This window comes from Opitutaceae bacterium (genome assembly GCA_041395105.1).
Lineage (GTDB): Bacteria > Verrucomicrobiota > Verrucomicrobiia > Opitutales > Opitutaceae > B12-G4.
In genome coordinates, this window is record JAWLBB010000008.1 from 115,344 (window position 1) to 167,378 (window position 52,035).

Genomic DNA, 52,035 nt, shown 5'->3' on the forward strand with positions numbered 1-52,035 from the left:
TGAGGAAACCCGCGCAAACAAGCGCAAGGAGCTTCTCGACAAGATTGCCCCGGGCCAGATCCGTCGCGGTGTGGTCAAGAATATCACCGATTTCGGCGCCTTCATCGATCTGGACGGTATGGACGGCCTCCTCCACATCACCGACATGAGCTGGGGTCGGATTTCCCACCCGAGCGAATTGCTCAAGCAGGGTGAGGAAGTCGATGTCATGATCATCGAGGTCAATCGCGAGAAGGAACGGGTGTCGCTCGGTCTGAAGCAGACCAAGAACAATCCCTGGGACAAGATCGACAGCAAGTTCCCGGTCGGTTCCAAGATTCGCGGCCGGGTGGTCAACCTCGTTCCCTACGGCGCCTTCGTGGAGCTGGAACAGGGCGTCGAAGGTCTGGTCCACGTGACCGAGATGTCCTGGACCAAACGGATCGCCAAGCCGAGCGATATTCTCAAGGTGGGCGACGAGGTCGATGCGGTTGTCCTCGGCATCCAGAAGGAAGAGCAGAAGATCTCTCTCGGCCTGCGTCAGCTCGATCCCAACCCCTGGGACATGGTTCGCCACAATTATCCGGTGGGCGCGCACGTCCGCGGGAAGGTCCGCAATATCACCACCTACGGTGCCTTCGTCGAACTCGAAGAGGGGATCGACGGCATGGTGCACGTCTCCGACATGTCCTGGACCCGCAAGGTCAATCACCCGAGTGAGGTGGTCAAGAAGGGCGACGAGATCGACGCGATGGTCCTGGACGTGGACGTCCAGCAGCAGCGGATTTCGCTAGGCATGAAGCAGCTGGCCGAGGATCCGTGGCAGAACATAGAGAGTCGCTTCAAGGTGGGTGATGTGGTTGAGGGCACCGTTTCGAAGATCACCTCTTTTGGTGCCTTCATCGAGCTGAAGGACCATATCGATGGTCTTGTCCACATCAGCCAGATTACCGAGGATCGGGTTGAGAAGATCAAGGATGTGCTCAAGGCCGGCCAGGCGGTCACCGCCCGCGTGATCAAGATCGATCGCGACGAACGGCGGATTGGCCTGAGCATCAAGGCAGCCAACTACAGCGCCGAGGAGTTGCAGGCCGAGGCGGCCTCTTACGACTCGATGAAGGACAGTGGCGACCTGATGAATCTCGGCGACATCCTCGACGAGGCGACCAAGTAAGTTTCCGCTTCGATCCGGGCCGGTCGCCGGGTCGAAGTGTTCGTTTTAGGGAAAAGGCCCGGACTCCTGAAGGAGTCCGGGCCTTTTTCATTTGTGGAACTGTGTTGAACCCGCGCGATCCGGGCGAGGGGGGCTCGGGAGAAACTTGGGCTCACCCGGCGATCTTTTCGCGGTGCCTGGTCTCGAAAAATTCGCGGATCACTTCCATCCGCTCTTTTTCCCGTTGTTCGACCGCGATTTCCTCGACAGTGCGCTGGCGTTCCTTGTTGTACATGACCCGCCTCATCTTGGAGAGGGCCATGTTCTGAAGCTGGCGGACACGTTCCCGGGTGATGCCGAAGATCTCGCCCACCTCTTCGAGGGTCAGCGGCGTATCACCGCCGAGACCGAAGCGCAGCCGAATGATCTTGGCTTCACGTTCATCGAGGTCGCGGATCATCTGGTTGACGTCGGTCTGGAGCGACTTGTCGCGAAGTTGCTCAAAGGGGGTCGATGCGTTCTCGTCGCCGACGATTTCGCCGAATTCCGTGCTGTCTCCGTCTTCTCCGACGGGTGCATTCAGTGAGGTGGGGCGCACGCTGACCGACTTGAGGTGGGCCACCTTGTTGACCGGCATGTGCATCTCGTCGGCGATTTCCTCGTCGGTTGGCTCGCGGCCGAATTCCTCGGTCAGAGCCATGGCCGTCTTGCGCATCTTGGAGATCTTGTCGACCAGGTGGACGGGCAGGCGGATCGTCTTGCTCTGATTGGCGAGGGCCCGCTTGATCGACTGCTTGATCCACCAGGCGGCGTAGGTGCTGAGTTTGCCGCCCTTGTTCGGGTCAAAGCGCTCCACCGCCTTGATCAGGCCGATATTGCCTTCGCTGATCAGGTCGAGCAGCGGCAGGCCGAAGTCCTTGTAGTCGTGGGCGATTTTGACCACGAGGCGGAGGTTGGACTTGATCATGAGATCACGCGCCTCCTTATTCCCGCTCTGGATGAGCCCAGCCAGCTCCACTTCCTGCTCCGGGCGCAGCAAGGGGGTTCTTCCGATCTCCTGGAGATAAAGCTTCAGGCTGGACCGTTCGGAACTGTCGAGTGCCTCGCGGGAGCGGGCCGGTTCAATCAGGGATGGAGGCGCCGCCTCCCGGGGAACGGTGGTGGTTTCAAGTTCGTGGTGAGTGGTTTCCTTCGGAAAGGAAAGGGTGCCGCGCCGTGTTCGTGGTGCTTTGGTATCCATCATATCCTCCGTTATTCTTGGTAAAGTTGCCGCGTAATTTGTTCCGTTCGGGATAACGAATCCTGGCGAATTGTCTGCTGATCAGAGGTGCGGGGGTCTTGAAAATTCCCCAAGTGCCCTCTTCTTCTACCACCATAATTCGTTCCACATCCCTCAAGGGATGCAGAAAAACACCGGAAAACCGGTCGATCACGTCGGCCCGTGATCGCGTGGAATCAAAGAGATTCCGCCAGATCAACCGCCCGGAAGAGGGCGGATGCCTTGAAAATGGTTTCGTTGAATTCGGCCTCCGGGACGGAGTCGGCGACCAGACCGGCCCCGGCCTGAATGAAGATTTTGCCGCCCTTGATCAACGCGGTTCGCAGGTTGATGCACGAGTCAAGATTGCCATTATAGCCGAAATTGCCAAGAACTCCCGCATAGGGCCCGCGCTGTTCCTTTTCCTCATCGGCGATGATCTGCATGGCGCGGATTTTCGGGGCTCCCGAGACGGTGCCTGCTGGAAAGGTCGCGCGGAGGAGATCGAAGGCATTACGGTCGTCTGCGATCCGGCCCTCGACCTGGGAAACGATATGCATTACGTGTGAGTAGCGCTCGATCGCCATGTATTCCGGGACATGAATCGTGCCGTATTGACACACTCGACCGATGTCATTGCGTGCCAAATCGACCAGCATGAGGTGTTCGGCCCTTTCTTTTTCGTCGGCCAGGAGTTCCTTTTCGAGGCGGACATCCTCATCGGGATTGGAGCCTCTCGGTCGTGTTCCGGCAATTGGTCGAATTTCGACCAGTTGGTCGGTCAGGCGGACATGTACCTCGGGCGAGGCACCGACCAGGGCGAAGTCCTCGGCCTCGAGCAGGAACATGTAGGGAGACGGATTGATAGTCCGCAGTGCCCGGTAGAGATCGAGCGGAGGGCGGGTGAACCCGCGTTCGAAGCGCTGGGAGAGAACGACCTGGATGATATCACCGGCGCGGATGAATTCCTTGGCGTTTTCGACCATGGATTCAAAGCGGGGTTGGGTGAAGTTTCCGGGATGGGGGCGAACCGGTGTCGCCTTGGGAAGCCGGGCGGGCGTCAGGCCGTGGTCACGGTTGAGGACTTCCTGGAGGGAGTTGAGTTCATCGACCGCTGCCGCGTAGGCCTGATCGGGGTCAATACCGGGCGTGATGTGGACATTGACGCAGAGGCGCAGGGTCTGGCGGGCCCTGTCGAAGACGAGCAGCGAATCCGCCAGCATGAAATAGAGCAGGGGGGTGCCGAGCACGTCGCGGGCGGCCTTTGGGACGCTCGGCTCGATATGGTGGATGTACTCATAGCCGACGAAGCCGACGGCTCCGCCCATGAACCGGGGCATGTCGGGCAGCTCGACCGGTTGGTAACGGGACATTTCCTCCTCGATCAGGGTCAGGGGATCGGCCGGGGTGTCGATCCATTCATCCTCATGACCCTGGATACGGATCCGGGTGCGGGCACCCTCGACCCGGATGATCTTGCGGGGCCGGCAGCCGATGAAACTGTAGCGCGAGAGATTTTCGCCTCCTTCGATGGATTCGAGGAGGAACGCGGGGCCGTCGCTCTTGAGTTTGGCATAGGCGGAAACGGGCGTCTCAAGGTCGGCAATCCAGTCGGTGGTGACGGGGACAACGTTGCCCTGCTGGCAGAGACGACGGAAGGATTGCGGATCTGGATTGACGTGCATGGCTGGAGTGGCGCGAGCGAGAGAGACGCCCCCGGTCGGCGCCCCGGTTTTTCGAGCGCCCGGCAGCAGCGGATTTGAATGTTCTGCTGAAAGCCGGACCTTTTTCTGTTGTTCATTAATGGTCAGCCCCTTAGAGTCTACAAGTTTTTAGGGACCTGAATTATGAACCCGAAATTTAACGTTGTATCCGTCATTATGGGTGGTGGCCGCGGAACCCGCCTTTACCCACTCACCCAGGAGCGATGCAAGCCCGCGGTCCCACTGGCGGGAAAGTACCGGCTGGTTGATATCCCGATCAGCAATTGCCTGAACTCGGGTATCAATCGCATCTTCCTTCTCTCCCAGTTCAACACGGCGTCGCTGCACCGCCATATCCAGAGCACCTACCGGTTCGATACCTTTTCCGGGGGGGTGGTTGAGATTCTTTCGGCGGAGCAGACGGAAAAAGGAGACAGCTGGTACCAGGGAACGGCGGACGCGGTTCGCCAGAACCTCCATCACTTTGCCGACCACAAGCATGACATCGTGCTGATCCTCTCCGGCGACCAGCTCTACCGGATGGATTTTTCCGCCATCGTCCAGCAGCATGTTGACAGCAAAGCGGATGTGACGATCGCCGCCATGCCGATTCACGAGTCGAAGGTGACCGGACTCGGATTGATGAAGGTGAGCGAAGACCTCTCGGTCTCCGAGTTTGCCGAGAAACCGAAGGATCCGGAAGTGATCCGTCGCCTGGTCATCAGTGACCACCTGCAGAGTCAATTGAAGTCGACGCCTCCCGGGCCGCATTGCCTGGCCTCGATGGGAATTTACGTTTTCAACCGAACCGCGCTGCTTGAGGCTTTGAACAACAATATGACCGACTTCGGCAAGGAGGTCATTCCAAGTCTCCTGGGCACCCATCGTCTGTGCAGCTACATCTTTGAAGGCTACTGGGAGGATATCGGAACGGTCCGGGCCTTTTTCGAGGCCAACCTGCTGCTGACCAATCCGCTGCCGCCCTTCAATTTCTTTACACCGGGGGCTCCGATTTACACGCACGCGCGCTACCTGCCGTCGTCGAAGGTGAACAAGTGCTTCATTGACCATGTGATCATTGCCGACGGGTGCATCATCACCGAATCCCACCTCAAACGCTGCGTCATCGGGATTCGCTCCATCCTGCGCCACAATACCCGTCTCGAAAACGTGATCATCATGGGCTCAGATGTTTTCGAGAGTGAAGGGGAACTGGCCCAGAACCGGGAATCCGGGGTGCCTGATATCGGGATTGGTGAGAACACGGTGATCAAGGATGCGATCATCGACAAGAATGCCCGCATCGGCCGCAACGTGGTGCTTGATCCCGCGGGAAAGCCGGAGAATTTCGAATCCAAAGGAATCTATATCCGGGACGGCGTTCTGGTCGTACCGAAGAACGCGGTGATCCCGGACAACACAGTCATCTGAGGAGCACACACGATGAAAAAGCTGCTGGTTTGCACGGACGGTTCTTCCTATGCGCGGGTCTGCTGTGAATATGCGGCATGGCTGGCCAATCGAACCGGGGCATCGGTCGAGCTGCTCTACGTCACGGACCTGCGGCAGTTTGAGGTCCCGCTGATCGCCGATCTGAGCGGGAGCCTCGGCATACAGCCGTATCAGGCGATTCTTGGGCAACTGCAGGAGCTGGAGAGCAAGAAGGCGAAGGTCATACTTGAAGACGGCTCCAAGGTCTTTGAAGAGGCGGGATTGGGCGACCGGCTCACCACCACCCACAAGACGGGGCTGCTGGTGGACTGTTTGAGTGACTACGAGGGGACGGAAGACATGGTCATCCTGGGGAAGCGGGGTGAGAACGCGAATTTTGCGACCGAGCACCTGGGCTCCACCATGGAGCGCGTGGTTCGGGCCTCAAGTCGCCCTTGCCTGGTCACTTCAAGGGCCTTTCAGGTTCCCAAGAGGGTTCTTGTTGCGCATGACGGTGGGGAAAGCTGCAACAAGGCGGTCGAATTCCTTGCGAAGTCCACAATGATTCGGGGGATCGACGTCCACGTCGTCACGGTTGTATCGCAATCGGAGGATGAAGCGCTCAAACATCTCCGCAAGGCGGAGTCGACTCTGCGCGCGGGCGGCTATTCCCCGGTCTGCCAGATGTTGCACGGAGACCCCGAGGAAGCCATTGCCAGTTATGTGTCCACCAATCAGATCGGCCTTCTGGTGATGGGCGCCTATGGCCACAGCCGGATTCGCTATCTGATCATCGGCAGCACCACGACCGAAATGATCCGCACCTGCAAGGTGCCGGTTCTGCTCTTCCGCTGAGGGAGGCGACCACGACGAGGCGGGAGAGGGTTCACGCCTCGATCAACCGGCGCCACGCGCGCCCCGAAGCCGGCGGGTGGTCGGCTGTGTGATGCTGGAGATGCGGGGCGCCGGCCCAGCCGAACCCGGGATGATGGAGGCCGGGAAGATCGGGAATCGTCTCACGCGGGCTCGTCCGGAGTCTGCTCCGAGGGTCTCCTGCTGGTGAGATAGAGCACGAGGTAGCCGGCGATGGCTGAAAGCATCGAACCGCAGATAATGCCGAGGCGGTCATTGATGACATAGGCCGTATCTCCCGTCTCTTCGAACGCCAGGGAGGCGATGAAGAGACTCATGGTGAAGCCGATTCCCGCGAGAAGAGACACACCATAGAGTCCGCTCCAGCGCACCCGATCCGGAAGTTCTGCCAACCCCAACTTGATGGCGACCCAGCTGAAGGAGAAAACGCCGAACTGCTTGCCCAGGAACAGACCGAGCATGATTCCCAACGGGACCGGGTCGAGGAGGGAACTGGGCGAGAGACCGGCAAGCGACACCCCGGAATTCGCGAATGCAAATATGGGAAGAATGCCAAAGGCCACCCAGGGGTGCAGAGCGTGCTCTAGTTCGCGCAACGGTGAAGTCCCTTCACTCCCATTTCCGCCGCGCAGCGGAATGAACGTTGCGAGGAGGATTCCTGCGAGCGTCGCATGTATACCTGATTTCAATACGGCGACCCAAAGGAAAATCCCGAGCAGGATATAGGGCGCCTTGCTCGTCACCTTCCTGCGGTTCAGGATAAACAGCCCGATGATCGCCGGAATCGACGCACTGAGTGAAGTGATGGATAGATTCTCGGTGTAGAACAGGGCGATGATCGCGATGGCTCCGATGTCGTCGATGATCGCCAGTGAAACGAGGAAAACCTTCAGTGCGACGGGCACACGGCTTCCGAGGACTGCCAGGATGCCCAGGGCGAAGGCAATGTCGGTCGCGGCCGGTATGGCCCAGCCGTTGAGTGCGACCGGATCACCCCAATTGAGGTAGACGTAGATGCAGGCTGGAGCAAGCATGCCTCCGACGGCGGCGAAGAGCGGCAACGTCAGCTTGCGACGGTTCGACAGTTCACCTTCAAGGATCTCGCGCTTCAGTTCGAGCCCGACGAGAAAGAAGAAAACGGCCATCAATCCGTCGTTGATCCAGAGAATGAGAGGTTTGGTGAGCCCTGCATTGCCCAACTGGACCCCGAAATCGGTGTCGATCAGAGATCCGTAAAGGCGCGACAACGGCGTATTGGCAAAGATGAGTGCCAAGACCGCGGCGAGGAAGAGGAGAATCCCGGCCGAACTCTCGTGTTTGATGAAGGTCTTGATCGTCGTCAGCATCGGGTGACTCTCCCGCAAGGTGTTCTCTCGGCCCGCCCCAAGCGGGGACGTTCGTCGAATTCGATCGTGGTGGTGAAGCCGCCGTCAGGGTTCGGGCGTCTCGTGCGCAACAGGTTCGTCATGGTCGATCTGGATGTTGGGTTTCCGGGCTGCATTCGCTGCGCTTTGCCAGTGAAAAGCCGTCGGGAGTTCGGACAGCCGTCGGAGGGCGGTCCTGGTTGGTCGTAATCGTGGTTGGTGGAAGCGGTTGAGGCAAGAAGCAGATTGCCTGTTTCGGGAATCGAAAAGCGAAAATCAATTCATGTAAAGCACTTCATGTGTAATTTCGTGGAAATCGTCGCCCAACGGCTTTTCGGGGCTTCGCGAAGGTCGCCGGATTGACCGAGATGGGCCGTTGGGGAGCGCGTTGTTGATCTTGTGTTGCTGATCGGGTCTGCGATGACCTTTTCGGGGACGAGCCAACGCGCCGTTCCGTGCCTTTGCCTGTCTGATGGAAGCGTCGTCAATGCGATGCTGCATTGAACCCGGGCAGAGAGGATCAGCCCATCGCCTGGGACGCCTCAGGCGGGCCTCTTGCGGGCCGAGATGATCAGGACAGCGACGCCGGCGGCGGCGACAAGGAGGGAGAGAACGGAGCCCCGGCTCAGGCCGAAGAGCAGGGCGACGCCGACATCGGGTTCACGGAACTGTTCGGCGATGACCCGTCCGACGGAGTAGAGGAGGAAAAACTCGCCGGCCAGACGTCCGGGCTGGCGGGCCAGGACCGGCGTCTTCCACACCCGCCACTGGGTGTAAACGAGAAGGAAGAGTCCTTCGAGCGCAGCCTCATAGAGTTGGGAGGGATGGCGGGGGGGGATCTCGGAGACCGGCATTCCCGGAGCGCTGTCGGGGAAGATCACCGCCCAGGGGACCAGGCTGACCTTGCCCCAGAGTTCCCCGTTGATGTAGTTGGCGATGCGCCCGAACATCAATCCGGCCGGGGTCATGCTGACGATCATGTCCCCTGCATGGAGGAGGGAAATATGTCGTTTCCGGCAGATCCAGAGGACTCCGATGAAGACGCCGAGCATCCCGCCGTGGCTGGACATGCCACCATCCCAGACGCGGAACAGGTCCGTGGGGTTCTGCAGCAGGGAGGACGGACTGTAGAAGAGGAAATAGCCGAGCCGGCCACCGATCATGACCCCGAGAATGGCGGCGAACATGAAATCGCCCTGCATTTCCGGATTGATCGGTGTCTTCCCGTGCTTCCAATACGCACGGAAAAGGAGCCAGGCGACGAGAAAGCCGGCGAGGTAGGCCAGTCCGTAGTAGCGGATTCCGAAGTTCTCTGTGAACTGGATGAGGAAGGGATGCTTCTGGTGGACGAGGTAGGCCAGGGGAGGAAACACGAGGGTGACTTAGGCGATGACCCGGGTCGATTTCAACCCATCATTTTGCCGGCGAAATCGATCCGCTCCGGGAGGCGGGATTGTTGCGGGCGCCGCGCGACCGGGCAAGTTCCCGCATGTCGACAGCCATGTCGTCTTTTTCGAAGATCTCCCGGCCGAGGATGGTTTCCATGACGTCCTCCATGGTCAGGACGCCGGTGATTGAGCCGAACTCGTCCACCACCATGGCAAGCTGCTGGTGGGTGCGCAGGAAGAGTTGGAGAGCGTTGGAAGCGGAGACGGTCTCGGGGATGAAGTGGATTTCCTGCATCAGGCTGCCGACCGTGGCATTATCGCGATCGTTGGCCTTGCCCTTCAGGAGGTCCCGTCTCCGGACCAGGCCGACAACCTCGTCGATGTTGTCCTTGTAGACGGGCAGGCGGGCGAAGGGAATGTTCGGGTATTCACGGAAGACTTCGGCCAGGGTGGCGTCCTTTTCGAGGGCCGTCACCACGGTTCGCGGGGTCATGATATCGCCTACTTTGACGTCATCGAGCGAAAGGGCATTGGTGATCAGCTGCGACTCGTTGGAGGTCAGGGTGCCTTCCTTGGCCCCTTTCTCGGCCAGGAGGATGATTTCCTCATCGGACGAGGTTTCCGCGGGGGGGCGCTTGATGACAAGACGGACGGCGAGATTGGAAAGGAAATTGAGCGGGGCGAGCACCTTGGTCAGAAAGACCAGCGGATGCACGATATGGGGTTGGAGCTGGACCCGGTAGACCACGCCGATATTCTTCGGGATGACCTCGGAGAAAATCAGGATGGCGAGGGTCATGATGCCGGAAACGACGCCGAGCCAGACTTCGCCAAACAGCTTGGTGGCGAGTCCGCCGACCAGGGTCGCCCCGAGGGTATTGGCCACCGTATTGAGGGTGAGGATGGTCGAGATGGTGTCCGCCATCTCGGTCTTGAGCTGCTCGAGGAGGAGACCGCGTTTTGGGCGCGTTTTCTTGAGCGACTCGATTTCCGAGACGGTCGTGCTGAGAATGAGGGCCTCGAGCAGCGAGCAGAAAAAAGAGATGCCGATCGTGAAGGCGACGGCCAGGACGAACGCCGTCATCGCTCCGGGGTCGCCGTGACCACGCCTCCTGATCTGGCGGCGCGTTCTGCCAACAACGACAGTCGACTAGGTTCGGGCTCGCCCGGAGCTTCGGTGGGGACCGACTCACTCCCGGCATTACTGCAGGCGGCCTCTCTCGGACCGCTGGAATCATGTGGCAACATCTGTTTCAAAACGTGACTTTTGAGACGCTCAGCCGGAAATGGCAAGCGCCGGGTGCAAAACGTGGCCGATCGAAAGCGGGCTTGCTCCTCCCGGAACGCTTTGACTATCTGGGGGAATGCCATCGTTGCGGAGGACGCCACTCTATGACTTTCACCGGGATCACGGTGGCCGGTTTGTCGAATTCGGCGGCTGGGAGATGCCCGTTCAGTACCGGAGTATCCTGGAGGAGCACCGGGCGGTCCGGTCGGCGGCCGGACTCTTCGATGTCAGTCACATGGGCGAGATCCGGGTTTCCGGCACACAATCGACTGAGTTTCTCAATCATCTGGTGACCAATGACGTGACCCGCCTGAGTCCCGGACGGGTCCTTTACACGCCGATGTGTCTGCCTTCAGGCGGCGTGGTCGACGATCTGCTCATCACCTGCCTGGGACCTTCGGAATATCTGCTCTGTGTCAATGCCTCCAATCGCGACAAGGATCTTGCCTGGATGACCGAGCAGGCGTTCGGCTATGACTGCACGATCAAGGATCAGTCCGATGCGTATGGCCTGCTTGCGATCCAGGGGCCGCGGGCCGATGCGATAGTCGGCCGATTGACTCCGGTAGCTCTGGAACGGGTGCGCTATTACGGCTTCGCCGAAGGGGACGTGGCCGGAACGTTCTGCCTGATCAGTCGAACGGGCTATACGGGCGAGCGGGGTTTCGAGCTGTTCTGTCCGGCGGATGAGGCCTCCGGTCTCGCCGGGGCGATCCTTGAAGCCGGCGAGCCGGAGGGGCTGGTCCTGGCCGGCCTCGGCGCCCGAGACAGTCTGCGGCTGGAGGCAGGGTTCTCACTCTATGGTCACGAGATCAGCGAATTGATTTCGCCGCTTGAGGCGGGATTGGAGTGGACGGTCAAGTTCTCCAAGGACGGTTTTATCGGCCGCCAGGCGCTGCTCCGACAACGCGATGAAGGAACACCTTCGAAGGTCGTGTTCTTCAGAACCGGCGACCGGCGGATTGTCCGCGCCGGGTCCACCGTGTTCGCGGGAGCGCGTGAGGTCGGCCGGGTTCTCAGCGGCACCCTTTCCCCGATGCGCAACGAGGCCATCGGCTCGATGCATGTGCTGACCGAATGTATCGACGAGGACCTCTCGGTCGATCTTCGCGGTCAACAGCAGTTTCTTCTCAAGACCAAACCACCTTTTGTTCCCATTCACCGATAGACCCAACACCCATGCGAACACCTTCAAATCTCTCCTACACCAAGGATCACGAATGGTTGCAGATCGAAGCTGACGGCACCGCCCGTCGGTATCACCGACTACGCGCAGGACAGTCTCGGCGACATCACGTTTGTCGAGTTGCCGGAAGTCGGACGATCCTATTCAGCCGGAGAGACCTTCGGCGTGGTTGAATCGGTGAAGGCGGCCTCCGACCTGTTCATGCCCGTTGATTGCGAAGTCATCGAAGTCAACACCGCCCTGGAACAGACGCCGGAAACGGTGAATCAGGATCCTTACGAGGCCGGATGGATGATCCGGATCAAGCCGTCCAGCGCGGATCAGCTGGCGGCCCTGCTGTCACCGGATGCCTACGGAAAGCTGACCGGGTAGGGCAAGCGCACCCTCCCGGCTGAGGGAAGTGACCGGTCTCCTGAGGCGGAGACCTTGCCGAATCCTGACGCGGTCAGGATTCGGCCTGGGCGGCCCGCTTGCGCAGATTGGCGTTGAGAATCCGCTTGCGCAGTCGGATCGACTTCGGCGTGGCTTCCACGAATTCGTCCGATTGGATGTACTCGATGGCCCGCTCGAGTGAGAAGCGTTTCGGAGGAGAAAGCTGGATGCCCTTGCCGTCGCCTTGCGACCGGAAGTTGGTCAATTGCTTGGCCTTGGTCGGATTGACCGGCATGTCATCGCGGCGCGGATTCTCTCCGATGATCATCCCTTCATAGACTTCCTCGCCGGCCCCGACGAAGAGGATTCCCCGTGATTCCAGCGCATCGAGGCCGTAGGCTTTGGTCGTCCCGTTTTCCATGGAAACAAGGGTGCCGGTCAGCCGGGTGGAGATGGCGCCGCAATGCGGTGCATACTCGCGGAACAGATGGGACATGACGCCGCGACCGCCGGTCACATTGACGAGGTCGAGTTCGAAACCGATCAATCCACGGGTCGGGATGACCGCTTCAATGGTGGAACCGTGCGGGTGTTTTTCCATCGAGGTGATCCGGGCCTTGCGGTTGGCGAGGTTCTGCATGACCCCGCCGAGGGATTCGTCAGGGACCTCGACCCAGAGGGTCTCGAATGGCTCACAGTTCTTCCCGTCGATCATCTTGGTGATGACGGTCGGGCGGGAGACGAGGACTTCGAATCCTTCGCGGCGCATCTGCTCGACCAAAACGGCAATCTGCATGGCTCCGCGGGCGCTCAAGGTGAACAGGCCCGTCCCGGAGTCGACCACCTTGATGCTGACATTGGTGCGGATCTCCCGATAGAGGCGGTCGCGCAGCTGGCGGGAGGTCACGAATTTCCCCTCGCGCCCGGCCAGGGGCCCATCGTTGACTGCGAATTGCATCTCAATGGTCGGCGGGTCGATTTCGACAAAGGGAAGGGCGGGAGCTGCCTCGTCGGCGCTGAGGGTGTCGCCGATGTCGATATCCTCGAATCCGGAAATGCCGATGATGTTGCCGGCCATGCCCGCCGTGGATTCGTTGCTCGCCGTTCCGGTGTATTCAAAGAGCTTGGTCACCTTGCCGCGGACCTTGGTGCCGTCCTTGTGAAGGGCATGGATGGTATCGCCGGCCGCGACCTGGCCGCTCTCGATCTTGCCGACGGCGATTCGGCCCACGTAGTCGTTCCATTCGATATTGCTGACCAGCATCTGAAACGATCCGTTGGGATTGGCAACCGGCGGCGGGATATGCTTGAGGATGGTCTGGAAGAGCGGGGTCATGTCCGTGCGCGGATCGTCAAGCTCGAGGATGGCGTAGCCGTCACGGGCGCTGGCGTAGATGAAGGGGGCGTTGAACTGTTCCTCGGTTGCGTTGAGTTCGAGGAAGAGTTCGAGGACATCATCGTGCACCTGCATGGGATCGGCGTGCTCGCGGTCGATCTTGTTGACCACCACGACGACCTTGAGTCCGTGATGGATGGCCTTGCGCAGCACGAAACGGGTCTGGGCCATCGGTCCTTCGTAGGCATCGACGAGGAGGAGGACCCCGTCGACCATCTTGAGCACCCGTTCGACTTCGCCCCCGAAGTCGGCGTGTCCCGGGGTGTCGACGATATTGATCGTCTTGTTGCCCCAATGGATGGCGGCGTTCTTGGCCTTGATGGTGATCCCCTTCTCCTTTTCGAGGTCCATGGAATCCATGGCGCGTTCCTCGATCACCTGATTGGCGCGGTAGACGCCGCCTCCGCGCAGGAGTTTGTCCACCAGGGTCGTTTTGCCGTGGTCGACGTGGGCGATAATTGCGATGTTTCTGAAATCCTCGGGTGTCATCTTACGTGAAAAACCGGTCACCATGAGCCCCGGGTGCACGGGAAGCAAGCTCGGACGTGAAGGAGCCTTGGAGAAGATCCTTGCCGACGCGCCCGGTGAAGGGGCATGGATAGGGAGGTGAATTTCTCAGATCCAGGGGGATGGCCGGACGCGGATGCTCTGCGGAGCGCCCGTCTCCGGATCGATGGCCGGATTGTCCGCACGCCGGTCCTGACCAGCCGGACCCTCGATGAAAAGTGCGGTTGCCGACTCTTCTTCAAGGCGGAGAACCTGCAGCGGGTCGGGGCTTTCAAGGCGCGTGGTGCGGCCAATGCCGTGCTCAGCCTGCCCGACTCGGACGCGGAGGCCGGGGTGGTCACGCATTCTTCAGGCAACCACGGGGCGGCCCTGGCCTGGGCGGCGGCATCGCGGGGGGTGCCTGCCACGATCGTCATGCCGGAGACGGCCTCGCGGGCCAAAGTGGAGAATGTCCGGCGTTACGGCGGCACGATCGCCTTCTGTCGCCCGACCCTGGAGGATCGCGAGGCCGTGGCGGCGCGGATCCTGACCGAGGCGGGCGGGGTGTTGGTTCATCCGTTTGATGACTGGCGGGTGATCGAGGGTCAGGCCACGGCCGCGATGGAGATGCTGGACGAGATCCCGGATCTTGATGCGATCGTCGTCCCGATCGGAGGAGGGGGGCTGATCTCGGGCACCTGTCTTGCCGTCGGCCATGCCGCGCCCGGGGTGCGGGTTTACGGGGTTGAGCCGGAGAACGCGGCCGAGGCGGCAGCGTTCATCAACGCCGGACAGCGCATCGAGGGTTACCGGATCGGGCCCGGCATCGCCGATGGATTGATGGCAACCCTCTCGCCGCGAACCTTTGCCGTGATCCGCGAACGGGTCGAAGGCATCGTGACGGTCTCCGATGCCGAGACCATTGCCGCCATGCGACTGGTCTGGATGGTGCTCAAGTCCCTGGTTGAGCCGTCGGCCGCCGTCGTGGTGGCCGCTCTCCTCGAGGGACGGATACCGCTGCAGGGTCAAAGGGTCGGGGTCATCCTGAGCGGGGGAAACGTCGATCTGGACCGCCTGCCCTGGCCCACTCAGGAGAGGGTGTCCTGAAACCACTCGACGGTTTCGCGGATGACTTTTTTCCGGTGGGGCCAGTGGTCGAAGGTGTGGTTGGCCCCGGGGATGACGAGGTGCTTCCTGGGCTGCGGCGCGGATGAGAAAAAGGCCGAGAACTGCTCCCGGAAACCGGGCAAATCATTGTCACCCTGGATCTGCATTTTCGGGATGGAGAGGGACCGGTAGGCCTCGGGCACGTCGATGGAAGGTCGGTCCGAATAGAAGGCGCGACCGTGACCGTTGGGGTTGGTCAACACCCGGGCAAAGGGTTCATCGGGTTCGTTCCGCCAGGTGAGGAAACTCGGAACGCTCGACCAGGTCACCAGGGATCGGATCGTCCCGGGCTTGACCTGGGCTGCGGTGCAGATGGAAACCGCTCCGCCGAAGCTGAGGCCGAGGACTCCCATCGACTGGAATCCCTGCCTTCGGGCCCACGAGATGACCCGTTTGAGATCATCGATCTCGGTATTGGGCGTCATTTCGCAGAATTCCCCGCTGCTTTCGCCCGAGCCGAAAAAGTCGAAGCGCAGGGCATTGATGCCGGATTGGGTCAGGGCGCGTGCGGTATGCACGAAGAGACGGCCGGTTTCGATCTTCTGGCCGCCGTGCCCGTGGGCCAGGATGACGATCTTCTTGGATCGAGCCCGGTGCAGGACGGCACTGAGAAATCCCTTTGGAATGGAAATGGTGAACGGTTGTTCGCGCATGAGGGGAGAAAGGTAAGGAAACTGGGTCAGAGAGCGACACAAAGAACGCAGGAATGGACGGTGTTGCCGCCTTGAAACACAGAAGCCCCCCGGGATCGAAATCCCGGGGGGCTAAAGTGGGGGTTGGAGTTCGCCACGCTCTCGGTCCCGTTTGCCGGCATTTGGCGCTCAACTGGGTTGGCTGCCGGCTCCCCGACGCTATTCTCTGCGGCAGGGCAGAGCTTTCGGTCTCATAGCAGGACCGTCCCAGACTTTTCAGCCCGGAATCTATTGAGTGAGGCCTCTTGGCCGGGTTCGGTTGACATCTGCCGATGTACGACTCGCCCGACTTGGTCACGACACGCCTGCAAGGCGCTTCGCGTCGATAACCGATTACCGCGTGGACGGCCTCCGCTTTTGGCAGAGCGTTGGCCACGCGCTACGGGTCTGACCTCTTATCTCTCAGGTTGCATTGGTATCTTGCAGTTGGGTGATCTGGTTTTTCAGACCGCCCCAAACAGGAGCTGTTGCGAACTTTGCCGAGTCCGCCGTCTCCACGACTCTCCCCTCCATTTTCGCGCCCAGTGAATTATTAAAGGGCCTTTCGACGTGGTTTAACTCGTCTGGAGGAGAATTTCGTGCCGGTTTACAGTAGCAACCGTAACCCTCTGGGTAACTGTATCAATCTGAGGATCGCAACTTTCCAACAGATCTCACTCGGCTCAACGCGGTTGCTGATCGCGTCTTGCCGCGCAGTCCCTATTGTCGTGACTTCTGAATCGGCACGACCCGATCCAGAGGGACTGGTGAAACATGCCATCACGTCCTCAAGGGACGTCAGGGGACGGGCAGACCAGCTCCACCCATCCTTTCCCCGGTTTCCCGGGCGTATCCCGGATTGGCGCCTCTCCGCTTTTTTCATTACGGAGCGCTCAACCCGTTCTTTCAATGAACATCATCAAGCTACTGCAGATTTCTGATTCCGCAAGGTAAAGATATTCACAAGTTGTTACCCGACAGGCGAATGTGCATAACTTGTGAATATCTTGGGGCAGTGGAGGAGGCGGGATGGGGGATGGGGAATGGAAGGGATTTGGTTTGCCAGTGTTTCACTCGACGAGTCGCATCGCGGGTGATGCTTTCCGATTCCGAACGTCTTCCGATCTATCGGGTTGAGCGCAATCTGATCGAGGCGGCCTGCCCGGCCGGCAGTCGGACCATCGTTCAGGCTCCGACCGGTTCAGGCAAGTCGACCCAGGTACCGCAGATCCTCCTTCGCGACGGGTCGATCGGGACGGGCGAGATCCTCGTTCTGCAACCGCGGCGCCTCGCGGCCCGTCTGCTTGCCCAGAGGGTTTCCCGGGAAATGGGGTCTCCCCTCGGCGGTCTGGTCGGTTATCAGGTCCGCTTTGAATCGAAGGTTTCCCGGGAAACGCGGATCAAGTTCGTGACCGAGGGCATCCTGCTGCGGAGGTTGGTCGACGATCCCACCCTGGTCGGTGTGGCCGCGGTGCTGTTCGACGAGTTCCATGAACGGCATCTCTACGGTGATGTCTCGCTTGGACGCTCCCTCCTGCTGCAGCGGACGGTCCGGCCCGATCTGAAGCTGCTGGTCATGTCAGCCACTCTGGATACGGTGGGTCTCGAGTCGTTTCTCGCGCCCTGTCATACGATCAGCTCCGAGGGCCGCACCTTTCCCGTCGATCAGCGGTTCCTGCGGAAAATGCCGGCGAGGGACGATCTCTGTGCGGCCGCGGCCGCGGAGACGGCGGAACTTGTGCTTTCGTCGGCTGAGGGAAATGCCCTGGTGTTCATGCCCGGGGCTTGGGAGATCCGGCGGACCATCGACCTGCTCCGACCGCGTCTGGCCGGCACCGGCATTGAAATCCATGCCCTACATGGTGAATTGCCGGTGGAGGATCAGGATCGGGCGGTCGACGAGAGTGGCCGGCGGCGGGTCATTGTCTCCACCAATATCGCGGAGACCTCCATCACGATTCAAGGCGTGCGGTTTGTCATCGATTCCGGATTGGCCCGGATTGCGGGTTATGATCCGCGGCGCGGAATCAACACGCTCTTGATTGAGAAGATCAGCCGGGCCTCCGCCGCGCAGCGGGCAGGGCGGGCCGGTCGCACCGGTCCCGGCATCTCTCTGGCGCTCTGGACGGAAAAGGATCATGCGGCCCGTCCGGGTTTTGAGGCGGCCGAAGTCCACCGGCTCGATCTCGCGGAGGTCGTCCTCGCCCTCCGGGCCGGAGGTATCCATGATTTGGATGCTTTCCCCTGGGTGGAGAATCCGGATCCCGAGCATCTCAAGCAGGCCGACCGCCTGCTTCACGATCTGGGTGCGGTCGATGGCCGGGGCCGGGTCACCGGCCTGGGCGGCGACATCCTCGCCTTCCCGGTCCACCCGCGTCTGGGCCGGGTCCTGGTGGAGGGCGCAAAGCTGGGTTGTCTGCCCGCCGCCGCGGGTCTGGCAGCGTTGACCCAGGGAAGGGGCATTTTCCTTCGGTCCCGGGGTGCCGATCTTCAGAAATCGCGGGAGGCTTTCATCGAGGCCCACGAAGAGAACGACCTCCTGGCCGACCTGCACGCCCTGGCTTTTGCGGAACGTTTCCGCTTTTCGGTGGATTCCTGCGCCCGGGCCGGTCTGCATGCGGTGTCGGCGAGGCAGGCGGCCCAGTTGGCCGAACGCCTGGAAAGGGCGGCGGCTTCGCGCGGTTTTTCCGTTTCAGAGCGGGACCCCGTCACTCACGAGAAGCTGGCCCGCTGTGTCCTGTCCGGGTTCAGCGACCACCTGGCCTGCCGGCAGGACCGGGGCACCCTGCGCTGTTCCCTGGTCGGCGGTCGGCGGGGCACTCTGGCCCGGGAAAGCTTGGTCCAGAGCGGCGGACTGTTCGTGGCGACGGAGATCAGTGAGATCGAGGGACGGGACGCGGCCGTGACCACCCTGCTGACTTCCTGCTGCGCGGTGGAGGAGGATTGGGTGAGGGAGGCGTTTCCTGAAGATTTCTCGAACGAAGAGACGGTGGCCCTGGATCCCGGAACCCGCCGGGTGACCCGGAGGATCCGGCGGACCTTCCGGGATCTTGTGTTGGAAGACCGGGAGAGCGGGGAGACCACGGACTCCGAGGCCGCCGTCGTGCTGGCGGCGGAGGTCCTGGCGGGACGCTGCCAGATGCCCCAATGGGATGAAGCGGTCGAGACCTGGATCCGGAGGGTCAATCTCCTGGCGGTGCTCTTTCCCGAATACGGAATCGCGGAATTGACCGAAAAGGACCGGCCTTTCCTGATCGAGCAGATCTGCCTGGGGGCGCGCAGTTTTCGTGCGGTCCGACGTCAACCCATCTGGCCGATCATCCATCAGTGGTTGGCGCCGGAGCAGGCGGCGGCGCTCGAACACCATCTTCCGGAGCGGTACCTGCTGCCTTCGGGTCGCAGGGCTCCGATCCGATACGAAGCGGAACCTCCACCGGTCCTGTCGGCCCGGATACAGGACCTTTACGGTCTGGAGGGAACCCTCTCGGTTGCCGAAGGCCGGCAGCGCCTGAAGATCGAGGTGCTTGCCCTGAACCAACGGCCGATCCAGGTGACGGAGGATCTGAGTTCCTTCTGGCGGGAAACCTATCCGGTGATCAGCCGCCCTGGCCGGCCGCTACCCCGCTAACGAATGGCGATGAAGTGGCAATGGCTCCATACGATGGTTGAGGACTTCCGGGCGGGAAAGCCGGGAAACCGCTTCCTGACGGTTTACGAGCACCGTCGGCTGCATCGGCGCGAACATCCGGTCCGGGCCTGGATCACGATTGGGCTCGGCTTTGTCCTTTTCGTCGTCGGGGTCATCATAGCGCTTCCTCCGGGAGTCCCCGGATTCTTCCTCTGGATCCCCGGCATCCTCATGATCGCCACCCGACTGCGCTGGGCGGCCATCCTGATGGATCGGCTGGAACGGGCTGGCCGGAAACTGTTGCGCAAGTAACGGGGACGGAAGAAGCAAAAAGGGGCGACCCGCAGGCCGCCCCTTTTACACACACATCAAGAATCGAGCATTCAATCAGGTTTCGTTCGGAATTGTGGTCCTTCAGGCTGACCTCGGCTCGCAGGGGAGATTTACTCAAGCCGGGCATGGGGAGGAAAGCCTATTCGCCGGGAGAATCACTCAATCAGGTTTGTCCTGATAGGGAATCCTGCCGCGAGCCCTTAGGGGATTTCCTCCACAATGCGGGCGTTGGCTGGTGAAATCTCCTCTTGTCGGCCGGTCGCATGTCTGACACCAGAGAGTTCGTGCCGACCACCTCTCCCGATCACGTCATTTTGCTCCATGGACTGTTGCGACGCTCCGCATCAATGGACAGGATGAGACGGGGTCTTGGCTCCGAGGGTTTTTCGGTCGACAATCATGCGTATCCGAGCCGGAACGACTCGATTGCCCGGCTGGCGGAAGCGGCGATGGGTTCCGCCCTCGACACGCATTCGGCCCGGATCGCGGAGCGGGTCCATTTCGTCACCCATTCGATGGGCGGCATCCTTGTCCGGGCTTGGCTTGCCCGAAACCGGCTCCCCAATCTTGGCCGGGTGGTCATGCTGGCGCCGCCCAACGGGGGGAGCGAGGTGGTCGACCGGATCGGGCATTGGCGTCTCTTCGGCTGGTTGAACGGACCGGCAGGGCGGGAACTGGGAACCGGGCCGGACGGTGTTCCGGGCCGGCTGGGGCCGGTTGGCTTCCCCCTCGGGGTCATTGCCGGCGATCGCAGCATCAATTGGATCAACAGCCTATGCCTTTTGCCCGGGCCCGATGACGGCAAGGTCACGGTTGCACGCACCCGGGTCGAGGGGATGGCGGATCACCTCGTGATGCACGTCACCCACCCGATGATCATGCGGCATCCCGGGGTGATCCGGCAGACCGTGCATTTTCTTCGGCAGGGACACTTCGATCGCGGAGAGGATTGAGTCCGGAGCGTTCGAAGGGGGCACCGGGAAGGCTTCGGGAATCAGTCGCGAGCCTCGAAGTCATCCGGCGCGGGCAGGGCGCGGGGGTGTTCAATCCTCCACGGCGGAGTCGGTAATGGTCACTGTATTGAAATCCAGGATACGCTGAAGTTTGCCGTGGGTCAGGGTCAGGCGGCCCGATCCGGGCTCGGATTGCATGAAGGGGTTGTCGAATAGCTTCCATTCGGCCGCGTAGTCGACCGGCTTTCCGTTGACGGTGGGGGCCTGACCGAAGGCGCAGGTCAGCGCATGACCCCGCAGGGAGGTGAAGACGACGCTGGGGGACGGTTGGAGTTTCACCTCGAGAGGCAGCTTCCGGATCGCGTTCTTGAAGGCCTCCCATGAGTCGAACTCCGTCGCCGAGGCGGCCTGCAGGATGGTGCCGTTCCGACGATGAGGGCTGTAAAGCCGTTTGTCGCCGGTAACCTCCTCGTTCAAATTGCGGTCGAGCAGGATGACCTCGCGCCACTCGTAGGGAGCGAGCGGTCGGTAGGCGAGGTAGGTCTGGCCGCCCTGGGCGAAGATCCATCCGGAAGGGTCTTCCTCCATCCGGCTGAGATCCTTGGAAAAGAAGCCGTTGATGTGTTCGTATTTGGTGCCCTCGGGGATGTCGTAGAGGGCGATCACTGTGTCGAGGTCCTGGAAGACCTGCTCGTACTTGGAGCCACCGAGGAGTTTGTAGGGCTTGTTGTAGGACGGCTTGCCCTGAAAGACGACGGCGTCGGGCATCCAGTCCGGCATTTCGGTGAAGTACATCTGCATTTCCTCGGAGGAGTAGTGCGGGTGGATGGAGTAGATGGTGTTGTGCACGCCCCGGGGATCATCAACCGCCCAGGTGAGGTCCCAGGTATGATTCTGGAGGGGCTGGAGAAGGCCCCCCTGGCTGGTGCCGACGGCGTAGTCGCGGGTCATGTAGACGGTCTTGTAGACGGGCGGGTTGCGCAGGTCGCTGTTGCGCCAGCGATGCCGGGTGCGTTTGAGTTCGTGGCTGAGGTAGGGTTGAGTCCGGTCGTTGGCGATCCGGTAGATCACTTCGGGCAGTTCGTAATTCGTCCCCATCGCGGCGAAATAGACCGACCAGCTGTAGCCGGGCGGAGTGGTGTTGCCGAAGACCAGCCAGGCGAAAACGGTCGAGAGATTGTTCCAGGATTCAAGGACTCCGCGGTCGTCGGTCCGGGCATGGGAGCCGGCATAGAGTCCGTTCAGGTTGTCGATGGCGAAATCGGCGAAGATATAGTCGAGCATCATCTGTCCGCGCATCCGCATGGCGGGATCCTCGGCGAAGGAGGCCAGCATGGCCATGGGGGCGACGTATTCCCCGATATAGTGGGTGCAGTCATACTCGCCCTGGCCTTTGGTCGTGGTCAGATCGATCCAGCTGACCAGGTATTCCCGGGCCTCCGCCATGTTGCGGGCCGAGTCATTGCCGGTGTACCAGGTTTCGCCGGGTTCGTCGGGGTAGAGCTGGGACATCAGGTAGAGCGAGGTGTAGTACATCGCCCAGTGGTTCTCGGTGTCGCCGCGCATCGGCATATAGGTGCGCCAGGCATCCCGGATGGCGTCCCGGGCCTCTTGAGAAAGCTTGTCGCGCCCTAGGAAGGCGACGGTCACGGTCGGAAAGGTCCAGAACATGTCGCCGGTGGGTGCCTTCATCAGCTCGATGACACTGGCGGAGCACCAGTCGAGATCTTCGTTCAGGACGAGTTTGGTCGCGATCGCGGCGAGGCCGCCGGATCCCGGTTGGGAGAGATCGGCCCGGGCCGCGGTTGTTGTCACCACTTCATGGATGCGGTCGAGGTAACCCTGGCGTCGTTCCGCGGGGGTCCCGGCAAGGTCGGCGTGGAGAGAGGAAAGCAGGGAAGCGGCGAGGCCGCAACCGACAAGACCGTTTCGGAAAATCTTCATGGAGGAAAGGGGGTGGGGTGGGGATCAGCGGCTGGGGAGGAAGGCGAAATCCCAGACGACGGCGCCTTCAAAAAAGCCGGGTCGCCAGGACCGGCCGAAATCATCGGAAATATAGACGGCCTCCTGGTGAGGTGAGGCGTAGAGGCGGCCGGCGATATCGGGATCGACGCCGATTTTCCAGACATTGGTATTGGGGAGGCCTTCGTTGCGTTGGCTCCAGGTCTTGCCGCCGTCCTCCGAGACCTGGACGCCCTGGATCCATCCACAGATCGCGAGGCGATTGGGATCGGTGGCGTCGAAGTCGCCATTGTAGAGGGTGAATCCGGACTTGGTACCCGGCAGTTGGCCCCAGGAGCGACCCCCGTCGCGTGACATGAGGACGCCGTCGACCTGGGTTGTCGCCATGAAAACGGCGGGATCGTGCGGGCTCTGGTCGAGGTCGGTCACGGTGGCGTCGGCAGCCTGGACGAGTGTCCAGTGGACCGCTCCGTCTTCACTGAGGTAGATGCCTTTCTCGGTTCCGGCGATCACGCGTCCGGCTCTGCTGCGGTCGACCGCGAGGGTCTGGGTGTACTTTCTCGGGATTCCGTCATCCATCCGGGTCCAGGTTTCTCCCGCGTCATGGGAAACGCCGATCCCGTCCGGCAGGCCGATATAGAGGTGATCGGGTTGGTTCGGGTCGATGGCGATATCCTTTGGTTCGGTCATGTCCCAGGACGTCAGGATCCGCCAGGTGGCGCCGTTGTCGCGCGAGCCGAGGACACCGTTCAGGCCCACGGTGTAGAGAATGTTGCGGTCGCGGGGGTCGGCCACGACGGCGTCCTGCCGGGGATGATTGAATCCAAAATGGCGTGGCGTGGTTCGGTTTTCGATGAAGAAAAGACCGCTGTCCCGGGTGGTCCGGGAGCCGATCGTGAAGTCGCGGGTCATGCTGGCGCAGACGATGAGGTCATGGGCCAGCTTTGCCGGCTGGGCCCGCAGGCGCCCTCCGGTGATCGACAGAATGATGCAGAGGAAGGCGAGGACGAGGGGTCGATGAATTCGTGGCATGAGGAATTGCGGGGTGGGTAGGGGCGAAGTGCCTCGGGTGGAAGGAATCAGCGCGGCCGATGACCGGCGATGGCCTTCCCGCCGAATGCGTTCAATCGAGAGGGTATCGGCAGGAACGGAGCGACCTCGGCTTGCGTCTGACGGAAATCCCCGGTGGGTGTTTGTTTGCGGGGGCATCCTGCGGTTGGGGAGCTACTCAGTTCTTGTCCTGGCTCGCCACAAAGGCTTCAAGGGTCTCACGGGTGACAAGGTGACGGGCACCGCAGCGCGGGCAGTTCAGGCGGAGCGATTCGTCGCCGGCGAAGAGGCCATCGGGATCCGAGCGCATGGTCGGGGCGAGAACCTTGAGGATCTTCTGCTGGCTGCAGCCGCATGACCAGGAGTAGGTCCGGCGTTCAATCGGGGCGAGGGTCTCCCGCTTGTCCAGTTCGCGCAGTTCGTCTTCGGTCGTGCGGGTCAACCAGTTGAGATCACAGTCGGGATGGGAGGTCAGGAGCATGAAGCGGTCCCCGCCCAGATGAATGAACCGGGCGATGCGCTGTTCGCTTTGCCGGTAGTAGCTTTCAACGACTTGAAAGGGACTTCCGCCGGGGAAGGAAATCGTGCTGCGGTGAACGGGACTGCGACCACGGACGACATCGGAGAAGAACAATCCATGGTCGGCCTCACGCACATTTTCTTCAAAGATCCTCCCGGTCACCGTCGATGGACCATTGTCCCCGGCCAGAAAGACATTGAGAAGCGGGGTCTGGAAGTTGATGGTCCAGGCAACCATTTCATTCCGGGGACGCGACGCACAATGCAGGGTGAACGCGGTCAGACCCTGTTTGAAGATGTCGTCGCCATCGGGCTGGACCTGCAGACCGTGATCCACGAGATGCAGGTAGTAATCGACAAAGAGCCCGGTGAAATCGGCTTCGGTGACCAGGACATTCCGGTAGCGGACAAAGCGGGATTCAATCCGGACTCCCGAGATTTCGGGATCTCGACTTGAGGGTGGCATCATTCTCTCCTAAAGGAAGAAGAGTTTGCCGGTGAAGTCGAACCGGGGATCGAATTTCTCGAATGCATGTTTTGACCGACATTCCGCTGATCTGGGTGTTCTGGTGGTATGGAGCCTGGAGTCTGGTCACATTGGTGGTTTATGGATGGGACAAGCGGGCGGCCGGGAAGTCCCGCTGGCGGGTTCCTGAGCGGCGGCTCCATCTGCTGGCGGCGGTCGGTGGGATTCCTGGGGCGATCCTGGCCCAGCAGGTTTTTCGTCACAAGAATCGGAAGGCCGGGTTTCAATTCGTGACCGGATGGATCGTTGCAGTGCATATCATTCTGATGGTGATGTATTTCTGGAAACGATCAGGCAATTGAGGGCATCCTGGCCGGATTCCGTCGCGTTTGGAATCCAGGGTAAAAACCCCAGTTCAGTGTGGACAAAACACTGGATTCTCCTTAGGTGTTTCTACTCAGAGGGGTTTGGAATTATGGCGAATGGTGGCTTCCTATTTTATCGGGTTGTCGGGGAGAACGGCGCCTTGCTGGATCGTATCCTTGCGGTCTTTGATCGGCAGGGAAATCGTCCTTGGGAGTATGATGGGCGGGCGCGCGAAGGATCGTCGAAATCGCTTTCGGTCGAAGGCGTGGCAGAGTTGCCGGTGAACGAGGGCTGGTGCGTGACGGAGACGTCGATCCCCCTTGATTACCTGAGAAGTCGGTGTGTCCCGATTCCCGAGAACGAAGCCCGGCGTCTGGGTGCCCATCTTTTTGAATTTCTCGACCGAACGCTGACCACGAACGGCAGCGGCCGGCGTTGAGTTTCCGACCCTGATTTGCCGAGGGGACAGGTCTGTCTCCGGGCATGCGGGTGTCGGACCAGGATTCCGCGGACTCAGCCTCTTTTTTTGAATTGGCGGCGGATCGGCTTTGGGCAAGGCTCGACGGTATGCGCACCCGTCGTCGATCCCGCCAGCCGGAGGAGTTCCAGATGGCGCCGATGATCGACATGGTCTTTCTCCTCCTGGTCTTCTTCATGTGCGTCAGCTCCCTCGCCCAGGCAACCAAGACCGTGCCGGTCGAGTTGCCGGAGTCAGGGGAGAGCGAGGTCCCTGACGACCTGAGCAACCGAGGAATTGTATCTGTCATGCGGGATGGTTCGGTCTTTGTCGGCGCATCGCCGGTCACCCTCGACCGACTCGGTTCCCGATTGCGCAGTGAGCTTGGACGGCAGCCGGATCTGAAAATCCAGGTTCGCGCGGACGGCGATGCCCCGTTTTCAGTGATCAAGCCGGTGCTGAAGATCTGCGGGGAGGCGGGGGCGACCGAGATCATCTATGCCACCCACCAGCTCAGGAACGGAGCCTGACCATGGCGGTTGCCTTGAGACAGCGTTCCCGCCCGAGGCCGGCTGTGCCGATTGCGCCGATGATCGACGTGGTTTTCCTTCTCCTTATTTACTTCATGGTGAGTGCGTCACTGCAGCGCCAGGAGGCGGACATTTCGTTCGGACTGCCCGGGACGGTCGAACAGTCGGATCCACTCGATCTGCCGGACGAGCAGATCATCGAGATCCGCGCTGACGGACAGATTGTGGTCAATGAGTTCGGATATGGTCTGGCCACGGCAGTGCGCCTGACCGATCTCGCGGCCATGCTTTCCCGCTTCCGGCAATCCGCCGAAGCCAACCGGGTCGATGCCTCGGTCACGATTGCCCCGGAAGAAACCGTGCCTCACCAGTGGGGCATCCGGGTCATGGACGCCTGCGCCTCGGCCGGGATTCATGCCATCGCCTTTGCGGTGGACGAGTGAGGTAGCGGGCTTTGAAGAGCGGCTGGCCGCCCTACGGGGCAGTCGGAGCCGTGTCTTCCTGGGGAGACTCGCCGACAAAGCGGTAGGCGGATTTGAAGATCAGCTCGATCTTGCCGACAAAGATGACGATGCGGATCTGGCCGGTGAGAGGATCGTCGGGGTAGGCCCGGCCTTCGATCCTTCGTTCCTTGGAGTTCTGATTGACGGCCTGTCCGGTGAAGGAGATGACCCCACCGGCTTCGAGTTGACGGAGCGACTCGGAAGAAACCTCTATGCGGATGGACCCCGCCTCGCTGAAGAAGAAGAAGGGAAGAACACTGGCGGAGTAGGTGGACTCGTAGCCGGTTTCGGTGCGTTGAAAGGTCCCGGATTCGAGCCGGATCCGCATGGCCGGGGTGTCCTTGGCGTTGGCCGAGTCGACCGTGACGGCGCGGAATTCGGGTCGCTCGGCGACCAGACTGGACTCAGCCTTCATGGCCGGGAGGGTGAAGAGGGTGATCCCCGCGAGGAGAAGCAGGCAACGTTGGAAATGGTCGGACACGAGCAATCGGCAATACAGGCAGGCAATCTTTCGTCGCGGTTGGTTGGGATCAAGCCTCTTTGAGCGGGGGGCGGAGTGGGGACTCCCTGAAAGGACAGGGAGAGTGGAAGAATGAAAGGGGGAGCCGGTGTTGACAGGGTAGAGCTGGTCGTCCCGGGCCAGCTGCGAAGCATCCGGTGGAACCCCATCGGGTTGCCATAGCGACAATCCGCGGCGCGTCAGGGCCGCTGCGCCCTGGCGTGAGTGGATCCGCAGGGTTGCGACCTCCTGCCTTTGAATCTTTCGCATTGCCATGGGGTGGGGCGGATCTGACGCTCGGATTCATGGCAAAGGAATCTCAAGCGACGTGGGGTGGGCGGTTCAAGGCGGGACCGGCGGAACTGATGCTGGCGTTCAGCGAGTCGGTTTCTTTCGACTGTCGACTGGCTCTTTTTGACATCGAGGCCAGCCAGGCCCATGCCGCCATGCTGGAAAAGGTCGGTCTTCTCACCGCAGCCGAGCACAGGGCGATCCGAGCGGGCCTGCGGGTGATCGGCGAGGAGATTCGGGCAGGGGAATTCGAGTGGCAGATTCGTTTCGAAGACGTTCACATGAACATCGAGCAGGCCCTGACGGCCCGCGTCCCGGCCGCAGCCAAGCTGCACACAGCCCGGAGCCGCAACGACCAGGTCGCCACGGATATCCGGCTATTCCTGAAGGACGCCTGCGGCGGGATCCAGACCCGGATCCGCACCCTGCAGCGGGTTATTCTGGAGGTGGCGGATCGCCATCGCGCCATTCTGATCCCCGGTTTCACGCACCTGCAGCGAGCCCAGCCGGTCTCGGTCGCCCACCACCTTCTGGCCTACCTGGAAATGCTGGAGCGCGACCATGAGCGGTTCACCGTGGCGACCGACCATGCCAATTGGTGTCCGTTGGGTGCCGGCGCCCTCGCCGGGACCACTCTGCCGATTGACCGGAACTTCACTGCGATCGCCTTGGGATTTGTCGACCGCAAGGGGCGCCCGCGGGTTACCCGCAACAGCATGGATTCGGTGGCGGACCGGGATTGCCTGATCGAGTTCGCATCTGCCTGCGCCCTGACCGGATTGCATCTTTCCCGGATGGCGGAGGACGTCATCCTCTGGTGTTCTCAGGAATTCGGGTTCGCCCGAGTCGGTGATGCCTTTTCAACCGGCTCGAGCCTGATGCCACAGAAGCGCAACCCCGATTCGTTCGAGTTGATCCGGGGCAAGTCGGCGCGGCTGCAGGGTAACCTGACGAGCCTCCATGTCATGGCCAAGGGGCTGCCGTTGACCTACAACCGGGATCTGCAGGAGGACAAGGTCCCAATCTTTGATTCCTTCGACCAGACGGCCATCTGCCTCGACGTGGCGTCGGGTGCCTTTGAGACGATGGTCATTGATCCATTCCGCTGCGCGGCTGCGGTGACCGATCCGGCCCTCCTGGCGACCGACCTCGCGGATTACCTGGTGGAGAAAGGCGTGCCCTTCCGTGAGGCCCACCACGCGGTCGGCGCGCTCGTCGGCGCGGCGGAGGCGGAGCATGTCGCGCTCAACGCGGTCGATGACGAGCGGGCCGCCCGTATCCATCCCAAGCTGACAAAGGATTGGCGGGAGGTTTTTGACCTGCAGAAGGCGATGGCAAAACGCAAGGGAATCGGGATGCCCGGTCCCTCACGGGTGGCCGGGGAAGTCCGGCGCTGGCGCCGCTATCTCGGTGTCGGCTGAACCGCAGGCAGTCGCCGAGGCTGACGGATCCCTCTCGCTGAAGCCCTTCCGCGCGGCGCTGGGGTTTGGGTTCTTCAACGCCCTGAGCTGGCAGATTGCCCTGGGGACGCCCATGGTCCTGTTCTGTGAACGCCTGGGGGCGTCTACCTTCGAAGTGGGTCTGGCCTACGCCTTCGTATTCCTGATGACGCCGCTGCAGATCCTGACCACGGCCGGGGTTTCCCGCTTCGGTTTCAAGGCTGTCATGCTGACGGGGTGGGGACTGCGCAGCCTCTTCCTGTTGATTCCCCTGGGGATTGCGGTGGCGGCGCCGGAGGAGGGCAGCCGGACCCTGGTGCGTCTGCTGATCGGTTCGGTCTTCTTCTTCTGTCTCTTCCGCTCGCTCGGAGTGGCGGCCTGGTTGCCGTGGCTCTACACGCTTCTGCCGGAGCGGATCCGGGGCCGTTATTTTGCCACCGACCAGATCGTGGCCGGCGTTGCCGGGGCCGGCACCCTGCTTCTTTGTGCCATTCTCTTCCGGGTTCTGCCTCTCTACGAGGCTTTCCGTATCGAGTATCTGGTGGCGATCTGCGGCTCGGTGCTCAGCTTCATCTCGCTTTACCGACTGCCCAGTCCGACTCCACCGGAAAGCCTGAATCTCGCAGCTGTTCTTCATGAATCTCCGGGCATCGTGGCCCGTTCCGGCCCGTTTCGGCGTCTGCTTCTCATTGGCGTCTGGTTTGCGGTCACGGTGACGCCGATCCCGCCCTTCTGTGCCTACTTCCTCAAGGCCGGACCGGGGTTCTCCGCCTCCCATATCCTTGTCCTGACCACCCTTCAGTATGCCGGAGCGATTTCGGGAGCGCTTCTCATCCGGTCCCGCATCGATCACCTGGGTCCCCGGCCCTTCTTCCGCATGGCTCTGACGATCTATGCCCTGGTGGCGGTCTACTGGCTTTTCTTTCTAGGAGGGCAGGTATCCGGTTCACCGGGACTGCATGGCGCGTATTTCATGTTGGGATTGGCGGCTTCGATGTGGTTTTCGGCCAACCTCAACTATCTGCCGCAGGTGGTGGAACCCGGCAAACGCGCCCTGATGGTGGCGATCCACAGCGCGGGCATCGCCCTGAGCGGCGGCCTGGCGCCCATTGTCTGGGGGGGCTTTCTGCGGGGGACGGATCCGGTGGCGTCGGTCGATGTCGGGGTTTTCCGGATTTTCTTCGCGGCGGTGATCGTGAGTGTGATCGGGCTTTTTGCCTTTGTCGGGCGACTGCCACGGAATGCGACCTGGAGCGGGGAGCGTCTGCCCGGCGTATTGGCATTCCGTCCGTTTCGGGCCATGACCAATCTGGTTGGGCTGGGTGAGTCGGGATGGGCAAGGGAAGGTGCGAAAGGCAAAGTCGAGTGACCCATGGGGGACGGGTTAGTCCTTGTCATTTTCCTTCATTTGTCAGGGATTCATCTTCCTCTATGGGTGTGATCCGCGTGCTGCCAGATCGAGTGGCCAATCAAATCGCCGCCGGCGAGGTGATTGAACGGCCCGCGTCCATTGTGAAGGAATTGGTGGAGAACAGCCTGGATGCGGGGGCGACCCGAATCGAGGTCGAATACGCCAGCGGGGGCCGCAGTCTGATCCGGGTCGAGGACAACGGACGGGGCATGAGCCGCGACGACGCCCTGCTTTCCATCGAACGGCACGCGACGAGCAAAATCCGGGAGGCAACGGACCTGGATCGGGTGATCAGCTTCGGCTTTCGGGGGGAGGCCCTGCCTTCCATTGCAAGCGTCTCGCATTTTGTGCTTCGCTCGCGGGCCGAAGGGGAGGAGTCCGGGACCGAGATCGTGATCGACGGGGGCAAGCTTCTTCATGTCCGGGACTGCGGGATGCCGGTGGGAACGCGAATCGTGATCACCCGGCTCTTCAACACGGTCCCGGCCCGTCGGAAATTCCTGAAATCGGATCGGACCGAGGCCGGGCACATCGTGCAGTCCGCCCGGTTGTATGCCCTGGCCTCACCGGGAGTGGCTTTCAACCTGATCGAGGATCGACGGCCGGTCTTCCAATCGCCGGTCTGTCCCGACCTTCTCGAGAGGGTGACAGAGATCTTTGGCCGGCAGATTGCGGAGCTGGTGGTGCCGGTCGCAGGTGCCGAGGGCGATCTGAGGATCGAAGGCCTGCTGGGCCGTCCCGGGGTGGGGCGGGGAACTCGGCATGAGATGATCACTTTCGTGAATGGACGGCCGGTCGAGAGCCGGACCCTGGCCTACGCGATTCTAGAGAGCTACCACACCCTGATTCCCAAAGGCCGCTATCCGGTTGCGTTTCTCTTTCTCTCGATCGACCCGGCCGGGGTCGATGTCAATGTGCATCCCTCCAAGCGGGAAATCCGGTTCCGGGACGAACCGCGGGTCCGCGGTTTCACCATCCGGACGGTTCTCGATGGATTGCGATCGAGCGAGACCCGGGGGACTCCCGGAGCCGTTGAACACTCGCCCGACCGGGCAGACATCTCCCGAAGCCGTCCGACGGAGCGGGCGGAGGATGTGTCCGGGCAAAGCGCGGCGCCGGGGTCCGCGACTCCGGTTCGATCCGGGGCCTTGCCCGGTCCCTCCCGGGTGATTGCGCGTCCGCGGCCGCCGGAGCCGCCGGTGGGGAGGACGGAGCCGGTCGCCGTGCCGCCGCGGCCTTCGATTCAGCCGGTGGATTGGGTTCTGATCGGGTCCCTGCAGGCGACCTATCTCCTTTTTGAGACGGGGGCGGGGTTGGTCCTGCTTGACCATCGGGCGGCCGAGCAGCGCATCTGGTTTGAACGGCTCATGCGGGAATTCCGGGAGGGGGAGGCGGCGGGCCAGCGTCTGCTCTTTCCCATCCCGGTCGAATTCGACCCGATCGGCGGGACCATCGTGGTCGATCATCTGGAGTTTTTCGGCAGTCATGGCTTCGAGGTGGCGCCCTTCGGCCGGAACACCTTTCGGCTCGAGAGTGTCCCGGTCTGGCTGAAGCCGGAGCGGGCCGAGGATTTTCTGCGGGACCTGGTCGGCCTGATTCGACAGGGGAGCCTCTCCAGCCGGAAACCCGATCTGGCGGCGGAAGCACTTGCCCGGATGGCCTGCAGGCGACTGACGGACAGTCTCAAGATTCCCGGCGCGGAAGAAGCGGCCGGGTTGATCCGAGCCCTATTTGCCTGCTCGGTTCCCCAGTCGGACCCATCGGGACGGCCCACCTACATCGAGCTGGATTCCGGTGAATTGAACAGGCGTTTTCACAAAGGGCGCGCAACCTCGACGGACGCTCTCTTCTGACCCTGAGAATCGGCAATCCGGGCGATTGTCGGTCCTGACGGCACTCCATCTGCTTCAGTTCCTGCCGATCTTCAATCTGGGGAATTCCCTTTTCACCACGCGAAAAACCATTCATTCCACTTTGCTCCATGGCCACAGCAACCAGGAAATCACCGAAAAAGAAGGCTGCCGCAAACAGCTTCAAGTTCTCCACCGGTGAATCGGTCGAGGAAATCAAGCTCTCGATCTGCAATCATCTCAAATACACCCTGGCGCGCGATCCGCATACGGCGACGCTGCGCGACTGGTGGATCTCGACCTCGATGGCGGTGCGCGATCGCATCATCGAGCGGATGATCCGCACCCAGGGCACCCACCACAACAAGAACGCCCGGCGGGTCTATTACCTTTCGCTCGAGTACCTGATGGGACGCCTGCTGGTGAACAACCTGATCAATTCCGGCATTTACGATCAGACCCGTGACGCCCTGTCCGAACTTGGTCTCGATTTCGAGGAGATCCGGGAGGAGGAGGTCGACATGGGTTTGGGCAATGGAGGTCTCGGCCGGCTGGCGGCCTGTTTCCTCGATTCGATGGCCACGCTTGATCTGCCCGCCATCGGCTACGGCATCCATTACGAATTCGGCCTGTTTCGCCAGGAGTTCGTCGACGGTCATCAAGTGGAGCATCCGGACAACTGGACGGTATTCGGAACGCCCTGGGAGATCGTCCGTCCCGAATACACGGTCCGGGTCCAACTCTACGGTCGGGTCGAAAACGTCTTCGACGACCGCGGCAATGTCCGTCCCCGGTGGGTGGACACGCAGTATGTGCTGGGGGTGCCCTACGACATCCCGATCTGCGGTTACGAGACGAACACGGTCAACTTTCTCCGCCTCTGGGCCTCCCGGTCGTCCGAGGAGTTCGACCTCGATGTCTTCAACGAGGGCGGTTATGTCGAGGCGGTCCGGGAAAAGGCGGTCGGCGAGACCGTGTCGAAGGTCCTTTACCCGAACGACAAGACGGAAAACGGCAAGGAGCTCCGGCTGGTCCAGCAGTACTTCTTCGTCAGCTGTTCACTGCGGGACATCATCCGCCGCTACCGCACGAGCAACAGCGGTTGGGAAGGCTTTGCCGGCAAGGTGGCCCTGCAACTCAACGACACCCACCCGGCGGTGGCGGTCGCGGAGTTGATGCGGATCCTCGTCGATGAGGAAATGCTGGAATGGTCCCATGCCTGGTCGATCGTCACGCAGACATTCGGCTACACCAATCACACCCTGCTCCCCGAAGCGCTGGAGAAGTGGGGCGTGCCGCTCTTTGAGCGGATCCTTCCGCGGCACTTGCAGATCATCTACCGGATCAATTCGGAATTGATGGAGACAGTCGAAGAGAAGTGGCCGGGCGATGTCTCCAAGAAGCAGGTTCTGTCGCTGATCGAGGAAAACGGCAGCAAGATGATCCGGATGGCCAACCTGGCGGTGGTCGGCAGCCATTCCGTCAACGGGGTCGCCGCCATTCATTCCCAGCTGATCAAAAGTCACCTCTTTCCGGAATTCGCCGAGCTCTATCCGGATCGGTTCAACAACAAGACGAACGGGATCACCCCACGCCGCTGGCTGCTCGCCTGCAACCGGCGTCTCGCCCAGTTGATCACTTCACGGATCGGGGATGGCTGGCCCAAGGACCTCAATCTGCTCAGGAAGCTGGAGCCGCTGGCCGACGACCCCGATTTCCAGCGGGAGTTCATGGCGATCAAGCATGCCAACAAAGTGGACCTGTCCAAGGTCATCGCGGACGAATGCGGGGTATCGGTCGATCCGAACGCCATCTTCGATGTTCAGATCAAGCGTCTCCATGAATACAAGCGGCAGCATCTCAATCTGCTCCATATCCTGACCCTCTACCGCAGTCTGCTTCAGAATCCCGACCTCGACATCGCTCCGCGGGTCTTCATTTTTGCGGCCAAGGCCGCCCCGGGCTACGAACTGGCCAAGACGATCATCCATGCGATCAACGCGGTGGGGGCCGTCATCAACACCGATGTGCGGATCAAGGGCAAGCTGAAGGTCGTCTTCCTGCCCAATTACCGGGTATCCCTGGCGTCCCGGATCATTCCGGCGGCCGACGTTTCGGAGCAGATCTCGACGGCGGGCAAGGAAGCTTCAGGAACCGGTAACATGAAGCTGGCGCTGAACGGAGCTGTCACCATCGGGACCCTCGATGGTGCCAACATCGAGATCGGCGAGGAAGTGGGTGACGACAATATCTTCATCTTCGGACTGACCGTTGAGGAGGTTCAGAATCTGGTGGCCGAGGGCTATGACAACTGGTCCTGCTACTTCAAGAACGAGAACCTCAGGCACGTCGTCGATTGGATCGGTTCGGACTACTTCACACCTGTCGAGCGGGGAAGCCTGACTTCACTCAGGCAGAGTCTTCTTGAACGGGGCGATCCGTTTCTCGTCCTCGCGGATTATGCGGCCTACTGTGCCTGCCAGGAGCGGGTCGACGAGGCCTATAAGGATCCGGTCCGTTGGGCCCGCATGGCCATCCTCAATACCGCGCGGGTGGGCAAATTCTCCAGTGACCGGACGATCAGCCAGTATGCGCGTGAGATCTGGAAACTTGACCCGGTGCGGGTTCGGTGATCACGGTTTCCTGAGATCGCCCCCAGTTTGTCCTTTTCGGGAACCCCTCGGCCTCTGCGGGGTCTGGACGGGCGACCCACCGAACCGTCATGTACCGTTGTCACTCAATCATCCCATTCCTGCTCGCTCTGGTTTCGACTGCCGGCTTCTCGGCTGACCGTCCGGTCCATTATCAGACCCTGACCGGTTTTGACAATCCCATCAGTTGCGCCTTCGACCTGAGCGGCGACCTCCTTTTCGTCGTCAATTCCGCCCGTGGTGAGTACGGCTGGGTGTCGGGTCGTGGGGCGGTCAGCAAAGTGGCCGTGGCTGCCGATGGCACCCTTTCCATGATCGATGACCGTTTTGTGACCGGCCTCGGAGGTCCCATGGGCATCGCAATCCTTCCGGTGGAGATTGGTCGTTTTGCCGCCGGGACGATCTTTGTCAGCCAGGGTGGCGCGTGGGTGGTCAATCGATCGGGCGAGCTTGTCCGGAACACCTTTGATCTGGAAACCGGGGTCTTTGCCATTGATCCGGAATCGGGTCGGATAGTCGGCAAATTGCTGATGGGTCCCGGGACGAGATTTTCGCAATCACTCGGTCACGGGGTGGTCAACCCGTTGGGTATCTGCTTCAACCCCGCCGGCGATCTCTTTGTGTGCGATGGCGGCTCGGGCGGACCCAATCTATCCCCTCCGGTGGATGGACGGGCCGGGATCATCCGAATCCCGGCGGATCAGCTCGATTCCGTCGCGGCCGGGAACGGAGCCGAGGGCCTCGATTTCCTCGGGGTGGCCAATGGGCCGACCACTCTCTTCTGGCACGCCGCCAGCAACAGTCTGATGGCGACGACCGGGAGCGGCATGGGACCTCTCGGGGGCGCGGTTTTCCGGTTGCCGCGCGGCGATTTCTCAGAGCGAGGGTCGGTCGAGACGGTTGGCAGTGGCCTGACGGCGGTCGCCGGTGCGTTCATCACGCCCGCGGGAACCGCGATCGCCATCGTCAATTCGGGCGAGATCCGGCGGATTCGATCAAAGGAAAAGTCCAAGGATATCCGTCTCAGACCCGAACTTTACCTGGTGACCCCGGGAGCACCGGCGGCGAAGACCCTGCCGGACGGTCGGATCATGACAGTCATTCCCGAGCAGGCCGGCGGCGGAATCGCCGACTGGCATCAGCAGGTTCAGGTCATTCTTTTCCCTTCCGAAACCTGAAGGCTTTCTCCGATTTCGTCACTTTGGAGAACGCCTCTTAGGTTGCCATTTGACGGTGGCTTCATACCGTCGGGCGGAAATGGTAACTTTCGGCGTTCCCAAGGAAATCAAGGTCGGAGAGACTCGTGTATCGATGACACCGACGGTCTGTCGCCGGGTGACGGCGATGGGCGCCCATGTCGTCATTCAGAAATCAGCCGGCCAGTTTGCCGGATTCACCGATGCGGAGTATGAGGCGGCCGGCGCCCGGGTGGTGAGCACGGCCAAGCGGGTCTTCGATCAGGCGGACCTCATTCTCAAGGTCAAGGAGCCTCTGGAACCGGAGTATGAACTGCTGCGTGACGGGCAGGCCCTGTTCACCTATCTTCACCTAGCCGCCTGCCTTCCGCTCGCCCGATGCCTGCTCAGGCGCAATATTCTTGGCATCGCCTATGAGACGGTGGAGTCCCAGGACGGCAGTCTTCCACTGCTCAAACCGATGTCGCAGATCGCCGGGCGGCTTTCCGTCCAGATCGGCGCTTTCTTTCTGCAGAGTCAGCACGGGGGGTCCGGGGTCCTGTTGGGCGGAGTGCCGGGAACCAATCCGGGTCGGGTGACCATCCTCGGGGCCGGGAATTCAGGGGCCCACGCCTGCCGGATCGCCGTGGGAATGGGCGCCCAGGTGACCCTGCTGGATATCGACAGTCGAAAGCTGGACTTTCTGGACTCCGAATATCAGGGCCGGGTGGTCACTCTCCTGGCCAATCCGGGAAATATCGAAAAGGCGGTCGCTTCGGCCGATCTCCTGATCGGCGCGGTCCTCATCCCGGCTGCCAAGGCTCCGGTCATTGTTTCCGCCGACATGGTCCGGGCGATGCGTCCCGGAAGCGTCATCGTCGACATCGCGGTTGATCAGGGAGGGTGCATCGAGACGATCAGTCCGACCTCGGTCGAAAAGCCGACCTACAAACGAAGCGGGGTTGTCCACTATGCGGTGCCCAATATGCCGGCTCTGGTGGGGCGAACCTCGACCATCGCGTTGACCCAGGCGACCGAACCCTTCGTCGTGGCCATCGCGGAGAAGGGGCTGAGCCGCGCTCTTGAAGAGGTGCGGGGCCTGGCCAAAGGCATCAACACCATGGGCGGCCGGGCGATTCATCCGCAGATCTCGAATCTGCTGGGCACGTGACGGCCGAAGCCCGCGGGACGCGGCCTCCGGAACGGGGGTCGGTACCCGAATATTCCGTCGTCATCCCGGCCTACAATGAAGAACGCCGTCTGCCGCCCGCCCTGCGTGAGTTGACCGATTACGGGAACGCCCGGGGGACGGATTTCGAGGTGATCGCGGTGGTGGAGCGATCCCGCGACCGCACCCTGCAGCGGGCGGTCGAGGTGGCGGCCCGGCGTCCGCCGGTCCGGGTGATCGACAACCCGATCCATCGCGGCAAGGGCTATGCCGTGAGGACCGGCGTGCACCGGGCCCGTGGCGGAATCATCTTCGTCATGGATGCCGACCTGAGCGTGCCGGTCAATCATGTGGGCTACTTCCTCGACCGGTTCGCGGAGGACCCCGGGATTGACCTCCTCGTCGGCAACCGACAACATCCCGACAGCCTGATTACCCGGCGGCAATCCCGCGTCCGCGAAATGATGGGCAAGTCGTTCAACCGCATTGTACGAATATTTGGATACAGCAGGATGTTGGATACGCAATGCGGATTCAAGGCCTATCGGAGCAATGCGGCCCGGGCCATCTTCGAACGCCAGATGCTCGACGGGTTCGTCTGCGACCTCGAGGCCATCATGCTGGCCGAGACCATGGGCTTCCGGGTGGTCGAGATGCCGGTGCGCTGGGTCAATTCGCCGGAATCGCGGGTCCGTCTCTTCGTCGACAGCCTGCACATGCTCCTCGACCTCCTGCGCCTGCGCCGTCTGGTCCGGCAGACTCTCAGGGACCACCCTTATCCGGACGGAACGGCGGGGACTCCATTGCCCGGGTCGCCTGCGGAAGCCGATGCAGAACGTGTAAGGGAATAATGGATACAATAGCCGACGACAGGACGCGGTGCCGGTGGGCGGGGGATGACCCGCTCTACCGGTCCTATCACGACGAAGAGTGGGGTGTGCCGGTGCGTGATGACCGGCTTCTCTTTGAGTTTCTCATTCTGGAAGGGGCCCAGGCCGGGCTGAGCTGGATCACGGTGCTGCGGAAGCGAGCGCACTACCGCAAGGTATATGACGGATTCGATCCGGAGAAGATCGCCCGTTGGTCGCCGGCCAGGCAGGAGAGGCTGCTGCAGGATCCGGGCATCATCCGGAATCGCCTGAAGGTGGCCTCGGCGGTGGGCAATGCCCGGGCGGTTCTTCAGTTGCGGGAGAGGGGAGTGACGCTGACGGACTTCCTCTGGGATTTTGTGGAGGGCGCGCCGATTCAGAACCGGTGGGCATCGATGAAGTCGGTGCCGGCCACGACCGATGAGTCCGACCGGATGAGCCGCGAATTGAAACGACTTGGCTTCAGGTTCGTGGGTTCCACCATCTGCTACGCGTTCATGCAGGCGGTGGGCATGGTCAACGACCACACGATCGACTGTTTCCGGCACGGGGAACTCGGCCCCCCGGAAGCGTCCTGAGGCGCCTTCAACAAAACGCCCGCCCCGCGAAGGGCGGGACGGGCGTCTTTGTCGAACCTCGAAACGAAAGTCACTCAATCATCTTTGAGAGCTCGCCGAGGAAGGGTTGCGGCCCGCCGTCCCGATAGGAGAGGCGGCCGATGATCCGGCCCTGACTGTCGGTCACGACAATGGCCGGATATCCAGAAATATCATACTTTTTCTGCAGGGCGCGGTTGTGCTTGATCTGCGACTCGGGCAGTTGGTAGGAACGGGGAAAGGCGAGCTTGAGCAGGACGAGGTGATCCTCGGCATAACGGGCGAATTCCGGGGTGTTGAAGATCTCGTCCTCCATCTTCTGGGACCAGACACACCAGTCCGATCCGGTGAAGAACATGAAGACCGGGCGGTTTGTCTTGAGGGACATTTCCATCGCTTCGGTCTCGTTCGTCATCCAGGCGATCGGATCGGTTCCGGCAACTCCCGCGGTGCCTGCGCCGGCGGCGAAGGCAAGGATGGCGGTGAGTTGGCGGACTGTATTCATTTTCGAATGATTCGGCTCCGGCGGCGGGGTGGCCCGGAAGGGGCCGGACGGTCATGTAGTGCTGGAACGAAGACAATGAACCGGCTTGATTTGGGAAACAATCACGAAATGCAGCCGATCCTTGATTTTGATCCGATGGCTTGACATCAAGGTAAAAAGTGTCGATTTGACACAAGTGACTTCGCCCGATCCGGCAGAAACCTTGGAGGAAATCCTCCAGCGAGCCGCCCATCGACTCGGCCAAATCAGGCGAATATGGATTCGCGAAAAGTTTCGCATGGGTGAATCTGATTTTGGAATCCTGCGCCAGCTCGGCCGATCCGGACCGATGCCGGTGTCGGCGGTTGGACGCAAGCTGTTGCTGACGAGTGGTTCGATCACGACAGCGGTGGATCGGATGGTGCGCCGTGGCATGGTGGTCCGGTCCGTTCCTCCGACCGATCGACGCAGGGTCCTGGTCGGCCTGACACCCGGGGGGCAGGCCCTGCTCAAGGCCATGCTCCCGGCCTACCGGACCTTGATGGAGGAGGCATTTTCGTCCTTGAGCGTGGTCGAAAAGTCACAATTGGCCGTTCTGCTTGGGAAATTGTAAATTTTTCGTGGATCGAACGGATCGGGTCTTCCAGGATCGACGTCTTATGCAAATTGATTTTCGGACGGCGACGCCGTTGGAACGCTACAAGATCCTGACCGCCGTGGTTGTTCCCCGGCCGATTGCCTGGATCACCACGGTTGACCGCAAGGGGCGGATCAACGCGGCGCCTTTCAGTTTCTTCAACGCGGTCGGAGCGGATCCTGCGCTGGTAGCGATCGGGATCGGCAACCGGGGCGGGGGCGTCCCCAAGGACACGGTCATCAATATCCGGGATACCGGTGAATTCGTGATCAACCTGGTGACTGACCTCAATGCCGCTGCGATGAATGTGACGGCTGCGGAGTTCGCTCAAGGGGTGAATGAACTCGAGAAGGCGGGGCTGACCACGCTGCCGTCGATCCAGGTGGCGGCGCCACGGATTGCCGAATCACCGGTTCATCTGGAGTGTCGCGAAGTCCAGACGATCGAGATCGGGCGGAGCCGCATTCTCATCGGCGAAGTCGTCGAGGTGCACATCGACGACGCCTGTTACGACGCCGGGAAGGGCTATGTGGCCACCGAGAAGCTGGCTGCCGTCGGGCGCATGCACGGACGGGGCTGGTATGCCCGGACATCCGATCTCTATGAGATCCCCCGGATTACGCCTGAGGATCTTGAGCACTGAGCGGTTCCGGCTTTCCCGGCAGCTTGAGCATTGTGATCCCGGTAAAGCCGTAGAGGATGGAAATTGCGGGGTTGATCAGGTTGAGGAAGGCGTAGGGCAGATAGGCGAAGGGAAAGACGCCGAGGGTGGCCCACATATAGGCGCCGCAGGTGTTCCATGGGACGAGCGGCGAGGACAGCGTGCCGCCGTCCTCGAGGCACCGCGACAGGTTGCGGGGATCGAGACCCTGCCGATGAAAGGCCTCCCGGTACATCCTCCCCGGAACCACCACGGAGAGGTACTGGTCTGGGGCGATGAAGTTCATGCCGACACAGGTCAGCACGGTTGCGGTGACGAGGGAGCCGGTGGAGTGGACCGCTTTGAGGATGGCTCCGGCGATGACGGCGAGCATTCCGGTGCGTTCCATCAAGCCACCGAAGGCTAGCGCACAGATGATCAGGGCGACGGTTGAGAGCATGCTTTCCATGCCGCCCCGGCTGAGCAGACCATCAACGGCCCCCACGCCGGTTTCGGAAATGACGCCGTTCTGGGCAACGTCCATGACCATGGCGAGCGAGACTCCCTGGACGGCCATGGCAGTGATACCCCCGATGACGGCGCCGAGCAGCAGGGCGGGGAGGGCCGGTACCCGCAGGATAACCATGACAATGACGAGAAGCGGCGGAATGAGCAGCCACGGAGAGATCCGGTAATGACGGTCCAGGGTGTCCAGGATGGTCTGGATGCCCTCGAGTGAGACCGTCCCACTATTGTCGTGGCGGAGGCCGAGCAGGAGGTAGAGTATCAGGGCGATGACCAGACTGGGCCCGGTCGTGTAGGTCATGTGCCGGACATGGGAGAAGAGATCGGTCCCGGCCACTCCGGGTGCCAGATTGGTCGTATCGGAGAGGGGCGACATCTTGTCGCCGAAATAGGCGCCCGAGATGATCGCTCCAGCCACCATGGGCAGCGGGAAACCCAGCCCCTGTCCGACCCCGATCAGGGCGATTCCGACCGTGCCGGCGGTTGACCAGGAACTGCCGGTCGAGAGTGAGATGAGGGCGCAGATGATGCAGGTGGTCGGAAGGAAGACCGATGGGGCAATCAGCTTCAGTCCGTAGGTGATCATGGTCGGGACGATCCCGCTGGCGATCCAGGTCGCGATGAGCATTCCGATGACGAGGAGGATGAGGCAGGCGGGTAGGGCGACGACGATGCCGTCGGTGATCCCCCGTTGCATCTCGTTCCACCCATAGCCCAGCCGGAGGCTGAAGAGCCCCGAAAGCACGGTCCCGAAGATGAGCGGGATATGGGGTGAGAGTCCGGCTTCAACCAGACTGCCGATCAGGGGCAGGCGTCCGAGGAATCCCAGAAAGCCGGTCAGAACCGGCATTTCGGGGATCTCGGTGGCGTTGACCACGGAGAGGCCCAGGAAAAAGATCATCAAGACCACGGGAACGAGGGCTTCCCACAGCTTGGGTGGTCGGATGGCGGAGGTCTTGGGAATGGCGGGAGGCTCCGGATTGAAGACCGTCTCTCAGGGATTCAGGAACTCCGCGAGTGGGGGATTCAGCAGCTCGTTGATTTCCGGGTCGTCGACATTTTCCGGTGTGACCAGGGTGACTCCGGTATCCACCATCAGATCGACGGGTTTTCCGTCGATGTGGTCGACGAGGGTTTTGACGCCGAGGTAGCCCATCTTGAAGGGATTCTGGCTGACCAGGCCCTGGAGATCTCCGTCCCGGAGGGCTCCGACCAGTTGCTCCCCGCTGTCGAAGCCGACCAGTTTGACCCGTCCGCCGGCCAGTCCGGCATCGCGCATGGCCAGAAGCATGCCGACCGAGGTTGACTCGTTCGGTGTGAAAATCCCCTGTGTTTCGCGGCCGAACCGGTTGAGCAGGTTCTGGGATGCGCGGTAGGCGGTGTCCCGGGTCGCTCCGCCGTGCTGGTCCGAGGAGATGATCCGGATACCGGGATGCCGGCCGCGCATCCGGTTGAGAAAACCGGATTCCCGCTCTTCGGTGCTGGCGGATCCCACCTGACATCGCAGCATGAGGGCATTGCCCTTTTCGCCGAGGAGTTCGGCCAGGCGGTCGGCCGCGAGTTCACCCCCGTGATAGTTGTCCGTGGCGATGAAGCTGACGATCTTGTCGGTGTTGAGTCCGGAGTCGATGATGACAACCGGGATATTCGCCTTGCCGGCGGTCTCGACCGGCCCGACGAGCGCCTGGGAATCCAGGGGGGCCAGCACCATTCCGCTGATCCGGCGTCCGATAAAATTCTCGACCACCTGGACCTGCTGCTCGCGATCGTCCTCGCGCAGGGGACCTTTCCAGATCAGGTTGATCTTGCGGCCGGAGGCGTCGAATTCCCGCCCGGCCTTGACCGCGCCGGCGTGAATGGATTTCCAGAATTCGTGACTGGTGCCCTTCGGGATGACGGCTATGGTCAATTCGTTTTTCGACGCGGCCGGCAGTCCGGTGGTGAGGACGGCAAGACCCAGGGTGAGAAGGGCGTGTTTCAGGTTCATCAGACGGCTTGGTTTTCGAATTGATGAGCTATCTCCAAGGCGGACCCGGCGCAAGTGGAAATCGGTCGGGTCGGCGATCACCGGGCTGCCGGAAGTGGTCGGCTGCCGCCGGCCATTGCCCTTGCCCCTCCGCACCGTGTCATTACTGTGGGGATGAGATGAACAAACGCGTATTTGGACATAACGGCGGGATGGTTTCCGAAGTGGGCCTGGGCACCTGGCAGATCGGGGGAAGCTGGGGCGAGGTCTCCGACGAAACGGCGGAGGCGATTCTCCGGACCGCGGTGGAGCAGGGAATCAATTTTTTCGATACGGCTGACGTCTATGGAGGGGGATTGAGTGAACAGCGAATCAGCCGTTTCCTGCGGAAATCCGGAGACAAGGTATTCGTGGCGACGAAATTGGGGAGGGGCGGCGATCCGGGCTGGCCCGGCAATTTCGGCCGGGAAGCCATCCGCCGGCATACGGAGGCTTCGCTTGGGCGTCTTGGAGTGGAATCGCTTGATCTGACGCAACTGCATTGTCTGCCAACCGAGGTTTTGCGTCAGGGCGAGGTTTTCGAGTGGCTGCGGGAACTCAGGAATGAGGGGAAGATCCGGGCCTTCGGGGCGAGCGTGGAATCGATGGAGGAGGCGCGGATCTGTGCCCATCAGCCCGGAATTTCCTCCCTGCAGATCATCTTCAATATCTTCCGCCAGAAACCGATCACCGAGCTCTTCGATCTGGCCCAGAGCAAGGGGATCGCGATCATCGTCCGGTTGCCGCTCGCCTCGGGTCTGCTCTCGGGAAAGTTCACGGTGGATACCCGCTTCGGGTCCGGGGATCACCGCAGTTTCAACCGGGACGGCCAGTCCTTCAACGTGGGTGAAACCTTCGCCGGTCTCCCCTTCGAGAAGGGGGTCGCTTTGGCCGATCGGTTGAAGGAGATGGTCCCCGACGGAATGAGTCTGGTCGATCTGGCTCTGCGGTGGATTCTGGACTTCGAGGCGGTCACCACGATCATTCCGGGGGCGACCCGCCCCGAACAGGTCATGGGCAACGTCCGGGCGAGTGCTCTGCCGAGGCTCTCGCCGGAACTTCACGGGGCGCTCGCGGAGTTCTACCGAAATGAAGTCCGCGACCATATCCGCGGTCCGTATTGAGGATTGACCTCATCCCCGCTGCCGAGGTGTCCCTGGGCATGGCATGGCGCGAGCGCCAGCCCGACAGATTGTGGCATCGTTGGTTTGCAGGGCTGGACCTTGGTCCATGCCGGGCGACCATCAGCTTTTCTCAATAATCCCCGTGCTTCTTGACCATCTCGATGAGTGCACAGTAGGTCTTCCAGGAGACCTGGGGCGGGATCGAGTGATCGGAGTGGTAGATGTAGCCTTTCTTCTCCTTGCCGGCCGTGATCTTTGAGACGAGTTCGGCCTCGATCCTTTCGAGATCGTTGTCGATCATGGCCATGACGTCGACGTTGCCGAAAAAGGACATCCTTTCCCCGTATTTCGGAACGAGATTGCGGATGTCCATGTTGGCCTTGCACTCGAGCGGCTGGAGGCAGTCGAATCCAGCTTCCAGATACAGGTCCATCACCCCGTTGACATCGCCATCGGTGTGGTAGATGAACTTCATTCCGTTCTCATGGGCGAAATCGCAGAATCGCTTGTGGGATGGCCAGACGATCCTGCGGTAGAAATCGGGGGAACACATGGTGGCGTGGTTGTAGGCCATGTCGCCGTAGACCCAGAGGCCGTCCGGTTTGATGCCGGCGTCGATGAAGGCCTGAAGGTTCCTCAGGCTCAGGTCTGTGGTGACTTCGCTGATGTCGGCGATCCAGTCGGGGTCCTCCGCCATGGCCATCAGGGAGGAGACATCCCCGAGGAGTTTTCGAAGGGACTCGAATGGTTCCAGGCCCGTGATGTGGGTCCACTTGCCCTCCTTTTTTGCCTGGGTGTACTTGGTGCGGGCCTCCTCGACATCAACGCGGATGCCCTGGTTGACGATGGCCGGGCGAAAGCGCTCGTACCAGATTTCCCGGGTCTCGCATTCCCATCCGAGATGGGTGGGCGTGGTCTGGTGGTCCTTGAAGACCATGGTGGATCCACCCCATTCATCAAGGACGGACACGGTGTTCTCATCCTCGGCCAGGATCTTCCGTTGTCCCGGAAAGGGGTGGGGCCAGAAGATCCCGTTGAGGGTCGCGATGTCGGAATCGAGCCGGGCCAGAACCCCGGCGTGACTCCCGACCAGCCCTTCTCTCTCCCACCGGTTGATCGTATCCTGCCAGAACGAATCATGGCGCGGGATGCGGTCGTGATCGCGGCGTTCCATGGCGCGATTCATGCGTTCCTGGCTGGTGAGTGGGGTGGTCATCATGATGGGCGGTTTGGCGGCGAAGTGGAGGGTATGCGGCGTGGACCCCGCGAATGTCATTAGCAGGAGCAAGACATCATATTTCTCAGCATTAGTGAAGCTGATTATCGAGCGGGCTGACTTGCCGACTTCCCGCTTCGCGGTGATCCAGTCCCGAGATAAGAGACTCGCTTTTCTCCTCGGATTCCGCTTCAATGAAGGTTCTCAGTACCGCTGAGTGTGATGCCCCCAAGGGATGAGATTTTTGACTGGCCTCTGGCCGACGAAGCGACCCGCTTCGCTGAGGTCTTTGTTGGCGCCTTTTTGGAAACGCATTCTTTGCCCGACACCTGGTCCAGCGCATGGCGGATGAGACGGGGACGGAACTTTCAGTGGGTGGATCATCTGGTGGTTGATGGCGCTCACCGGGATGAACTCGCGAGGATGGGCCTGGTCGAGGAGTCTGTTCCGGCGCCGGCGGGGGTCACGGTGATGCATCACCCGAAGGCGATGATGCCCCGATTCCTTCTGGCCGAGACCTCGGTCAAAGGCGAGGTGCCGCTGAGCCTTGCCATCCGCCCCGAGTTCATCGCCGATTTCGCGGCGGCTCACAACCTGGAGTTTCGGCCTGAAGGTGGTCCGCGTTCGCGCTACCGCCGTTTCCTGATCAGCGAGGAAAACGGGGTTTCGTTTTTCGCGGTCGAGCGTTTGGCTGACCGCGGCTTCGTGGTTCGGGATTCGACACCCGATGAACAGTCCGCCGTCGCCTCAGCCAGTGAACTCTGGCGGACCCGGAAGCGAAAGGGCGGCGACGACGCGGACGGCTTTGCCCGAGGTTTCCTGGTTCTGGACGAGGTGCTGCAGCGGGTGGATCGCGACGTCGCCTGCCAGCTCTTTTTCGAAGAAGAACGGCGCTATTGGGAAGGCCGTAACCGGGCGGCCCGCCTTCAGCGCCACCGACAGGAGCTTCTCGGCCTGGGTTGGGGCAATCATGATCACCATACCTTCCGTTGCTCACGGCGCCACTTCAGCGATGTGATCACCTTCCTTGGCCGCCTTGGCTTTGAGAAAAGAGAGCGTTTCTATGCCGGGGCCGAAGCGGGCTGGGGGGCCCAGGTTCTTGAGCAACCCGGGGCCGGCTTGGTCGTTTTTGCCGATGTCGACCTGATGCCCGAGGAAACCGAAGTCGACTTCTCTTCCGCACCACTGCCCGGTGTTTCCAAACTGGGGACGGTGGGACTCTGGTGCGCGCTCCATGGCGACAGCTTTCTGCAGGCCGGCATGCACCACCTGGAGGCGCGATTCGATTTTTATCGACTGCGCGATCAATTGGCGGAAGCCGGCATAGCGACCATGAAACCGTTTTCTGACTTTGACTTCCTGCGGCAGGCCTTCACCGAGGGCGAGATCTGGGCGGTCGAGCCGGCCCGCCTCGATGCCCTGGTCTCCGACGGGCGGATCACGGCCGCCCAGGCGGAAACCTTCAGGAACCGGGGGGCGATCGGCAGTCACCTGGAGAACCTGCAGCGCAGGGGCGGCTTCAAGGGCTTCAATCAGAAAGCAGTCAGTGTCATCATCGCGGAGACGGATCCGAGGAATGCCATCAAGACCATTCCATCATGAAGATCGGAATCCTGGGTGCGGGGAAGATCGGCACCACCATCGCGACCCTGCTCGAAACATGCGCCTTCTGTACGGAACTCGTCCTGGGTGACAACCGGGAGGAACCCGCCTTTCCCGCCCGGGGAAGAACCGGCCTGAGGCGGCTGGATTTCCGGAATGAAGACGAACTCGATTCATTCATCAGGGGACGCGATGCCATCGTCAGTGCGGCTCCGTTCTTCCTGAATCGGGCCATTGCCCGGGCCTGCGCCCGATGCGGCGTTTCGTATTTCGACCTGACGGAAGACGTCGAAACGACCTCGTTCATCCGTGAGCTGGCAAAAGAGGCGAATGTGGTTTTCATGCCCCAATGCGGCCTTGCCCCCGGGGCGATCAATGTCATCGGCGGTGGCCTGGTGTCGCAGTTCTCGGCGCCGCGCAGCCTGGAACTGCGGGTGGGGGCACTCCCTCTTTATGCCAGCAACTCGATGAAGTACTACCTGAGTTGGAGCACGGCCGGCCTGATCAACGAATACTGCCACCTGGCCGAGGCCCTTCATGCGGGAAAGCGGCTGCAAACACTGCCTCTCGAAGGTCTCGAGAAGATCACTCTCGACGGTGCGGAGTACGAGGCTTTCAATACGTCGGGCGGCGTGGCCACCATGTGTGAAACCTACGAGGGCCGTATCCAGGATTTGAATTACAAGACGATCCGTTACCCCGGTCATCGGGACCTGATGCGTTTTCTGCTCGATGACCTGAACCTGGGAAGGAATCCCAAAGTCCTGACCGAGATATTCGACCAGGAAGTGCCCATGACGGACCAGGACGTGGTCATCATCTTTGTCAACGCGGTCGGCAGCATTGAAGGCGAGGGTTTCCAGCAGAGGTCTTTTGTGAAGAAGATCCTCGGCACCACGGTCCGCGAAACCCGGTTGTCAGCGATCCAGCTTTCCACGGCGGCCGGTGTGCTGGCCATGCTGGAGCTTTACAATGCGGGAGAATTGTCATCGGGATTCGTCAAGCAGGAGTCGATCGAATTGGATCGCTTCTTCTCGACCAAATGGGGCGGGCGAGTCTACGGGCCTGACATCCCTACAGTTGCGGAGCCATGACAGAATCTTCGGAAAACCATGCCACGGTCGCTGAGATAACCTCGGCGATCTTCAGGCGTCTTGGCGTCGAGCGTGACTCTCCGGGGGTCTTCAATGGCGAATGGTTCGGGAGCGGCGCGTGGCTGGAGAAGCATTCTCCGATCGACGGAAGCCTGATCGGGCGCGTGGCCCAGGGAAGCCGAACGGATTACGAGGCCGTCATCCCCCGGGTCCAGGAGGCGTATGCCACGTGGCGGTCTCTTCCCGCGCCTCGGCGGGGCGATGTCATTCGACAATTCGGAAACGCCCTGCGGGCGGTCAAAAAGGATCTGGGAGCGCTGGTTTCGATCGAGTCGGGCAAGATCCTGGCGGAAGGCGAAGGTGAGGTTCAGGAGATGATCGATATCTGCGACTTCGCCGTCGGCCTTTCGCGTCAGCTCTATGGCCGCACGATGCCCTCGGAGCGTCCCGGTCATCGGATGATGGAGCAGTGGCATCCGCTGGGCCTGGTCGGCATTATTTCGGCCTTCAACTTCCCCGTCGCGGTCTGGGCCTGGAACAGCGCGCTCGCTGCGGTCTGCGGCGATGCCACTGTGTGGAAGCCCTCGGAAAAGACACCCTTCACCGCGATCGCCACGATTCGGCTGGCCGAGAAGACCTGTCGTGAATGTGGGGTGGATCCGGCACTCTTCAGCCTGATTGTGGGTGACGGGGCGACGGTGGGGACCGTGCTGGCGGCAGATCGGCGGGTTCCCCTGATCTCGGCCACGGGTTCGACGCCGATGGGTCGCCGGGTCGGCCGGGTGGTGGCGGAGCGACTGGGCCGTTCGCTCCTTGAGCTGGGTGGCAACAACGCGGTCATCGTGACGCCATCGGCGGATTTGAAGCTGGCCGCACGTGCCCTGTTCTTCGGTGCGGTCGGCACGGCCGGACAACGTTGCACGACCACACGGCGATTGATCGTTCATTCCACGGTTCGCGCCCGTCTGATCGACGAACTTGCGCAGGCCTATCAAACCCTTCCGATCGGCAATCCCATGGATCCGCGGACCCTGATGGGACCATTGATCGATGTCGCGTCGGTTCAGGCCATGATGGAGACGATCGGCGAAATCGAGGAGGGCGGGGGCAGGGTTCTCTGGGGTGGCCGGCGTTTGAGCGGTGCACACTATCCGGGAGGATGCTATGTCGCACCTTGTGTGGCGGAAGTCGGGCGGGAGAGGGAAGTGGTGAAACGCGAGACCTTCGCCCCAATCCTCTACCTGATCGACTACAGTGAGTTCGAAGAGGCCATCGCGATTCACAATGAAGTGCCGCAGGGATTGAGTGGCGCCATCTTCACCCGTGACCTGCAGGAGGCCGAGCGCTTCCTCGCGGCGGCAGGGAGCGACTGCGGTATCGCCAACGTGAATATTGGTACCAGCGGTGCGGAGATCGGGGGTGCCTTCGGTGGTGAGAAGGACACGGGAGGCGGACGGGAAAGCGGAAGTGATTCCTGGAAGGCCTATATGCGCCGGCAGACCGCCACGGTCAATTACTCGGACTCGCTGCCCCTCGCCCAGGGCATTCAGTTTGGTGGAGACGCTTAGGGAATTGAACGACGCGTTCGCCTCGACTTGATGGTTGGTCGAGACGTTCTTTGTGACATCGCGTCCATCCGGCGGAATTGTCTCCCCATCGCCCGGATCGCCGTGTAGCTTTCCAGGCATGAGCGAAAAGAAGGCGTCGGGAGCGAAGCCGGTTCTTGTTCAGCTGGGATCATTGTGGACCCTGACCGATTACGGGGGAAAGAAGAGTCCGTGGTCGGTCGAGAAAAAGATCCGAAAGATCCGCAAGGCCGGTTTTGATGGGTTCATGGGGCGGGTTCCTCCGGTGACCCGTGAGATGATCGAAGAGAACGGGCTCGTTTTCAGTGGAATCGTCGACCTCGGCCGGGCGAGCGAGGTTCGACCGCGGCTGAAGCGATTGAAATTGGCCGGTGCCCGCTGCGTCAACGTGCAGATGCTCGATCACGACACCCCGACCCACCGGGCGGTTTCCCTGGCCCGGCGGGTGATGGAAGCGGCGGACACCCTGGCTCTGGATGTATCGATCGAGGTGCATCGCGATACGTGCACGGAAACGCCGGAGAAGGCGTATGCCCTGGCCGAAGGATTCGAGAAGGCCGAAAAGCGGCCATTGAAAATGACCTGGGATTTCTCCCATCCGGCAGTGGTCAAGAGCCTGGGGGCTCCGTTCTGGGACCGGCTGGCGGAGCGACCGGACCTGATTCAGGTCGCCAACCAGTTCCACATGCGACCCTTCAACGGCCACCACGCGCAGATTCCCGCGATGGGCTGGGACGGGAAACTCACTCCAGAGTTCAGGGATTGGCTGGAATTCGCCGAGCGCGTGTTCGCCTGCTGGCTGGAGGCGGCAACCCCGGGTCGCGAAATCTTCGTCTGCCCCGAACAGGGTGCGCCGGGCTACGATCTCTCGGTTTTTCCGGATCGGTGGGACGATATCCAGGTGATCCGTCGCCAACTGGGCAAAGTCTGGAAGCGGCAACTCCGGTCGTGGACGATGCCGAAAGGGTGAGTCTTGAGGATTCACCGTGGGTCGAAGACCGGGTATGGCCATGGTGGTTGCGGCCCCTCGCATCTCTTGGTTGGCTTCCCGGCGGTATAGGAGAATCCAATGAGCAAAGCGCTTGATGATGCCGCCAGGGCGGTGATGGCGGCCCTCGAAAAGGATTGCTGCAACGACCTCGTCTATGGAGTTCGCACCGGGGCCGGGGCCATCGCACCGTGGCCGACCGAGCCTGGCAGGTTCGTGTTTCTCGATTTTGACGGTGTGCTGAACTCAGAGCAAAGCGTGAAGGACTTGGGGACCCGTTACCGCTTTCCGGAATCAACCATCGGCGCTCTGAATACCCTGCTTCAACAGCGGGATACACAGATTGTGATCACGAGCACCTGGAGGGAGGTCTGGACTCTGAGCGAGATCGCCGGCTTCCTCGATCGCGATGGCGTGCTGCCCGGCCGGGTGGTCGGGTCAACACCACTTCTCCAAGAGACCCGCGGTCTTGAGATTGATGCGTGGTTGCGTTCCGCGCCTTATCCGGTGGCGTCGTTTGTCATTCTTGACGATCACGATGACATGGCCATGCATGGTGGGCGGCTGGTTCAGACCGATCCGCGAGTTGGCCTCACACGGGATCTGGCGGACCGGGCCATTCAGCTGCTGGCGACACCATGGAAGCTCGCAACCGGTCCCGCCTTATGAAATCAACAGGTGATTCTCGGGAGACACATGCCTCCACCCCGAACCCAGAGAACGGAGACCCCGTGATTCAGGGATTCGAGCAGACATCTGCCGACCGGGATGCGGCGGGCAGCTGGGAGCCCGTATCCGACCGTAGAATACGGGTCGGCATCGCGGGATACGGCGTCTGCGGGTTCGGGGCGGCTTTCCATTTTCAGGATCATCCCAACGTGACGGTCGCCGCCGTGGCCGACATGAATCCCGGGAAATGTGCCGAATTGGCCAGGTTGTGCCGATGCCTGAGAACGGTGTCCACTTGCGAAGAGTTGATCGCGGATGACTCGCTCGAGGCGATCTTCATCGCGACCGACGCACCGAGTCATGCGCGACTGGCGATCGCGGCGCTCAAGGCCGGCAAGCATGTGGCTTCGGCCGTGCCGGCGGTCTTTGGCTCCCTGGAGGACGCGGACGAACTCTTTGCCACGGTCAAGGCGACCGGTCGCAAGTACATGATGTTCGAGACTTCCTATTATCATGAGGACCTCTATTGCATGCGGGAGATGTACCGGGCCGGAAACCTCGGCAAGGTCATCTACGCCGAAGGCGAATACTGGCACTATTTCGGCGCGCCGTTGGCCGCGCACGGAGGATGGCGAACGGGGCTGCCGCCGCAGTGGTATCCCACTCACTCGAACGCTTACTATGTCGGCGTGACTGGCGGGAGCTTCACCGAAGTCTCGTGCATGGGCATATCCAGTGCCGTCGAACACCTCAAGCCGGAGAACAATGTCTATCGGAATCCGTTCGGTACCGAAATCGCGCTCATGCGCACCAGCGATGGTGGCATGGCCCGGATGGGGGTGAGTTGGGATACTCCCGGTCATGGTGGGGAGCGAGGCCGGATTCGCGCGGAAAAGGGATCCTTCGACCGAGTTTTCCAGAGTCATCAGAAAGATCGGGTGTTTCCGGTGATTGTCCGTCCGCCGCTCCCTCCCGGGGTTGATGCCGGTGGACACGGCGGCTCCCACGGCTACCTGATGAACGAGTTCGTCGAG

General features: G+C 61.4%; 45 protein-coding genes (1 of these 45 cut by a window edge). 30 read left to right on the forward strand and 15 right to left on the reverse strand.

The window, feature by feature from the left end; all coding sequences use genetic code 11:
- Window positions 1-1,153, forward strand: the 3' portion of a protein-coding gene (gene rpsA, locus R3F07_18355) for a 30S ribosomal protein S1 (GenBank protein ID MEZ5278350.1). It extends 506 nt beyond the left edge of the window; only the last 1,153 of its 1,659 coding nucleotides appear in the window; its start codon lies off the left edge, out of view; the stop codon is at window positions 1,151-1,153.
- A gap of 151 nt (window positions 1,154-1,304) precedes the next feature.
- Here rpsA and R3F07_18360 read toward each other — a convergent pair whose 3' ends face one another.
- Both R3F07_18360 and trpE read right to left on the reverse strand, forming a co-directional pair.
- Window positions 1,305-2,375 carry a sigma-70 family RNA polymerase sigma factor gene (locus R3F07_18360; protein MEZ5278351.1) on the reverse strand — a complete coding sequence of 357 codons (1,071 nt, stop codon included), beginning with the start codon at window positions 2,373-2,375 and terminating at the stop codon, window positions 1,305-1,307.
- 212 nt (window positions 2,376-2,587) lie between these two features.
- Entirely contained in the window at window positions 2,588-4,075 is a 1,488-nt protein-coding gene (gene trpE / locus R3F07_18365) for an anthranilate synthase component I (protein ID MEZ5278352.1), read from the reverse strand.
- Window positions 4,076-4,237: 162 nt separating this feature from the next.
- Here trpE and R3F07_18370 point away from each other — a divergent pair, with 162 nt between their 5' ends.
- Entirely contained in the window at window positions 4,238-5,524 is a 1,287-nt protein-coding gene (locus tag R3F07_18370) for a glucose-1-phosphate adenylyltransferase (GenBank protein MEZ5278353.1), read from the forward strand.
- A 12-nt stretch (window positions 5,525-5,536) separates the two neighbouring features.
- Window positions 5,537-6,379 (forward strand): universal stress protein, encoded by an 843-nt coding sequence (locus R3F07_18375; GenBank protein MEZ5278354.1) that lies wholly within the window; start codon window positions 5,537-5,539, stop codon window positions 6,377-6,379.
- Between the two features lie 161 nt (window positions 6,380-6,540).
- On the opposite strand, the gene nhaA is transcribed toward R3F07_18375, so the two are convergent.
- The 3 genes from nhaA to R3F07_18390 all read right to left on the reverse strand — a co-directional run bounded on the left by nhaA (window position 6,541) and on the right by R3F07_18390 (window position 10,233).
- Complete coding sequence (nhaA, locus tag R3F07_18380) at window positions 6,541-7,743, reverse strand: Na+/H+ antiporter NhaA (protein ID MEZ5278355.1); 1,203 nt, start codon at window positions 7,741-7,743, stop codon at window positions 6,541-6,543.
- Between the two features lie 560 nt (window positions 7,744-8,303).
- Entirely contained in the window at window positions 8,304-9,134 is an 831-nt protein-coding gene (gene lgt, locus R3F07_18385) for a prolipoprotein diacylglyceryl transferase (GenBank protein ID MEZ5278356.1), read from the reverse strand.
- 40 nt (window positions 9,135-9,174) lie between these two features.
- A complete protein-coding gene (locus tag R3F07_18390; protein ID MEZ5278357.1) occupies window positions 9,175-10,233 on the reverse strand; it encodes a hemolysin family protein in 1,059 nt (352 codons plus the stop codon).
- 280 nt (window positions 10,234-10,513) lie between these two features.
- Here R3F07_18390 and gcvT point away from each other — a divergent pair, with 280 nt between their 5' ends.
- Both gcvT and R3F07_18400 read left to right on the forward strand, forming a co-directional pair.
- Complete coding sequence (gcvT, locus tag R3F07_18395) at window positions 10,514-11,605, forward strand: glycine cleavage system aminomethyltransferase GcvT (protein ID MEZ5278358.1); 1,092 nt, start codon at window positions 10,514-10,516, stop codon at window positions 11,603-11,605.
- A gap of 138 nt (window positions 11,606-11,743) precedes the next feature.
- Window positions 11,744-11,995, forward strand: coding sequence for a hypothetical protein (locus tag R3F07_18400; protein MEZ5278359.1), 252 nt, complete (start codon window positions 11,744-11,746; stop codon window positions 11,993-11,995).
- 73 nt (window positions 11,996-12,068) lie between these two features.
- On the opposite strand, the gene typA is transcribed toward R3F07_18400, so the two are convergent.
- Window positions 12,069-13,880 carry a translational GTPase TypA gene (gene typA, locus R3F07_18405; GenBank protein ID MEZ5278360.1) on the reverse strand — a complete coding sequence of 604 codons (1,812 nt, stop codon included), beginning with the start codon at window positions 13,878-13,880 and terminating at the stop codon, window positions 12,069-12,071.
- Window positions 13,881-13,997: 117 nt separating this feature from the next.
- Here typA and R3F07_18410 point away from each other — a divergent pair, with 117 nt between their 5' ends.
- Window positions 13,998-14,984 (forward strand): threonine/serine dehydratase, encoded by a 987-nt coding sequence (locus R3F07_18410; protein MEZ5278361.1) that lies wholly within the window; start codon window positions 13,998-14,000, stop codon window positions 14,982-14,984.
- Here the strand turns inward: R3F07_18410 and R3F07_18415 are convergent.
- Window positions 14,966-15,697, reverse strand: coding sequence for an alpha/beta fold hydrolase (locus R3F07_18415; GenBank protein MEZ5278362.1), 732 nt, complete (start codon window positions 15,695-15,697; stop codon window positions 14,966-14,968). The genes R3F07_18410 and R3F07_18415 overlap by 19 nt on opposite strands.
- A 1,114-nt stretch (window positions 15,698-16,811) precedes the next feature.
- On the opposite strand from R3F07_18415, the gene hrpB reads away from it, so the two are divergent.
- The 3 genes from hrpB to R3F07_18430 all read left to right on the forward strand — a co-directional run bounded on the left by hrpB (window position 16,812) and on the right by R3F07_18430 (window position 20,629).
- The gene (hrpB, locus tag R3F07_18420) at window positions 16,812-19,343 is read left to right on the forward strand and encodes an ATP-dependent helicase HrpB (protein MEZ5278363.1); all 2,532 of its coding nucleotides are present in this window, start codon (window positions 16,812-16,814) and stop codon (window positions 19,341-19,343) included.
- Between the two features lie 3 nt (window positions 19,344-19,346).
- Complete coding sequence (locus tag R3F07_18425; GenBank protein ID MEZ5278364.1) at window positions 19,347-19,655, forward strand: hypothetical protein; 309 nt, start codon at window positions 19,347-19,349, stop codon at window positions 19,653-19,655.
- A gap of 377 nt (window positions 19,656-20,032) precedes the next feature.
- Window positions 20,033-20,629: an alpha/beta hydrolase gene (locus tag R3F07_18430; GenBank protein ID MEZ5278365.1), complete on the forward strand. Its 597-nt coding sequence runs from the start codon at window positions 20,033-20,035 to the stop codon at window positions 20,627-20,629.
- Window positions 20,630-20,719: 90 nt separating this feature from the next.
- On the opposite strand, the gene R3F07_18435 is transcribed toward R3F07_18430, so the two are convergent.
- From R3F07_18435 to R3F07_18445, 3 genes are all read right to left on the reverse strand, one after another.
- A complete protein-coding gene (locus tag R3F07_18435; GenBank protein ID MEZ5278366.1) occupies window positions 20,720-22,573 on the reverse strand; it encodes a hypothetical protein in 1,854 nt (617 codons plus the stop codon).
- 24 nt (window positions 22,574-22,597) lie between these two features.
- Window positions 22,598-23,623 carry a hypothetical protein gene (locus R3F07_18440; GenBank protein ID MEZ5278367.1) on the reverse strand — a complete coding sequence of 342 codons (1,026 nt, stop codon included), beginning with the start codon at window positions 23,621-23,623 and terminating at the stop codon, window positions 22,598-22,600.
- A 196-nt stretch (window positions 23,624-23,819) separates the two neighbouring features.
- Entirely contained in the window at window positions 23,820-24,629 is an 810-nt protein-coding gene (locus tag R3F07_18445) for an Hsp33 family molecular chaperone HslO (GenBank protein ID MEZ5278368.1), read from the reverse strand.
- A 59-nt stretch (window positions 24,630-24,688) separates the two neighbouring features.
- On the opposite strand from R3F07_18445, the gene R3F07_18450 reads away from it, so the two are divergent.
- The 4 genes from R3F07_18450 (at window position 24,689) to R3F07_18465 (ending at window position 26,422) form a co-directional block, all read left to right on the forward strand.
- On the forward strand, window positions 24,689-24,988 hold the full coding sequence (locus R3F07_18450) for a DUF1294 domain-containing protein (GenBank protein ID MEZ5278369.1): 300 nt from the start codon (window positions 24,689-24,691) through the stop codon (window positions 24,986-24,988).
- Window positions 24,989-25,101: 113 nt separating this feature from the next.
- Window positions 25,102-25,431 (forward strand): hypothetical protein, encoded by a 330-nt coding sequence (locus R3F07_18455; GenBank protein MEZ5278370.1) that lies wholly within the window; start codon window positions 25,102-25,104, stop codon window positions 25,429-25,431.
- Between the two features lie 128 nt (window positions 25,432-25,559).
- A complete protein-coding gene (locus R3F07_18460) occupies window positions 25,560-25,979 on the forward strand; it encodes a biopolymer transporter ExbD (GenBank protein MEZ5278371.1) in 420 nt (139 codons plus the stop codon).
- Window positions 25,980-25,981: 2 nt separating this feature from the next.
- The gene (locus R3F07_18465; GenBank protein MEZ5278372.1) at window positions 25,982-26,422 is read left to right on the forward strand and encodes a biopolymer transporter ExbD; all 441 of its coding nucleotides are present in this window, start codon (window positions 25,982-25,984) and stop codon (window positions 26,420-26,422) included.
- A gap of 31 nt (window positions 26,423-26,453) precedes the next feature.
- On the opposite strand, the gene R3F07_18470 is transcribed toward R3F07_18465, so the two are convergent.
- Complete coding sequence (locus R3F07_18470) at window positions 26,454-26,963, reverse strand: hypothetical protein (GenBank protein MEZ5278373.1); 510 nt, start codon at window positions 26,961-26,963, stop codon at window positions 26,454-26,456.
- 323 nt (window positions 26,964-27,286) lie between these two features.
- Between R3F07_18470 and argH the strand changes: the two genes are divergently transcribed.
- The 8 genes from argH to R3F07_18510 all read left to right on the forward strand — a co-directional run bounded on the left by argH (window position 27,287) and on the right by R3F07_18510 (window position 38,413).
- Window positions 27,287-28,693 (forward strand): argininosuccinate lyase, encoded by a 1,407-nt coding sequence (argH, locus tag R3F07_18475; protein MEZ5278374.1) that lies wholly within the window; start codon window positions 27,287-27,289, stop codon window positions 28,691-28,693.
- Complete coding sequence (locus tag R3F07_18480; protein MEZ5278375.1) at window positions 28,683-30,080, forward strand: MFS transporter; 1,398 nt, start codon at window positions 28,683-28,685, stop codon at window positions 30,078-30,080. The genes argH and R3F07_18480 overlap by 11 nt, the downstream gene beginning before the upstream one ends.
- Before the next feature lie 77 nt (window positions 30,081-30,157).
- Window positions 30,158-31,975 carry a DNA mismatch repair endonuclease MutL gene (mutL, locus tag R3F07_18485; protein MEZ5278376.1) on the forward strand — a complete coding sequence of 606 codons (1,818 nt, stop codon included), beginning with the start codon at window positions 30,158-30,160 and terminating at the stop codon, window positions 31,973-31,975.
- A gap of 128 nt (window positions 31,976-32,103) precedes the next feature.
- A complete protein-coding gene (locus R3F07_18490; GenBank protein ID MEZ5278377.1) occupies window positions 32,104-34,605 on the forward strand; it encodes a glycogen/starch/alpha-glucan phosphorylase in 2,502 nt (833 codons plus the stop codon).
- An 89-nt stretch (window positions 34,606-34,694) separates the two neighbouring features.
- Window positions 34,695-35,801: a hypothetical protein gene (locus tag R3F07_18495; GenBank protein ID MEZ5278378.1), complete on the forward strand. Its 1,107-nt coding sequence runs from the start codon at window positions 34,695-34,697 to the stop codon at window positions 35,799-35,801.
- 55 nt (window positions 35,802-35,856) lie between these two features.
- The gene (ald, locus tag R3F07_18500; GenBank protein ID MEZ5278379.1) at window positions 35,857-36,969 is read left to right on the forward strand and encodes an alanine dehydrogenase; all 1,113 of its coding nucleotides are present in this window, start codon (window positions 35,857-35,859) and stop codon (window positions 36,967-36,969) included.
- The gene (locus R3F07_18505; GenBank protein ID MEZ5278380.1) at window positions 36,966-37,817 is read left to right on the forward strand and encodes a glycosyltransferase family 2 protein; all 852 of its coding nucleotides are present in this window, start codon (window positions 36,966-36,968) and stop codon (window positions 37,815-37,817) included. The genes ald and R3F07_18505 overlap by 4 nt, the downstream gene beginning before the upstream one ends.
- On the forward strand, window positions 37,817-38,413 hold the full coding sequence (locus R3F07_18510) for a DNA-3-methyladenine glycosylase I (protein ID MEZ5278381.1): 597 nt from the start codon (window positions 37,817-37,819) through the stop codon (window positions 38,411-38,413). Before R3F07_18505 ends, R3F07_18510 begins: the two co-directional genes overlap by 1 nt.
- A 70-nt stretch (window positions 38,414-38,483) precedes the next feature.
- Here R3F07_18510 and R3F07_18515 read toward each other — a convergent pair whose 3' ends face one another.
- Entirely contained in the window at window positions 38,484-38,936 is a 453-nt protein-coding gene (locus tag R3F07_18515; GenBank protein MEZ5278382.1) for a thioredoxin family protein, read from the reverse strand.
- 277 nt (window positions 38,937-39,213) lie between these two features.
- On the opposite strand from R3F07_18515, the gene R3F07_18520 reads away from it, so the two are divergent.
- Window positions 39,214-39,528 carry a MarR family transcriptional regulator gene (locus tag R3F07_18520; GenBank protein ID MEZ5278383.1) on the forward strand — a complete coding sequence of 105 codons (315 nt, stop codon included), beginning with the start codon at window positions 39,214-39,216 and terminating at the stop codon, window positions 39,526-39,528.
- A gap of 46 nt (window positions 39,529-39,574) precedes the next feature.
- Window positions 39,575-40,195 carry a flavin reductase family protein gene (locus R3F07_18525; protein MEZ5278384.1) on the forward strand — a complete coding sequence of 207 codons (621 nt, stop codon included), beginning with the start codon at window positions 39,575-39,577 and terminating at the stop codon, window positions 40,193-40,195.
- Here the strand turns inward: R3F07_18525 and nhaC are convergent.
- The gene (gene nhaC, locus R3F07_18530; protein MEZ5278385.1) at window positions 40,170-41,618 is read right to left on the reverse strand and encodes a Na+/H+ antiporter NhaC; all 1,449 of its coding nucleotides are present in this window, start codon (window positions 41,616-41,618) and stop codon (window positions 40,170-40,172) included. The two genes, R3F07_18525 and nhaC, sit on opposite strands and share 26 nt — an antisense overlap.
- Before the next feature lie 93 nt (window positions 41,619-41,711).
- On the reverse strand, window positions 41,712-42,704 hold the full coding sequence (locus R3F07_18535) for a substrate-binding domain-containing protein (GenBank protein MEZ5278386.1): 993 nt from the start codon (window positions 42,702-42,704) through the stop codon (window positions 41,712-41,714).
- Window positions 42,705-42,862: 158 nt separating this feature from the next.
- Here R3F07_18535 and R3F07_18540 point away from each other — a divergent pair, with 158 nt between their 5' ends.
- On the forward strand, window positions 42,863-43,846 hold the full coding sequence (locus R3F07_18540) for an aldo/keto reductase (GenBank protein MEZ5278387.1): 984 nt from the start codon (window positions 42,863-42,865) through the stop codon (window positions 43,844-43,846).
- A 130-nt stretch (window positions 43,847-43,976) separates the two neighbouring features.
- On the opposite strand, the gene R3F07_18545 is transcribed toward R3F07_18540, so the two are convergent.
- A complete protein-coding gene (locus R3F07_18545; protein ID MEZ5278388.1) occupies window positions 43,977-45,065 on the reverse strand; it encodes a uroporphyrinogen decarboxylase family protein in 1,089 nt (362 codons plus the stop codon).
- 345 nt (window positions 45,066-45,410) lie between these two features.
- Here R3F07_18545 and R3F07_18550 point away from each other — a divergent pair, with 345 nt between their 5' ends.
- The 6 genes from R3F07_18550 to R3F07_18575 form a co-directional block, all read left to right on the forward strand.
- A complete protein-coding gene (locus tag R3F07_18550; protein MEZ5278389.1) occupies window positions 45,411-46,664 on the forward strand; it encodes a hypothetical protein in 1,254 nt (417 codons plus the stop codon).
- Window positions 46,661-47,758 (forward strand): saccharopine dehydrogenase NADP-binding domain-containing protein, encoded by a 1,098-nt coding sequence (locus R3F07_18555; protein ID MEZ5278390.1) that lies wholly within the window; start codon window positions 46,661-46,663, stop codon window positions 47,756-47,758. Before R3F07_18550 ends, R3F07_18555 begins: the two co-directional genes overlap by 4 nt.
- Window positions 47,755-49,326 (forward strand): aldehyde dehydrogenase family protein, encoded by a 1,572-nt coding sequence (locus tag R3F07_18560; GenBank protein ID MEZ5278391.1) that lies wholly within the window; start codon window positions 47,755-47,757, stop codon window positions 49,324-49,326. The genes R3F07_18555 and R3F07_18560 overlap by 4 nt, the downstream gene beginning before the upstream one ends.
- Before the next feature lie 118 nt (window positions 49,327-49,444).
- A complete protein-coding gene (locus R3F07_18565) occupies window positions 49,445-50,314 on the forward strand; it encodes a hypothetical protein (GenBank protein MEZ5278392.1) in 870 nt (289 codons plus the stop codon).
- Window positions 50,315-50,413: 99 nt separating this feature from the next.
- On the forward strand, window positions 50,414-51,001 hold the full coding sequence (locus R3F07_18570; GenBank protein ID MEZ5278393.1) for an HAD domain-containing protein: 588 nt from the start codon (window positions 50,414-50,416) through the stop codon (window positions 50,999-51,001).
- 62 nt (window positions 51,002-51,063) lie between these two features.
- The coding region (locus R3F07_18575) for a Gfo/Idh/MocA family oxidoreductase (protein MEZ5278394.1) at window positions 51,064-52,035 on the forward strand (972 nt) is incomplete at its 3' end.

Bases quoted from the DNA above. Each gene is read 5' to 3' on its own strand.
- R3F07_18565 (MEZ5278392.1), top strand. From the start codon at position 49,445: ATGAGCGAAAAGAAGGCGTCGGGAGCGAAGCCGGTTCTTGTTCAGCTG.
- R3F07_18415 (MEZ5278362.1), bottom strand. From the start codon at position 15,697: ATGCGCGAACAACCGTTCACCATTTCCATTCCAAAGGGATTTCTCAGT.
- R3F07_18515 (MEZ5278382.1), bottom strand. From the start codon at position 38,936: ATGAATACAGTCCGCCAACTCACCGCCATCCTTGCCTTCGCCGCCGGC.
- R3F07_18360 (MEZ5278351.1), bottom strand. From the start codon at position 2,375: ATGATGGATACCAAAGCACCACGAACACGGCGCGGCACCCTTTCCTTT.
- R3F07_18425 (MEZ5278364.1), top strand. From the start codon at position 19,347: ATGGCGATGAAGTGGCAATGGCTCCATACGATGGTTGAGGACTTCCGG.
- R3F07_18440 (MEZ5278367.1), bottom strand. From the start codon at position 23,623: ATGCCACGAATTCATCGACCCCTCGTCCTCGCCTTCCTCTGCATCATT.
- R3F07_18555 (MEZ5278390.1), top strand. From the start codon at position 46,661: ATGAAGATCGGAATCCTGGGTGCGGGGAAGATCGGCACCACCATCGCG.
- R3F07_18460 (MEZ5278371.1), top strand. From the start codon at position 25,560: ATGCGCACCCGTCGTCGATCCCGCCAGCCGGAGGAGTTCCAGATGGCG.
- typA (MEZ5278360.1), bottom strand. From the start codon at position 13,880: ATGACACCCGAGGATTTCAGAAACATCGCAATTATCGCCCACGTCGAC.
- R3F07_18445 (MEZ5278368.1), bottom strand. From the start codon at position 24,629: ATGATGCCACCCTCAAGTCGAGATCCCGAAATCTCGGGAGTCCGGATT.
- R3F07_18540 (MEZ5278387.1), top strand. From the start codon at position 42,863: ATGAACAAACGCGTATTTGGACATAACGGCGGGATGGTTTCCGAAGTG.
- hrpB (MEZ5278363.1), top strand. From the start codon at position 16,812: ATGCTTTCCGATTCCGAACGTCTTCCGATCTATCGGGTTGAGCGCAAT.
- argH (MEZ5278374.1), top strand. From the start codon at position 27,287: ATGGCAAAGGAATCTCAAGCGACGTGGGGTGGGCGGTTCAAGGCGGGA.
- R3F07_18435 (MEZ5278366.1), bottom strand. From the start codon at position 22,573: ATGAAGATTTTCCGAAACGGTCTTGTCGGTTGCGGCCTCGCCGCTTCC.
- R3F07_18450 (MEZ5278369.1), top strand. From the start codon at position 24,689: ATGCATGTTTTGACCGACATTCCGCTGATCTGGGTGTTCTGGTGGTAT.
- R3F07_18550 (MEZ5278389.1), top strand. From the start codon at position 45,411: ATGAGACGGGGACGGAACTTTCAGTGGGTGGATCATCTGGTGGTTGAT.
- R3F07_18570 (MEZ5278393.1), top strand. From the start codon at position 50,414: ATGAGCAAAGCGCTTGATGATGCCGCCAGGGCGGTGATGGCGGCCCTC.
- gcvT (MEZ5278358.1), top strand. From the start codon at position 10,514: ATGCCATCGTTGCGGAGGACGCCACTCTATGACTTTCACCGGGATCAC.
- R3F07_18390 (MEZ5278357.1), bottom strand. From the start codon at position 10,233: ATGACGGCGTTCGTCCTGGCCGTCGCCTTCACGATCGGCATCTCTTTT.
- R3F07_18375 (MEZ5278354.1), top strand. From the start codon at position 5,537: ATGAAAAAGCTGCTGGTTTGCACGGACGGTTCTTCCTATGCGCGGGTC.
- trpE (MEZ5278352.1), bottom strand. From the start codon at position 4,075: ATGCACGTCAATCCAGATCCGCAATCCTTCCGTCGTCTCTGCCAGCAG.
- R3F07_18370 (MEZ5278353.1), top strand. From the start codon at position 4,238: ATGAACCCGAAATTTAACGTTGTATCCGTCATTATGGGTGGTGGCCGC.
- R3F07_18535 (MEZ5278386.1), bottom strand. From the start codon at position 42,704: ATGAACCTGAAACACGCCCTTCTCACCCTGGGTCTTGCCGTCCTCACC.
- nhaA (MEZ5278355.1), bottom strand. From the start codon at position 7,743: ATGCTGACGACGATCAAGACCTTCATCAAACACGAGAGTTCGGCCGGG.
- R3F07_18465 (MEZ5278372.1), top strand. From the start codon at position 25,982: ATGGCGGTTGCCTTGAGACAGCGTTCCCGCCCGAGGCCGGCTGTGCCG.
- R3F07_18495 (MEZ5278378.1), top strand. From the start codon at position 34,695: ATGTACCGTTGTCACTCAATCATCCCATTCCTGCTCGCTCTGGTTTCG.
- R3F07_18510 (MEZ5278381.1), top strand. From the start codon at position 37,817: ATGGATACAATAGCCGACGACAGGACGCGGTGCCGGTGGGCGGGGGAT.
- R3F07_18525 (MEZ5278384.1), top strand. From the start codon at position 39,575: ATGCAAATTGATTTTCGGACGGCGACGCCGTTGGAACGCTACAAGATC.
- R3F07_18490 (MEZ5278377.1), top strand. From the start codon at position 32,104: ATGGCCACAGCAACCAGGAAATCACCGAAAAAGAAGGCTGCCGCAAAC.
- R3F07_18545 (MEZ5278388.1), bottom strand. From the start codon at position 45,065: ATGATGACCACCCCACTCACCAGCCAGGAACGCATGAATCGCGCCATG.
- R3F07_18520 (MEZ5278383.1), top strand. From the start codon at position 39,214: ATGGGTGAATCTGATTTTGGAATCCTGCGCCAGCTCGGCCGATCCGGA.
- R3F07_18430 (MEZ5278365.1), top strand. From the start codon at position 20,033: ATGAGACGGGGTCTTGGCTCCGAGGGTTTTTCGGTCGACAATCATGCG.
- R3F07_18455 (MEZ5278370.1), top strand. From the start codon at position 25,102: ATGGCGAATGGTGGCTTCCTATTTTATCGGGTTGTCGGGGAGAACGGC.
- nhaC (MEZ5278385.1), bottom strand. From the start codon at position 41,618: ATGATCTTTTTCCTGGGCCTCTCCGTGGTCAACGCCACCGAGATCCCC.
- R3F07_18560 (MEZ5278391.1), top strand. From the start codon at position 47,755: ATGACAGAATCTTCGGAAAACCATGCCACGGTCGCTGAGATAACCTCG.